We start from the raw sequence: 57,671 nt of genomic DNA, 5'->3' as shown, positions 1-57,671 counted from the left end.
CCCGCGGTCGCGCTGCCCGACCCGCAAGCCGAAAGCTACGCGCTAACCTGAGCGTTCCGATGAGGCAGCGCCTGTCCGCTCGCAGGTCTAGTCGTTGCCGACTGTTTCCGACAAACGCTTGAGCGTCGCCACACGCGCACCGATGATGTCGATGCGGCCGCGTTCGTCGACGACCGGCGTCGTCGCGTTCAGATACGCGGTCCACGCCTTTTGTGCGCGCGCCAGCGTGGGACGCGAGCGCGCCGGCATCTTTGCTTGCAGACGGCGATAGTAGCGATTCAGGTCGAACATCGCGTGTTCGCAGCGCGCGTCCGCACGGCAAGCGCGCAGACGGCCGGGAGGATCGCCGCCACCCGCACTCGCTTTTGCGACCGCACTGCGCAGCGCGAGAGCCCGGTCACGCACCGGCTGCAATTGCATATCGGCTTCGGCAAGCACATACATCGTGCCGCGCGTGGTGGCGAATACCGCCGCGAGCAGTTGTGTTTCCGCATCGCGCGAAGCCTGCCAGCTTGCCTGACTCTTTTCCCACTGCTTGCGCCGCGCCGGCGGCAACTCCGGCTGCAACTGCTGCCATGCGTTGTCCATAGCGGTCTTCCAGCCGATGCGCGCAGTTTCCATGCACTGCACCTGCCCCATCGTCGACGACATATCGCTGCGTGCCAGACACGTGCGCATCGCCGCATCGATCGGATCGGCTGCGGCGACTTCCGCACGCGCGGCGAGCGGCGCGACGCCGAGCAGCAGCGCGCAGGTCAACGTGCGCATCAGCGCGCGCTGTGCCGCTCGCACCCAAGCCGGCGCACGCGACTCGCGTCGCCGGCTCCGGTCGCTTCGGAGGAACGTCATGAAGCGCATTGTCAGACGCGTACGCAATCGACGAAATATTCGATGCGTCCGTTGATCATCTCGCCGACGAGCCCGTGAATGTCCGTGTGGAAACCCGGGAAACGCTCGTTGAATTCACGCGCGAATCGCAGATAGTTGACGATGGTCTTGTTAAAGCGCTCGCCCGGAATCAGCAACGGAATGCCCGGCGGGTACGGCGTCAACAGAATCGACGTGACGCGGCCTTCGAGTTCGTCGATGGGTACGCGGTCGATCTCACGGTGCGCGAGCTTCGCGAACGCGTCGGACGGCTTCATCGCCGGCTCCATGCTCGACAGGTACATCTCGGTCGTGAGACGCGCAATGTCGTTCGCGCGGTAGACGCTGTGGATCTGCTGGCACAGGTCGCGCAAACCGACACGCTCATAAGTCGGATGCAGCGCGACGAAGTCCGGCAACACGCGCCATAGCGGCTGGTTGTTGTCGTAGTCGTCCTTGAACTGCTGGAGCTCGGTCACCATCGAATTCCAGCGGCCCTTCGTGATGCCGATCGTGAACATGATGAAGAACGAATACAGCCCGGTCTTCTCGACGATGATGCCGTGCTCGGCGAGGTACTTCGTCACGATCGCGGCCGGAATGCCCGTCTCACCGAAACCGCCGTCCATGTCCAGACCCGGCGTGACGATGGTCGCCTTGATCGGATCGAGCATGTTGAAGCCTTCGGCAAGCGGTCCGAAACCGTGCCACGAATCGTTCGGGCGAAGCATCCAGTCTTCGCGCGAACCGATGCCTTCGTCGGCGAACTGGTCCGGGCCCCAGACCTTGAAGAACCAGTCGTCGCCGTATTCCGTATCGACCTTGGTCATCGCGCGGCGGAAGTCCAGCGCTTCCGCAATCGACTCTTCGACCAAAGCGGTGCCGCCGGGCGCTTCCATCATGGCCGCAGCCACGTCGCACGACGCGATGATCGCGTATTGCGGGCTCGTCGACGTATGCATCAGATACGCCTCGTTGAAGCGGTGCTTGTCGAAGCGGCTGTTCTTCGAATCCTGCACGACGATCTGCGACGCCTGCGAAATACCGGCCAGCAGCTTGTGCGTGGAGTGCGTGGCAAAGACCATCGCGCCGATGCGCGGGCGGCCCGCGCCGATCGCATGCATGTCCTGATAGAACTCGTGGAACTCGGCATGCGGCAGCCACGCTTCGTCGAAGTGAAGCGTGTCGAGCCACTCGCCCAACATTTCCTTGATCATCTCGACGTTGTAAATCACGCCGTCATACGTGCTTTGCGTGATCGTCAGAATGCGCGGCTTGAGGTCGGGATTTTTCGCCAGCGCTTCGCGTGCGAACGGATTCGCCTCGATCTTTCTGCGGATGTTTTCCGGCTCGAATTCCGACCGCGGAATCGGGCCGATGATGCCGAAGTTGTTGCGCGTCGGCGTGAGGAAAACGGGAATCGCGCCGGTCATCGTGATCGCGTGAAGGATCGACTTGTGGCAGTTGCGGTCGACCAGCACGATGTCGCCCGGCGCGACCGTGCCGTGCCAGACGATCTTGTTCGAGGTCGACGTGCCGTTGGTCACGAAGAACACATGGTCCGCGCTGAAGATGCGCGCGGCGTTGCGCTCCGAAGCCGCAACGGGGCCGGTGTGATCGAGCAGTTGCCCGAGTTCGTCCACGGCGTTGCAGACGTCCGCGCGCAGCATGTTTTCGCCGAAGAACTGATGGAACATCTGACCGAGCGGGCTCTTCAGGAACGCGACGCCCCCCGAGTGGCCGGGACAGTGCCACGAATACGAGCCTTCGTCCGCGTACTGCACCAGTTCCTTGAAGAACGGCGGCGCGAGCGAGTCCAGATAAACCTTGGTCTCGCGGATGATATGGCGCGCGACGAACTCCGGCGTGTCCTCGAACATATGGATGAAGCCGTGCAGTTCGCGCAGGATGTCGTTCGGCAAGTGGCGCGACGTACGCGTTTCGCCGTACAGGAAGATCGGAATGTCCGCGTTGCGGCGGCGCACTTCCGTCACGAACGCGCGCAGCGCGACGATGGCGGCCGCGAGTTCCGGCGTTTCCCCTTCAACCACGACGTTTTCGACGTAGGGCAGCAACTCGTCGTCGTCGATCGAAAGGATGAAGCACGACGCGCGGCTCGACTGCTGCGCAAACGAAGTCAGATCGCCGTAGCTCGTCAACCCGAGCACTTCCGCGCCTTCTTTCTCGATTGCTTCGGCCAAAGCCCGGATGCCGGAACCCGAGATGTTCTCGGAGCGGAAATCTTCGTCGATGATGACGACGGGAAAACGGAACTTCATGGGCGATTCTCCAAAAAGAACGACCGCTGCACTGGATAGATTGCAGCGGTCACCCTGTGTACCTGGTGGGTCAATGCGCTGCCGACGTCACGTCTTCGGCAACGTGACCCCGTGCTGACCTTGATATTTGCCGCCGCGATCCGCGTACGACGTTTCACAAATCTCGTCGCTTTCGAAAAACAGCACCTGGGCGACGCCTTCGTTCGCGTAGATTTTCGCAGGCAAAGGTGTCGTATTCGAGAATTCGAGCGTGACGTGACCTTCCCATTCCGGCTCGAACGGCGTGACGTTCACGATGATGCCGCAGCGCGCGTAAGTGGACTTGCCGAGACACACGGTCAGTACCGAGCGCGGAATGCGGAAATACTCGACCGTGCGGGCGAGCGCGAACGAATTAGGCGGGATGATGCAGACGTCGCCTTTGAAGTCCACGAACGATTTCTCATCGAAATTTTTCGGATCGACAATGGTCGAGTTGATGTTCGTGAAGATCTTGAATTCGTCGGCGCAGCGAATGTCGTAGCCGTAGCTCGATGTGCCGTAACTGACGATCTTCCGGCCGTCTTCGGAGACGCGAACCTGATCGGGCACGAACGGCTCGATCATTTTGTGCGACTCGGCCATGCGCCGGATCCACTTGTCGGATTTGATGGTCATAGGTGAACGCTGCTCGACGTGAATAACAGGAGTGTGACGGATAACAACCCGGCGCGTGCCGGGCACGTTGCGGCCGGTTGTCCCACTTTCAGGGCCGGGTTTTGCCGGTGCGCTCCGCAAGAAGCTGCCCGAGGCAGTACTGGCGATGACGCCGGCCGGCCGCCGCGGCGAAAGGCGCTTATTTTACGCGATCACGAGGATGGTGCCGCACATACGCGCCACTGATAAGCGCGAGGGAGCCGCTTGGGTTTGCTTTGGTCCGCTTTCGTCCGCATTTCAGCCGCTTCAGGCCGCCTGGCCACAGGCAGGGGCAACAAGGCGACCACGCGGTGATCCGTCATTGGCGGATCAAACCGCAAGCGAGTGCGGGACCCGCGCCATGTTGCGGATACGCGTAGGGATCGGTTGCGTCGTGATGGAGCAGCACCGCGCGTTGCAGGACCGAACGGATACCGTCGAGCGAGACGTCCGGGGCGACGATGAAGCCGGTTGCCACGCCGTTCGCGTCCGCATGAATGTTGCCGAGGTCGCCTTCGACGCGCGCACCCGCCTTCAGACGCTCGGCAGCCGGCGAGAACACCTGGCCCGCGCTGGAGCCGTCGGTTGCGTTGCAGTCGCCGCGCTCGTGAACCTGAAGCGCGTGATCGCTGTTAGGCGGCAAGCCCGCGAGATTGTAGGTAACCTGAACGCCGTCCGAGCGCTCGATGAACGTAACGAGGCCGCGCGCCTGATTGCCCACGGTGGGCAGCAACTGCGCGTCGGCGCGCTTTTCCTGTGGTCTCAGGAAAGCGCTGCACCCGCATAACAGCATACTGCTGGCAGTCAGGACGATGAAAGCATGCACCGCCTGCCAGTCGATTCGTTTTCCCATGCGATCCTCGTGCCGGCTGGCGGCCGCCCCTGCGGTTGCCGAGCCGAACCTGTGAAGTCGACATGATACCGCGAGACCAGGCGCGAATAGACGCCCCCGGCCCCCTTTCGCCCGTCGTTCGAAGGGCTCGTCAGGTGTTCTGCACGACGATGTTGGGAAACTTGGACGTCATGTCGCGGGCGCGCTCGGCGATATGCACCGCGACCTTGCGCGCGATCGTGCGGTAAATTTCCGCAATGCGCCCTTGCGGATCGGCCACTACCGTCGGCCGGCCGGAGTCGGCCTGCTCGCGGATCGCAATGTCGAGCGGCAGGCTGCCGAGCACGTCGACGCCATATTCCTTACCCATGCGCTCGCCGCCTCCCGAGCCGAAGATATGCTCTTCATGGCCGCAATTCGAGCAGATATGCATGGCCATATTCTCGACGATGCCGAGAATCGGAATGCCGACTTTCTCGAACATTTTCAGGCCCTTGCGGGCGTCGAGCAGCGCAATGTCCTGCGGCGTGGTGACGATCACCGCGCCGGTCACCGGCACGCGTTGCGAGAGCGTCAACTGGATGTCCCCGGTGCCCGGCGGCATATCGACGATCAGGTAATCGAGATCGCGCCAGTTGGTCTGCCGCAGCAGCTGTTCCAGTGCCGACGTAGCCATCGGGCCGCGCCACACCATCGGGTTGTCCTGCTCGATCAGAAAGCCGATGGAGTTGGCCTGCAGACCGTGGCCCGTCATCGGGTTCATGGTCTTCTCGTCCGGCGATTCGGGGCGCCCTTCGATGCCCAGCATCAGCGGCAACGAGGGTCCGTAGATATCGGCGTCGAGTATGCCGACCGACGCGCCCTCGCTAGCCAGCGCCAGCGCGAGGTTAACGGCGGTCGTGCTCTTGCCGACGCCACCCTTGCCCGACGCCACGGCCACGATATTTTTAACATTCGGCAAGAGTTTCACGCCGCGCTGCACCGTATGCGCCGCGATTTCCTGCGACAACTGAATGTGCGTCTGCGCCACGCCCGGCACGGCCTGCAACGCGACGGCGAACTGCTTGCGGATGGCCTCGAACTGGCGCATGGCCGGATAGCCGAGTACCACCGCGACGTTAACCGTGTCACCCTCCACGGCTACGTTTTTAATGTTCCTGGCTGCGGCATACGGCCGGCCGGTGTTGGGGTCAGTGACGGCTGCGAGGGCAGCGTCGACCAAAGCCCGATCGATACTCATTGACACTCCAAGGGAACACCTGCGGCGCGGCGCAATCGAAGCTTCGGCCACGCGCCGGAATTGCAAGAAATTGTTAGACAGCATTGCGAAAACCAGGCGTGCCGGGCACCCTTTGGGCCGGCGGACGCCGTGGGGCCGCATCGCTGCGTGCGCCAGGCTTTATTGTAGTGGCTCACGTCGAGCGCTGCCGGAAGACCCTTCTTCATTGTCGGACCGGGACTGAAGAACGCGTGGGGTTTTCCGCCTGGCTTGCGTGTCCCTTCGGTTGTTCGCACTGTCGAGCAGTCTGTTCTGGTGCCGTGACGTTCGCCACGCAGGCTCTAGCGCCACGGACGCTTCACCCGCGCGCGTTACTCGCGCGCTTTATTCGCGTCATTCGCTTTACTCGAAAGGAATCAAAAATGAATGCAAAAATCACGACTCGCCTGGCCATTCTCGCCGTTTCGGGCTCCCTGCTCGCAGGTTGCGCCAGCCAGCAGGGCACTAACACGGCAGTGGGTACGGGCGTAGGCGCCGGCACCGGCGCGGCGCTGGGCGCAATTTTCGGCGGCGGCAAGGGCGCGGCGATTGGCGCCGGCGTCGGCGCAGCGGTGGGCGGCATCACCGGCTACAACTGGCAATCCATTCACAACAAGCTGTCGGGCGCCACCAAGGGCACGGGCACGCAGATCACCGAGCAGCCGGACGGCTCGCTCAAGCTGAACATTCCGAGCTCCGTCACGTTCGACACCAACAGCTATGCGATCAAGCCGTCGTTCGCGCCGGTGCTGGATCAGCTGACGCAAACGCTGCAGCAGAATCCGGAAGTGATCGCCCAAGTGGTCGGCCACACCGACAGCACGGGTCAGCCGGCCTATAACCAGACGCTGTCGGTCAATCGCGCGCAAAGCGTGACCGGCTATCTGGCGCAACGCGGCGTCGCGCCGCAGCGTTTGTCGGCACAAGGCATGGGCCAGAACCAGCCGATCGCCGACAACAACACTGAAGCCGGCCGTGCAGCAAACCGTCGCGTGGAAATCTATCTGCGCGCCACGGCTCAGCACACCACGCAATAACAGCAACGCACGATTGAGCAGGGGAATTGGGGCCGGAGATTCGCAGCACCGGCCTGACCGGTGTTGCCGATTCAGTTATCCGGCGGCCGACAGCCTCGTGCTGAGCAGGCTGTAAAAACGCAGCGCGGAAAATCTCTCGCGAGGACGAAAAAATTTCGAACTCTCCCGAAATTCCGCTGTCTGTCTTTACGGTACGTGGCTGGCGAAGCCGCCGCGTCACCATTCTCCTCTTGTCGTTGTTGCTCCGGGGTTAATCGCCCCGGTTTTTTTTGGGCGCTCGCTTTTCGCAGTGCCCGAGGCAGCGCGGCATCTGCGCGCCCGCGCAAGCCGCGCCCGCGGGCGCCTGCCCTGCTAGAATCGTCCTTTCGTCCCACCGCAGGCTCCCACCATCCTTATGTCAGCACCCGCAACCGATCTCACTGCAGGCGCGCCGTCGGCCCGCCGCCAGGTTCTCGTCACGTCGGCCCTTCCTTATGCGAACGGGCAAATCCATATTGGCCATCTGGTTGAATATATCCAGACGGACATCTGGGTCCGCACGCTGCGAATGCACGGGCACGAGGTCTATTACGTGGGCGCCGACGACACACACGGCACGCCGGTCATGCTGCGCGCGGAACTGGAAGGTTTGACGCCGAAGCAGCTGATCGACCGCGTCTGGCAGGAGCACAAGCGCGACTTCGACAGCTTCGGGATCTCGTTCGACAACTATTATTCGACCGATTCCGAAGAGAACCGCGTCCTGAGTGAGAACGTGTATCTCGCGCTGAAGGAAGCGGGTTTGATCGACGCCCGCGATATCGAACAGGCGTACGACCCGGTCAAGGAAATGTTCCTCCCGGACCGCTTCATCAAGGGCGAATGCCCCAAGTGCGGCGCGAAAGACCAGTACGGCGACAGCTGCGAAGTGTGCGGCTCGACCTATCAGCCTACGGAGCTCGTCAATCCGTACTCGGTGGTCTCCGGCGCCACGCCGATTCGCAAGACATCGACGCATTACTTCTTCCGCCTGTCCGATCCGCGCTGCGAGAATTTCCTGCGCGCGTGGGTGGGCGGCCTCGCCCAACCGGAAGCGACCAACAAGATGCGCGAGTGGCTGGGCGACGCCGGTGAAGCGAAGCTCGCCGACTGGGATATTTCGCGTGACGCGCCGTATTTCGGCTTCGAAATTCCGGGCGCGCCGGGCAAATACTTCTACGTGTGGCTGGATGCGCCGGTCGGCTACTACGCGAGCTTCAAGAACCTCGCCCAGAAGCGCGGGCTGGACTTCGACGCGTGGGTTCGCCCGGGCTCGAAGGCCGAGCAGTATCACTTTATCGGCAAAGACATTCTGTATTTCCACACGTTGTTCTGGCCGGCCATGCTCGAATTTTCGGGCCACCGCACGCCGACCAACGTGTTCGCGCACGGTTTCCTGACCGTGGACGGCGCGAAAATGTCGAAGTCGCGCGGCACGTTCATCACTGCGCAAAGCGTGATCGACACCGGCCTGAACCCGGAATGGTTGCGCTACTACTTCGCGGCCAAGCTGAACAGCACGATGGAAGACCTCGACCTGAATCTCGACGACTTCCAGGCGCGCGTGAACAGCGATCTGGTCGGCAAGTACGTGAACATTGCGAGCCGCGCCGCCGGGTTCCTGATCAAGCGCTTCGACGGCCGCGTGCAGGACAGCGCGATGCAGCACCCACTGCTCGCGTCGCTGCGCGCCGCCGTACCGCAGATCGCCGCGAACTACGAAGCTCGCGAGTACAACCGCGCGCTGCGCCAGACCATGGAACTGGCCGACGCGGTCAACGCCTACGTCGACACGGCGAAGCCCTGGGACCAGGCGAAAGATCCGGCCAATGCCGTCGCGCTGCACGAAACCTGCAGCGTGAGCATCGAGGCGTTCCGCCTGCTGTCGCTTGCGCTCAAGCCCGTGCTGCCGAAACTCGCGGAAGCGGTTGAAGCGTTCCTCGGCATCGAGCCGCTCGTGTGGGCCGACGCGAATGTACCGCTCAGTTCGGCGCGCCCGATCAACGCGTACAAGCATTTGATGACGCGCGTCGACCCCAAGCAGATCGAAGCCTTGCTGGCAGCCAATCGCGACTCGCTGCAAGCCACGCCGGAAGCGGGTGCGCCGGCCGCGGATGCGAAGACGAAGTCGAAGGCCGCAAAGACTGCCGCGGCGGACAAGGACGACACGCCCGAAGTCATTTCCATCGACGACTTCGCGAAGATCGATCTGCGTGTCGCAAAGATCGTCGATTGCAAGGCGGTCGAAGGTTCGGACAAGCTGCTGCAACTCACGTTAGACGTCGGCGAGGAGAAAACGCGCAACGTATTTTCCGGCATCAAGTCCGCGTATCAGCCGGAGCAACTCATCGGCAAGCTAACGGTGATGGTCGCGAACCTCGCGCCGCGCAAGATGAAATTTGGCCTGTCGGAAGGCATGGTGCTGGCGGCGTCGGCGACCGACGAGAAAGCCGAACCGGGCCTCTACGTGCTGGAGCCGCACAGCGGCGCCAAGCCGGGCATGCGTGTGAAGTAACGCGCAAGCGCATACGTACGCACACACCCGCAACACGGTTAGCTGCAACAAGCAAAACGGCACGCTGTAAAAGGCGTGCCGTTTTTTTTGCCTGCACTTTCATGCGCGGCGCATTGCACTCCTCAAGACAGCAAGAGTGGCCACAAGCAGATCACCACTTGATGCGGTCATAGCGCCGCGTGTATAGCAGCTCGATCCCGTCGAATGTGCCGCCATAGGCCGCGACGGACCAGTAGCGCGTCAGGTTGACGGTCGCCTTGACCGCGTTGCTCGCCGACTGCAGCCCCTGCTCATAGCCGATCACGAGCCATTCATTGATCGCCTTCGACACCATCACGACCTGCGGGTCGGTCAATCCGACTTCGCTGCGGCCAATCGAAAACTCGTCCAGACCGAAAGTCTGCGCGATCCGCTTGCCGCTCGCACTGCCGAGCAACGCGAGCGCGGTCGTCATCGTGCTCTGCTGGCCAAGGTTGTTGCCCTGATCGGTGCCATGGCCAAAGAGCAGCCACGAGAGCTTTTCGTTATCGGGCACGTTCGGCTCTGACACGAGTTTCGCGACCGGGAAGTTCACGGTGCCCGTGACCGAGACGCCCGCTTCCACCTGTTGATTGCGGCGCATCGCCAGAATGTTGATGCCGGGGTTGGCGACCGGTCCGTTGAACGTGAAGAAGCCGTTCTCGATATTGAGCTTACGGCCGAACGCGGTGTACGTGGAGCCCTGCGTCACGCGCACGTTGCCGACCGCGCGCAGCGGCAGGTTCGGCGCACTCATCGCCGTGATGGTGCCGGTCAGGCCGAGGTCGGCCCCCTGTCCGCGGAAACGGAAGTTGTTGCCCAGGTCGATGTCGATGTTCGCACGCGGAGCAAACGGACCGACCGGCTTATTGCTGCCCGGCACCGGTCGCGGCCGCTCTCCGGCCACCGTGCCGTCCGGGCGCACGACCACCACGTCGTCGCCGAGCTTGGGCGCGGATTGCTCCGGCAGGTCGAACAGCGCGTGGTCGACGGTAAACTTGCCGTTGATCGCCATGCCGCCCTGCGCGCCCGCGTTGGCGACGCTCGCGCTGCCCGTCAGCGACAGATTACGATCCGGCGCCGCAAAGAGTTCGAGTTTGTCCGCGACGATGCTCGCAGTCAGGTCGGGCTCCGCTCCGTCCAGACGCACCCGGCCGGTTGCGCGCAACGTCCCGCTCGCGCCGTGGAATTCGACCTGCTCGAAGTCGACGAGATTGTGCGACAGCGCGACCCGTACGACGCCGTCCTTCAACTGCACGCCCTGGTCGACAAGCGTGGCGGAAAGCCCGTCGCCGAGCAGCGAACCCGTCAGGTTAGGCTTGGCGACGGTGCCGCCAAGCGCGAGCTTCAACGCAAGGTGGCCGTCGAGCAGATAGCTCGGCCCGAACAGCCCGCCGGTCGTTTTCAGCGACGGCACATTGGCGTTGACATTGCCGGTAAGCGCGCCCTCTTCGTTGACGCTGAGGAAGCCGTCGCGCTCGACCAGCGTGGTGTGCGCGTCGGCGTCGATCACGCCGATGCGGCTCGCCTGCGCATGCACTGTCGCGTTCAGACGATTGCCGCCGCTGAACTCGACGCGCGCGGCAATATCCGAAATACCGAGCGACGCCAGCCCGCGGCCGATCTCGACGGTGACGTCGCCGCTGCGGCGCCGCAACTGGATATGGCCGCTTGCCGTGGTGCCGAGCGCGAAGTCCCAGTCGCCGTCGAATATCAGATCGGTCTTGACTGCCGGCGGCGTGCCGGTGATCTCGCGCCGCAAGTCCTGCAGCCGCGCCACGGAAATGCCAGTCAGGTTGCCCGCCGACTGAACCTTGCCGTGGTCGAAAGAGAACGACTTCAGGCTCAACACCGCGCCTTCGAGCGTGAGCCGTGTCGCGCCGAGCGTCAGGCGGCGCGGCCCGGCGCTCACGGCAAGCGGCGACTCGAGATTCAACGCGGGTGTGCCGCGGTTCTGCAGACGCGTCACCGTGCCGTCCCAGCGCGTGCCGTCGCGCGCCTCGGTGAGCTTGCCGTTGGCCGCCAGCGTCAGATCCAGGGGGCGATCCTGCAGCTTGCCGGTGGCCGCGGCTTCGAGCGAGTGACTGGCGCGCGTGCCCGTTAGACGCGCGGTGAGCGTGGCGAGATCGACGCCGCCAGCGCTCACGTTGCGCGCGTCTGTCGTAAAGACGAGCGCGCCGTTCGCGCCGTCGCGCAGTTCGGCGTGACCTTCTGCATGGCCGATGCGGTTGCTGCTCAACACGACGCTGTCGGCCTTGTAGTTCAGCACCACGTTCGGATGCTCGAACGAGCCGGTGAGGTCGCCGTCGGCGGCGACGAGCCCGGCGAGGCCGAAGCCGAGGCGCTCGAGCGCCGGTGCGTCGATATGAAAGCGCAAGCGGTCGCCGCGTGCGCCGAAGCTCCCTTGCAGATCGACCTGGTTGCCCGCCACCGAAAGGTTCGCACGGCTCGGCAAAATCCGCGAGCCCGCAAGTTGCACCGTGCCGCCGCCGGTCAGCGGCAGGCCGTCGTAGACACTTGGACCCAGCTTGAACTCGGCTTTGGTGGTGAAAACGGGCGCGAGCATGCCGGTCGCGGTCAGCGTGCCGTTGACTTTCGCCTCGATCTTGCGCGCTGGCGGCGCAGCGCGCTTCCGCGCGGGTGTCTTGCGCTCGATCACCTCGTTCTTGACGACGGCCTTGCCTGTGTTCTTCACGGCCGCCGCAGCCTTGTCGGCCGGAGCTGCGCTTTTGGCGCCGGCCGTGCTGCCGGCTTGCGCCGCGGCCTGCGCGGACAGCCGGCCCTTCACCTCGCTCTGCGGCACGGCAGGTCCGTTGACCGGCGCGCGGGACGGCATTTGCGAGGCCAGCGTCAACGGATCGAAATCGGTGAGTTGCGCCTTCAGGTTGTAGCTGGAATTCGCGTCGTGCTTGAGGGCGCCGGACAGATCGATGCGGCCTTTGCCCGACGAGATACGCACGTCGTTGAAGCTGAGCCGCGCGGGGTCCATGGTCAGTTTGCCCTGCGCGCGCAGCGCCGCTTTGGGATCCGCCAGATCGAGGGTGACGGTCTGGATATCGTCGTTAAGCCGGATAGCGATCGGGCCGGACAGTTGCGTGGGCCGCACCGTCGCCTGAAGCGCGTTCAGGTCGAGACCGGCGACCTGCAGATCGAACTGGCCGCGCTTGCCGCTCAGCGCGCCGCTGCCGGTCAGCGTGGCGCTCTTCACGAGGCGCACGGCGAGATTCGAAATGCGCTGCGCGCTCGCGTCGAGGCGCACGTCGGCGTTGGCGTCGATGAGCGGCAGCAGGTGCTGATCGATCGCGCCGGGACGTGCGTTGACAACCGAGATATGGCCCACCACTGCCAAACCGCCGGCGCTTTTGCCGGCCGTGTGCGGCTGGCTGGCGCTCGTGGAATGTCCTGCGGTTGCGCCTTGTGCGGAGTTCAGCGAAGTCGTTACGCTGGCTCCACTGGCTCCACTGGCTCCGCTGGCCCCGCTAGCCCCACTAGCCGCGCTCGCCCCAACCGCGCCCGCCTCCTGCCCCACCGGCTGCAACTCCGCCCTCACGGCGAGATCGGCGAGCGGCGCGCCCGGCGCAAACGCCTGCGGATTGACGTGGTCGAACGTCAAAGTTGCGCGCTTGAGCGGCACCTCGCCGAACGGCGTCGCCTCGACTTGCGCGTGACCGGCGAGCTTCATCCCGCTCGCGTCGAGCTCGGCGACGAGATTGGCCAGCGTGCCGCTCAGATGCCCGCCCACCTGTACGGCTTCTTCGTTGACCTTGCCCGAATAACCTACGTCGCCGGTCAGTGGAAACGGCCGCACGCCGTCGAGCTTTGCAGATGCCGTCACCGCGCCGAACGGCGTATCGAGCCGCTCGACAGCGGCCTCGTGGTGACGGCCGTCGCTGCGTCCATGGAAAGTGAAGTGAGAAAACTCCGTTGTCGACGTGCCCTGGTGCAACAACAGCTTGTCCACTTGCACGTCGCGGATTTCCAGCTGCATCGGCAAGCGGAGATCTTGCGGGAGCTTCAGCGGCTCGCTGCTGCTCGACGACGAGGCGCCGATGCGCGCGTCCACGGTACCCACATGCAGATAGTCGATCGTGAAACGCCACGGCTCGCGCATGAGCGACCAACGGCCCGACATACGGTCGATCTGGATGTCGGTGCCGCTGCCGTCCAGCGCGCGCCAGCGCACTTCGCGCAGCCGCACGCCGTTCGCGAGCGCTCCGCTTTCCAGCGTCCCGCTCAGCTTGCCGCCCAGCAACTTGACGGCCGCCTGCCATGCATAGGCGGTGCCGCGTTCGGTGGTGAGCGCGCCGTACAGCAGGCCCAGCGCCAACGCAACGAGCAACACCAGCACCACGACCAACGCGGCGAGCGTTTTCAACAGCAGGCGGCCGGCGCGGCGACGCTTCGCCGGCGGCGGTTCCGGCGTGCCGGGCGGTCCGGGCGGTTCAGCGCCCGGCGGCGGGTTGCCGGGCGGCTGCACGGGAGGTTGGGCGGAAACGTCCGTCGTCATGCGTGGTTCGTGTACAAGGAGGTGCGCATCAGAAGGCGATACCGAGCGTCAGATAGGGCCGCACACTTCTGTTGCGGATGCCGTATGCCACGTCGACATTGACCGGGCCCACCGGGCTGCGCCAGCGCGCGCCGACGCCCACGCCCGGGAAAAAAGTTTTCTCGCCCCAGGTGTCCGTTGCTGTGCCGACGTCGAAGAAGGCCGCCGCACCCCAGTCGTGCGTGAACCAGTGCTGGTATTCCGCCGAAGCCGTAACCAGATATTTAGTCGGCAATACCGAACCCTGAACGTTGTTACCAATGCTCTGGTAGGAATAGCCGCGCACCGAGTTCGAACCGCCCGCACGAAACAACAGCGAAGCCGGAATGCCGCTCGAACTGCCGCTCGTGAATACGCCGCCGAGCTCCGCGCGAAACACCATGAGGTCTTCCTTGCCGATCGGCAGGTACTGCTGGCCACGCGCGTAGCCGCGGATGAACGTCTGGTCGGTGAGCACACCCTTTACCGCGAAACCGGCCTCGACGTGGATCAGGTTGCCCTTGCGCGGGAACAGCGGGTCGTCGGTATTGCGCCGGGTCCACGACCACGACGGCACCAGCGCGCGGCTCGTGGTCGGCTCGCCGACGTTCTGGTCGAGCCGGTCCTGATAGAACAGGATTGCATACGTGTAGTCGATGAACTGCGACGTGCGAGTACGCTGCACACCACCGCGAATGCTGTAGATACGCGTGTCGGAAACGTCCGTGGTCGTGTAGGACGCCAACACACTATTGGTCCACCCCCGATGTCCCGGCGGCATGGCAAGTTGAACCTGGCCGTACTGCTGGACCTGATCGACCCGGCCGTCGATGGTGAACGGCCACGCCTTGCCGAACGTATTCAGATACGAGTACGCGCCCTGCACCAGCGCGCCGTTGTCGGTCGAATAGCCGACGCCGCCGCGAATGCTGTTGTACGGATACTCCGATACCTTCACATGCAGCGGTGTTTCGACCGGCTTTGCCGGATCGCTGTCCACGTCGATCGCGACGCTCGCGTAATACGGCGTGTTCTGCAACTGCCGCTGCAATTCGGTAATGCGCTGCACGTCGTAGACGTCGCCCACCGAAATCGGATTCACATTCTCGACGATCTGTTCCGGATAGCGCCGTGTGCCTGACACGTCCAGCTTGCCCATCGTGAAGGTAGGTCCACTTTCATACGCGACGGACAGCGTGGCCTCGTGCGTACGTGGATCGACGCGCGCCTCGGCGTGATAGATCTTCGCGCCCAGATAGCGGCGCGCCTGCAACGCCTTCAGCGACGCGTTCTTCGCGTCGTCCCAGCCGGCCTGCGAAAACGGGTCGCCCTCGTGCAGCGAAAATGCAAAGCGCGCGGCGTTTTCCTGCGCCGGGTCCTCGGTCAGCACGGGGCCGCGGAACGACAGGGAAATGGAGGTAATGACCGTTTGCGGGCCGGGATCGACGTTGACGGTCACATGCCTGGTTTTCTCGACAGTACGCACGTCCGTGCGCACGATCGGGGTGAAGTAGCCTTGCGTGGCGGCCAGATCGCGCACCTGCTGGGGCGTGGCCGTGATCAGAAATTCGAACTGGTCGTCGCTGATGTCGGGACGCTTCGCGAACCGCGCAATGTCCAGGTGTTCTTCCAGCAGCTTGCGCAGCGAGCGCGGCGATGCTTCGACATCGACCTTGTAGCTCGCCGCCGCGCGCGCCGCGTATGCGGGACCGCCAGCCAGCGTCAGCATCAGGATGCCGAGGGAGAGCCACGCGCGCAGCCAGCGCCGCATTGGCGTGGGCATTGGCGTACGCATTGACGTACGCATTGACGTAGTAACGCCGCGGCCCCCGCCGGCTTTGCTGCGCCGCCCGCGCGGCTGTTGGATCGCACACCCCGCCAAACAGGACCTCCGGCCATGGTTGATGAATTTTGTCATTCGGGCGCAGTGCCGCCGAAGCTCGCTATTTGACCACATCGGCGGCGCCGCGCTATCTCTAAACGCGCCCGCGAACGCCCGCGCGGGGTATGGCACGAGGCGCACGCGCCCGCCTTTGACGCGCGGTGCGGCGCGCGGGTTCCGGCGATCCGCGCCAGACGCATTCGCAGACGATGCGTCAACCGCCGGCTCGCTTTTTCGACCGCGCGCGGCGCATGCGCTAAAATTGCGAAATAGCAGCGGCAGCCGCGCGAAGACCACCGCGGCGAAGCCGCCATTTGCCCAACCACGCCCCAACCACGGACGTCGAGCCATGTATCAATCGGACATTACCCAGTTCCTGAACCAGCTCAAGCAGCAGAAGCCCAACCTGGAAGCCGAGCAACGTCGCGGCCGGGCCTTGCTGTGGGACAAGCAGCCGATCGACCTGGAAGAGCGCGCCGAGCAGAAAGCTTCGCGCGTCGAACAGACGCCTTACTCGTACTACCAGAACTTCTGAGCGGCTCCCCGCAACCAATGAATCCCGCCGACGAGGCACACGGCGCGCCGCCGGCTCCGTCCGACGCCGCGCTAGCCACGCCCGCCACCGATTCGACGCCCGACACGGTCGACGGCATTGCTTTCGCACGCCTGTACGGCGAGCCGCTCTTCAAGCTGCCGACCGACCTGTATATCCCGCCGGACGCGCTCGAAGTGTTCCTCGAAACGTTCGAGGGCCCGCTGGATCTGTTGCTGTACCTGATCCGCAAGCAGAACTTCAACGTACTCGACATTCCGATGGCGGATGTCACGGTGCAATACCTCGGCTATGTCGACCAGTTGCGCCAGACCAATCTCGAACTCGCGTCCGAATATCTGCTGATGGCCGCCATGCTGATCGAGATCAAGTCGCGCATGCTGCTGCCCGTCAAGAAGGCCGACAGTGGCGAGGAAGCCGAAGACCCGCGCGCGGAACTGGTGCGGCGCCTGCTCGAATACGAGCAGATGAAGCTCGCCGCGCAGCGCATCGACCAGTTGCCGCAACTCGGGCGCGACTTCCTGCGCGCCGAGGTCTATATCGAGCAAAGCATCACGCCGCGCTTTCCCGATGTGAACAGCGAGGACCTGCGCGCCGCCTGGGCCGACGTGATCAAGCGTGCGAAGCTCGTCCAGCATCACAAAATTTCGCGTGAAGAACTGTCTGTGCGCGAGCATATGAGTTCGATCTTGCGGCAACTGCAGAACGCGCGCTTCGTCGAATTTTCCGACCTGTTCGACACCAGCAAGGGTGTGCCGGTCGTGGTGGTCAACTTCATCGCAATGCTCGAGTTGTGCCGCGAATCTCTCGTCGAAATTACTCAGGCGGAGCCGTTCGCACCTATCTACGTGCGCCTCGCCTATTTGCCGGCCTGAAGCGAAAACCGGTTGCGGCGCAGCGGGCCGGGCTTCATGCTCCAAAAAACGGCCGATCAGGCCTCGTTTCGGTGCGTCCGGCGGCCAAATCCACTACAATCCCGCGCTCCGAACCTGTCATTACCAGTGAGGCGGCGGGCCGCGCAATCGCCTGAGGCCTTTGCGTCAACCCAGTCTCGCGCCGCGCGAGGAATCCCTGTCCGATCATGAAAGTCATCAGCTCGATCCATGAATTGCGCGACCAGTTGCGCGGCCAGAATCGCACTGCCTTTGTGCCGACGATGGGCAATCTGCACGAGGGCCATCTGTCGCTGATGCGCCTCGCGCGCCAGCACGGCGATCCGGTGGTGGCGAGCATCTTCGTCAATCGTCTGCAGTTCGGGCCGAACGAGGATTTCGACAAATATCCGCGCACGATGGAAGCGGACATCGAAAAGCTGCAGAAAGAAAACGTGTACGTGCTTTTCGCGCCGACAGAGCGTGACCTTTATCCCGAACCGCAGGAATACCGGGTACACCCGCCGCACGATCTGGGCGACATTCTCGAAGGCGAATTCCGGCCGGGCTTTTTCCAGGGCGTGTGCACCGTCGTGATGAAACTGATGTCGTGCGTTCAGCCGCGTGTGGCGGTGTTCGGCAAGAAGGACTACCAGCAGTTGATGATCGTGCGTCGCATGTGCCAGCAATTCGCGGTGCCGACCGACATCATCGCGGCTGAGACGGTGCGCGATACCGACGGTCTTGCGCTCAGCTCGCGCAACCGCTATTTGCAGCCGGACGAACGCACCGAGGCGCCGATGCTGGCCGCCGAGCTCAATCGCGTGCGCGACGCGGTGCTCGCAGGCGAGCGCGACTTCACAGCGCTGGAGCGCGCGGCGATGGCGTCACTGACCGCCCGCGGCTGGCAGCCTGACTACATCGCAGTGCGCAAGCGCTCGAATCTGCTGCCGCCGGGCTCGCAAGACGCGAACGCGGAACTCGTCGTGCTGGCCGCCGCCAAGCTCGGTGCGACCCGTCTTATCGACAACCTCGAAATCTGAAGCCGTCTGGAACACTATGCAACGCAACATGCTGAAGTCGAAGATTCACCGCGTCGCGGTCACGCACTGCGAACTGCACTACGAAGGTTCGTGCGCGATCGACGAAGACCTGCTCGAAGCGGCGAACATCGTCGAAAACGAACGGATCGACATCTGGAACATCAACAATGGTGAGCGCTTCTCGACCTATGCGATCAAGGGCGAGCGCGGCAGCGGCATGATTTCGTTGAACGGCTCGGCGGCGCGGCGCGCGCAACTGGGCGACCTGGTGATCATCGCGGCCTTCGCGGTGGTCGACGAAGCGGAGTTGAAGGCAGGCTGGAAGCCCGACCTCGTGTTCGTCGACGAGAACAACAAGATCAAGGGCAGCCGCGATCACGTGCCAACGCAGGCCTGGAATTGACCGACGCGCTCGCTGAGTTCTTTGTAACGGAGCTCAGCTTGGCTGGGGGTTGCCGCCCCCGGCTCGGCGCCACGCCCTATCGAAGCGGGCGGACAGGCTGCCTCGCGGTGGGGGCGCTGATGGCGCGGAATTCCGCCTGATCGCTACGGCTGGCTCCCGTGCTCAGGGCAGTTCGGGTCCGCTCACGTCAGTTCTAACGTTTTAAAGCCGGCGCAAGCCTCGCCCAAAGACCCGCCCTCACCCCTTCTTACCGGCGCCATTCGTCCACTCGATGATCGGCTGCCACTGCTCCAGGTCCTTCTCCACGCGGCTTTTGGCGACGTCCCACAAAGTGAGGCCGTGGGCCGCCAGCTGCACGTAGTTCTGCGTGTCGCGCAGGTAGCCGAGCACCGGCAGCTTCAGCCCCTCGACGAAACGGTGCAACTGCTCAGCCGAACGCGTGCGCGAATCGACCCGCATCCCCACCACGCCAATCTCGATCGCGCCTTTCCGGACCGCTTTTTCCTTCGCGAGACGCTCCAGAAATTCCTGCGTAGCCAGAATATCGAACATCGACGGCTGCAGCGGCACGATCACCTTGTCGGCCAGATCCAGCGCGATATTCATGCGATTGCCGTGCAAACCCGCCGGGGTGTCGATGATCGCGTGCTCCAGGCCCTTTGGCGGTTTGGCGGGCGTCTCGGGGTTGACTTCCCATGTTTCGATAGCCGGCAGCGTGTCCGGCCGCAACGACAGCCACGCATGCGCGGACTGCTGCTTGTCGAGATCGGCGAGCGCCACCCACTCGCCGGTTGCGGCGAAATAGCCGGCCAGATTGGTCGACAGCGTGCTTTTGCCCACGCCGCCCTTCGGATTCGCCACCACGATTACCGTCATGAATACTCCCGGGAATGAAGCCAGGACGACGCCGGCCGGTCCGCCGCATTCTGCCCTGAACCTTCTGCTTTTGGTTTGTACCTGTTGTCATGTCGGCGCCCCGACTTGCACAGATTCGAGTCCTTGCGCCGATCCAGCCGTTGATAATATCGACAAATGCAGCGAGGCCGAAGCCCCCGAACGGCTAATCGGTCGCCTTGCATCGCCGATTTAACCTTTCCAGGAAGCCAATCCAATGAGCAAACTCCGGCCGGAATACACCGTGGAACGACTGCACGAACGCCAGAAGGGCAAGCTGCCAGGCTTGCTGGGCGTGCATGTGCTGTCGCTGGACGAGGGCGCACTGACTGCGGAATTGACCGTGCGGGAAGAACTGCTCGCGCCGAACGGCTTTCTTCACGCAGCGACGGTAATCGGTCTCGCCGACACCGCTTGCGGCTATGCGTGTCTTGCCCACCTGCCGGAAACGGCACGTAATTTCACGACAGTCGAGCTCAAAAGCAACTTTCTCGGCACGGCGACCGAGGGCACGATCCGCGCGGTGGCGAAGGGCGTGCACCTTGGCCGCAGCACACAGGTTTGGGATGCGACCGTCACCGGTCGCGACGGCAAGACGATCGCCCTGTTCCGCTGCACGCAGATCGTGCTGTATTGATAGGACCGCGGGACATCGCCAACAGCGCCACGCGAAGTCCGCTTCGCCACGATAGTTCTTCGCAGAACGCGATCGCGACGCGGGCGAGTCCGGCCGTCAAGCCACCGCAGCCATCAAGCTCGCCAGATCCAGGTGTTCAGCCAGCGTGTCGGCGAGCCGGTCCAGCGACGCTTCGCGCAACGCCGGGTAGTCGATTGCGTCTGCGTCGCTCAGTCCCGCCCAGGCCAACAGCGCGGCGCACGCAGCCGGTGTGTCGAAGAGACCGTGCACGTATGTCGCGAGGATCTGGCCATCCGCGGAAATCGCACCGTCGGGACGCGCTTCGCCCGGCAGCCCCAGGCGCAGCGCCGGCGATTCCAGCGCCGGTCCTTGCGTCTCGCCCATATGAATCTCGTAGCCGCCCACCTCCGGTGAGCCCGGCAACGCGAGGCGGCCGGTCACGTTTTTCAACGTCTTGTCGCGTGTCAGCACTGTCGAATAGTCGAGCCAGCCAAGGCCCGCCGACGTTCCCGGCGCGCCCTCCACGCCGTGCGGATCGGCAACCTCGCGCCCGAGCATCTGCATCCCGCCGCATATGCCGATCACGCGCCCGCCGTAGCGCAAGTGCCGTTGCAGCACCGCGTCCCAGCCCTGCGCACGCAGAAACGCCAGATCGCCGCGCACGTTCTTCGAACCCGGCAGGATGATGAGATCCGCGGGCGGCGGCGGCGTGCCGCTTCGCACGTAATGAAAATCGACCTGTGGATGCGCGCGCAGCGCGTCGAAATCCGTGTGGTTGCTGATGTGCGGCAGCACCGGCACGACCACACGCAACGTGCGCGCGGCGTCGCCGCGCTGCGCCGCACGCAGTTCGGGCGGCAGCATGTCCTCGGCGTCGAGCGTGAGGCCGTGCAGATACGGGACGACCCCGAGCACCGGCTTGCCGGTCTTTGCCTCGAGCCAGGCGAGACCCGGCTTCAGCAGTCCGATATCGCCTCGAAAGCGGTTGATGATGAAACCCCGCACACGCGCCTGCTCGCTCGCTGACAGGCACGCAAGCGTTCCTGTCAGATGCGCGAAAACGCCGCCCCGGTCGATGTCAGCCACCAGCACGACCGGACAGTCGACTGCTTCGGCGAAACCCATGTTGGCGATATCGCGCTCGCGCAGATTGATCTCGGCCGGGCTGCCCGCGCCTTCCACGAAAATCGTGTCGTACGCCGCTTGCAGCCGCGCGTAGGACGCAAGCACCGCTTCGAAAGCGACGGGTTTGTACTCGTGATACGCGCGGGCGTCGAGATTCATGCGCGCCTTGCCGTGGATGATCACCTGCGCGCCGCGATCGCTCGTGGGCTTGAGCAGCACGGGGTTCAGATCGGTATGCGCGGCGATGCCGGCGGCCACCGCCTGCAACGCCTGAGCGCGCCCGATCTCGCCGCCGTCGACGGTCACTGCGCTGTTGAGCGCCATGTTCTGCGGCTTGAACGGCGCGACCCGGACACCGGCGCGCCGCGCGAGCCGGCATAAACCGGCGACCAGCGTACTCTTGCCCGCATCGGACGTGGTGCCCTGGATCATCAGCGTGCCGCGCGGCACGGGTACGGCGTCATGCGAGATCGAATGGATGGTCACTGAAATGTCGGACTCGGCGAAGGTAAGGACGATTGAAGCGGCATTATCCCATCGCGCCGGCCCGCGCTGCACGCCGGTACAATCACGCGATGATTTCCCGCGACCTCACCTTCGTTCTCGGCGGCGCTCGCTCAGGCAAGAGCGTGCACGCCGAGCAGCTTGCCGCCCAAAGCGCGCTGCCCGTGACCTACATCGCCACGGCACGCATGACCGCCGACGCCGAATTCACCGCGCGCATCGCGCATCATCGTGCGCGGCGCCCCGCACACTGGCATTTGCTCGAAGCAGACGTCGATCTCGCCGCCGCCATCGCTCAAGCCGACGCGCCGGGGCATTGCACGCTGATCGACTGCCTGACACTATGGCTCGCGAACCTGTTATGTCCCGCCGATGGCGAAGGCCTGCCGCCCGATCAATATCGCGCCCGCATTGAAGAACTGGAAGCCGCGCTTGCCGGCACTCGCGGCAAGATCATCGCGGTGAGCAACGAAATCGGCCTCGGCGTAGTACCGCTCGGCGCGGCAACGCGTCTTTATGTCGACGAACTCGGGCGCCTGAATCAGCGCGTCGCGGCGCTGTCCACGCAGGCCACCATGATGGTCGCGGGCCTGCCGCTCGCGCTCAAAACCACGGGCGGCGCGTGATGCTCTCGCTTCCTCTTGTCGTGACACTCGCGACCGCGGGCGTGGCCGTCGACCGCTGGTTCGGCGAACCGCGCGGCGCGCATCCGCTGGTGGCTTTCGGCAAATGGGCGGCGCGTTTCGAAGCGCATTACAACCGCGGACGGCGCTTGCGGCTCAAGGGGCTGCTCGCATGGTCGCTTGCCGTGCTGCCGCCGGTGCTGGTGGCGTGGTGGCTCGTCGCCGTGCTGCCGTTTTTCGCCGCCTGCGCAGTGCACGTTGCCTTGCTGTGGTTCGCGCTCGGGGCCCGCAGCCTGCACGACCATATCGAGCCCATCGCGCGGGCGCTCGCGCATCGCGATCTCGCGGAAGCACGCCTGCTGACGGCGCGGATCGTCTCGCGCGAAACGGCCAATGCCGACGAAGCCGCACTTTCCCGCGCCGCCGTCGAATCCGCACTCGAAAACGGCAATGACGCGATCTTCGGCGCGCTCTTCTGGTTCGCGATCGCGGGCGGTCCGGGCGCGCTCGGATTTCGCCTCGCCAACACCCTCGACGCGATGTGGGGTTACCGCACCCCGCGCTATCTGCGCTTCGGCTGGGCGGCCGCGCGACTGGACGACGTGCTCAACTGGATTCCCGCACGCCTCACCGCCGCGAGCTATGCGCTGCTCGGCGACACGCGGACCGCGTGGCGTTGCTGGCGCGAACAGGCGCCGCGTTGGGACAGTCCGAACGCGGGGCCGGTCATGGCCTCGGGCGCTGGCAGTCTGAACGTGCTGATCGGCGGTCCCGCGGTCTATAACGGTGCGCTCGAACATCGGCCCACGCTCGGCTTCGGGCATCCCGCGAAGGCCGCTCACATTACGGCCGCGCTCATGCTGGTCGAGCGTACGGTGATTTTGTGGCTCGCGGTGCTGATCGTGCTGGCCTTGCTGAGCGTGCCCTTGCATGTCTGAACGAATGGACGAGCGGCGCTCGCTTCAACATATCGACGAGCCTGGGCACGCTGGTGAAGCGCCGGCTGCGTGCGCGTCACCCGGTGCAACGATCGTGCACGGCGGCAATCTGCACGAAGCGGCTGAGCGCTATCGCATTCCGTACCCGGAGTGGCTCGATCTGTCGACGGGAATCAATCCGCACGGCTATCCGGTGCCGCCCGTTCCCGCCGACGCCTGGCGCCGCCTGCCCGATGAAGGCGACGACCTCGCCGAGTGCGCCGCGCGCTACTACGGCGCGCCGGACGCGGCGCATGTGTTGTCGGTAGCGGGGAGCCAGGCGGCGATTCGCACGTTGCCGGCGTTGCTGCCGCGCGCGGTAGCCGGCGTCGCGCCGCTCACCTACAGCGAATATGCGCCTGCGTTCCAGCGGGCCGGGCATCGCGTCGTGCCGCTCGATGTCTCGTGGGATGTACTGCCCGATTCGCTCACGCATGTGGCGGTCGTGAATCCGAATAATCCGACCGCCGGGCATCTGAGCGCTTCGAAGCTGCTCGCCTGGCACGCGCAATTGAGCGCGCGCGGCGGCACGCTGCTCGTCGACGAAGCCTTCGCGGATACGATGCCCGATGCTTCGCTAGCGGCCTTTACGGATCGCGACGGTCTGATCGTGTTGCGTTCGCCGGGGAAGTTCTTTGGACTTGCGGGCGTGCGCGCCGGTTTCGTGCTTGCCGCGCCCGCGCTGCTCGACAGCTTGCGCCGCGTGCTCGGCGCGTGGACCGTCAGCGGTCCCGCGCGTCATGCCGTGAGGGCGGCGCTGTTGGACCACGCCTGGCAACAGCAGATGCGCACACGGCTCGAAGCGGACAGCGCGCGCCTCGTCGATCTGCTGCAAGTTCATGGCATTCGTACGCGCAGCACGCCGCTCTTCGCCTGGACCGACGATCCACGTGCCGCAGCCCTGCACGAGGCATTGGCCACGCGCGGCGTGTGGACGCGGCTTTTCGCATCGTCAGGCAGCGTGCGTTTCGGTTTGCCCGCGAGCGAAGACGAATGGACGCGTCTCGCCCACACCTTGCGCGCGGCAGTCGAAACGATTCACGCAACGCGACCGGCCTGACCCGTTGACGAGCGCAAACCCTGCCCACATCGCATTGCAATGCAGGGCAGCGCACCGATCCACCCAACGTAAAACTCGACGTTCGACCCAATGAATTTGTCTGCACGATCGCTCCGCCCCGCTCTCGCCGTCATGCTGCTCGCCATCGCGTTGCGCGCGCAAGCGGGCATCGCCGTGACCGACGACACGGGCGCCGTGCTCACGCTGCCCGCACCCGCGCAACGCGTAATCAGCCTCGCGCCGCATGTCACCGAACTGCTCTACGCGGCCGGCGGCGGCGCGAAGACAGTAGGTGCCGTGTCGTACAGCGACTATCCGCCACAGGCGCAGCAACTGCCTCGCGTGGGCGACAACAAGTCGCTCGATCTCGAACGCATCGTCGCGTTGAAGCCCGACCTTATCGTGGTGTGGCGGCACGGTAACGCACAGCGCCAGCTGGATCGTCTGCGCGAATTGCACATACCGCTGTTCTTCAGCGAGCCGCATCATCTCGACGATGTCGCCGTCTCGTTGACGAAGCTCGGCGAATTGCTCGGCACCTCGCCTACCGCGGATGCAGCCGCCGCCGCATATCGTCGGGACATTGCGCGCCTGCGCGCGCAGTACGCCGACCGGCCAGCCGTTAGCGTGTTTTATCAGGTGTGGGATCAACCGTTGATGACGCTCAACGGCGAGCATATGGTCAGCGACGTTATCGAGCTATGCGGCGGACGCAACGTGTTCGCGAAACTGCAACCGCTCGTGCCCACCGTTTCGACCGAAGCCGTGCTCGCGGCAAATCCGCAGGCAATCGTCACGGCAGCGCCCGGTGCGACGAAGCCCGACACGGCCTTGCCTCAACTCGGCGCGTGGCGCGCGTGGCCGCGTCTGTCGGCGGTGGCGAATAACAATCTGTTCTCGATCGACGGCGATCTCATCAACCGCCCCGCGCCGCGCATCGCGCTAGGGGCGAAGCAGATGTGCGAGGACCTGGATCTCGCTCGCTCGCGCGTCAGGCAAAACGCGCAATAACGAGCTTAACGTGCATTAACGCCTGAGCCTGATGCGCCTTCAGGCTCACGCGTTCCACTTCACGAGCGACCACTGTTGGCTCTCGTCGCCGCGGCGCAGCCAGACGATGTTGGCGGTCTCCAGCGACCATCGCAAGCAACGTTCGAGCGGCACGTCGAGCGCCAACGACGCAATCGCGCGCATCACGCCCGCATGCGTGACCACATACGCCGGCGACAGCTCGCGCGTCTGCGCGTACGCGTCGAACCATGCGCGCACCCGCATGACGAACTGCGCGACGCTCTCGCCGCCATGCGCGCGTGCATGTTCGAAGTTGGACGCCCAGTCGTCGAGCAGTTCGCGATCGATCGCGTCCCAGCGCTGCTCTTCCCAATCGCCGAAATCCATTTCCTTCAGGCGATCGTCATGGCTGAGCACGCAGCCGAAGTCGTTCGCCAGTTCGACGGCGAGCGCCGAGCAGCGCGTCAGCGGGCTCGACATCACGACACGTGGCGCCGGCACCTGCAAGCTTGCGAGTCTTAAAGCAAGTGCCGCGGACGACACGTCGGCCGCCTCGGCGAGCGCCACATCGCTGTGGCCATAGCAAACGCCCGCGTCGAGTGCGACGGCGGGATGGCGAATCATGACGATATCCATGCGAGCCCTAGGAGATAGATGCCCAGTTCAAAGATCTGTTGCGCAAAGCCGAGACAATCGCCGGTGTAGCCGCCAATGCGCTTCACGAAATAGCGGCCCATGGTGAACCGCAACGCGACCAGCATCGCGAGCGCCGAGCCCGCGAACCGCCAGTCGGCCGCGAGCCATCCGCGAGGTCCGTCCGGCCACAACAGCCACGGCAATCCGAATGCGGCGGCGCATAACAGTGCTGTGCCGCTCAGGCGCTGCGCGACCGGCTTCGCTTTGCCCTCGGCACGCACATAGTCGAGCGTGCAGAGATAGCTGATCGCACAGGCGCGGCTCGCCGCATGAGCCGCAACCATCAGACTTGCGGCGCGCAGCGGCGGCAACGAAGCGAGCGTCTGCCACTTGAGAACAAGCGCGACGACAAGCGCAATCGCACCAAAAGCGCCAATGCGCGAATCGTGCATGATGCGTAATGCATCGTCGCGCGTATAGGCGCCACCGAACGCATCGACGCAATCGGCGAGGCCGTCCTCGTGGAACGCGCCCGTTATCAATAGCGACGACGCCATCGACAACAACACCGCAACCCCCGCCGGAAAGACACGCAGCGCCGCGAGATAGACAAGCGCGCTGATGCCGCCGACCAGCACGCCGACGAGCGGAAAATAACGCGCCGCCGCGTTCAGATAGTGCGGTTCATAGCCGACCCAGCGCGGCACGGGTACACGTGTGAAGTAACCCAGCGCCGTGAAAAAGTAGCGCAATTCGGCCAGCGGTTTCATATATGGCTTGCGTGCTCGTTGACTGAAAAGCGAAGTGCGGCGCGGTTCACGCTTCGCGGTTCGCTACACCGGCCGATTCGAAGCTCGCCATCTCGTTGATGAACGCGCATGCCGCACGCAGCAACGGCACCGCAAGCGCCGCACCGGTGCCTTCGCCGAGCCGCATGTCGAGCGATAGCAGCGGCTGTGCACCGAAATAGTCGAGCATGCGCCGATGTCCTGCCTCGTTCGACGCGTGCGCGAACACGCAATATTCACGCACGTCGGGCGCAATTGCGTCCGCGATCAACAGCGCTGAACTGGCGATGAAGCCGTCGACCAGAATCGTCATGCGCGCTTGCGCGGCGGCAAGATAGGCGCCGGCCATCATCGCGATTTCGAAGCCGCCGAAGGTTGCGAGCACATCGAGCGGAGCCGTGGATGTGTCGTGATGCGCAAGCGCCGCTGCAAGCACGCGGCGCTTTTTAGCGAGCCCGGCGTCGTCCAGACCGGTGCCGCGGCCCACGCATTCGTCGATCGGCACGCCGCAGATGCGGCTCATCAGGCACGCCGCCGCCGATGTGTTGGCAATGCCCATTTCGCCGAAGCCGATCACGTTGCTGCCAAGCGCTGCGTGATGCCGCACGCGCGCGGCGCCGGCTTGCATCGCGGAGAGCGCCTGCTCGTGCGTCATCGCAGGTTCGTGCGCAAAGTTGCGCGTGCCCGCGCCGACCGGAATATCGACAAGGCCATCGGTGTGCGGCAACGGCGTCGCGATACCCGCATTGACCACTTCGAGCTCGATGCCCGCGACGCGGCTCAATGCATTGACTGCCGCGCCGCCCGCGAGAAAATTCGCGACCATCTGCGCGGTCACCGCTTGCGGATAGGGGCTGACGCCTTCGGCCGCAATGCCGTGGTCGCCCGCGAACACGATCAGCGCGGGGCGCTGGACAGCCGGATGCGTAGTGCGCTGAATCAGGCCCATCTGACGCGCGAGCGTTTCGAGCCGGCCGAGACTGCCGGGCGGCTTCGTCTTCGTGTCGATGACGTGCTGAAGCTCGCTGCCTAACGTCTGTTCGAGCGGTTCTACCTGGGGCAATCCGGACAAGCGTGGCGAAGAGGTCATGGGTTTCGTGAAGATAAAAGATGTTTGGTTCTGAGCGTTAGCTTGACGACGTGTCATGGTTCGAAGCAGATTCGTGACGCGAGCGCGGCGCAGGAATGAGCGCCTCGTGCTCGCCGTCGCGAATCAGGATCAACGGATAGCCGAATACGCGGCTCGTCAACGCGGGCGTCAGTACCTCGTGCACACGCCCCGCGTAGGCGGCGCCCGCACCGTCGAGCAGCAGCGCGTGCGTCGCGAACCGGCGCGCGAGGTTCAGGTCGTGACAGGAAAACAGCAGGGTCCGCGTCGACTCACGCGTCCATTCGCTGAGCGCTTCCAGGCACTCGATCTGATGATGCAAGTCCAGATGCGATAAAGGTTCGTCGAGCAGAAGGAGCGGCGCTTGCTGACACAGCACCGCTGCGAGCGCCACGCGCTGACGTTCGCCGCCGGAAAGCGACAGCACGTCTCGTGCGGCTAATGCGGTGAGCCCCAGCAAGTCCAGCGCGGCACGCGCGGCCTCGCGGTCACCCTCGCCCTCCCAACCCCAGCCGGTCAAATGCGGAAAGCGGTTCAGCATCACGATGTCGAGCACGCTCGCGCTGAATGCGTCGGGCTGGCTTTGCGGCATCAACGCGCGGCGCTGCGCGAGTTGCCGCGTGTGCCAGGCGGACATACGCACACCGTCGAGTTCCACGTGGCCAGCCGAGGGTTCACGCAAACCCGCGAGCGTGGATAAGAGTGTCGTCTTGCCGGCACCGTTCGGCCCGGCCACGCACCAGATCTCGCCCGGATAAAACGTATGTGTGAACGCGTCGAGCAACGTGCGCTCGCCCGCACGCAAGCTCACGCGTTGCGCGCTGAGCGTGGGCTGCGCGAGGTTGTTAGTGGGCATCATCGGCGGGCACGGAGCAGCATCCAGAGAAACACCGGTACGCCGATGATCGACGTGATCACGCCGACCGGCAGTTGCGCCGGCGCGATCACAAGGCGCGCGATCAGATCGGCGCCCATTACCGCCACCCCGCCGCCGAGAGCCGCGGCGGGCAGCAGCATACGTTGATCGTTGCCGAACGCGAGCCGCAACATATGCGGCACCACGAGCCCGACAAAGCCGATGGTGCCTGCCGTCGTCACAGCCGCTGCGGCGGCGAGCGAGGCCGCAAGATACACGCGCAGCCGCAAAGGCATGACCGCAACGCCCAACGCCTGCGCGGCGGCGTCGCCTCGCAACAGCACATTCAGACGCGGCGCAACGGGCACGATGGCAATCAGCACGACGACCAGCGCGACGAGCGCGGTCCACGGCAGCGCGTTGCCATTGAGGTCGCCGGTCAGCCAGAACAACATGCCGCGCAAACGATTGTCCGGCGCAAGATTGAGCAGCAAGGTAATCAGCGCGCCCCAGCCTGCCGCGATGACGGCGCCAGTCAGAAGCAGGCGCGGCGACGTGTCCTGCGGTTCGCCGCGCCACAACTCGCGACGTGCAAGGCCGAGCACGAGAAGAATGGACACGAATGCGCCCGCGAATGCCGACGCATCGACGAGCCACCACGCGCAACCGGCGATCATTGCGACGAGCGCGAACGTTGCGGCGCCGCCCGATACGCCTAATACATAGGGCTCAGCGAGCGGATTGCGCAACAACACCTGCAGCAGCGCGCCAGCCAATGCGAGCAATGCGCCGCAAGCAAAACCGGCCAGCGCGCGAGGCAAACGCAGCGTGCGCACGATCTCGCCGGCGAGATCGGCAGAGTTCGCGTCAGACGCGCCCGCATGCAGCGGCGAGAGCGCCTCGATCACGCGCGCGGGCGCGAGCGACACACTGCCCAATGCGAGCGACGCCATCAATACGGCAAGCGCGGCGAGAGCAAGCACGAGCCAGATCGCGGCGGCGCGCTTCGCAGTCATCGCGTGAAGCGTTGCGGGCATCGAACCTTCATGACGGCTCATCGGCGCGTTCCCAGCACGGCGCTGGCATCACTGCTGCTGCCAGCCGACCGTGACATAGGCACCGCGCCGCGGCGAGTTATACGAGTAGGCCGTTTCATAGTCCTTGTTGAACACATTCTGGATTTGCGCGGCCACGTACCATGCCTTCGTGACGTTGTAGCGCGCTGCCAGGTTGACGACACCGTAGCCGCCGAGCTTGCCGCTGCTGTCTTCGCGCGGACCGCTCACGATCCACTCACCGCCCACGCGCCATCCTGCAATACTGCGATTCACCGTCAGCGACGCGAAACGCCGCGCTCGCCGCACGAGGTCGGTATCGTTGTCGAGGTCGACCGGATTTTGCAGCGTCACCGACGCGCGCACATCGGTCTTGCCTACACGTCCGCTCCACGATCCTTCGAGTCCTTGCACTTTTGCATGGCCCACGTTTTCGGCCAGATAGATCCCCGGCGTCACCTGTTCATAGTCGATCAGATTCGAATAACGCGTCTGGAAAGCACTCAAACGCATCACACCGAGCGCATTGGATGCGTACTGCAACGCTGCTTCGATCGAATGACTGCGCTCCGGCTGAATGGACGGATTACCGCTCAGCGGATAGTACAGATCGTCGAAGCTCGGTGCGCGAAACGAACAGGAATAGCTTGCGCTTAGCTTCCAGCGCGACGTGATGTCGAAGCCATAGCCGAGATAGTAACTGTTCGCTCCGCCGAAATCGGAGTACTGGTCGCGCCGCAGGTTAGCCTGTATCTGGTTGCGCCCGAAGCGTGCCGTATAACCGGCGAAGCCCGAGTCGACATGACGAGTGGGCGCGGCAAATGTATCGGAGTCGAGACTCTGGTCCAGATGCTCGTAGCCGACCTGCAGTTTCTGCTGCGCGGCCAGCGCGAAATCGCTTTGCCAGGTGTACTGTCGATTGTCGGTGTCGAAGCGGCCGTTATACAGACCGTTGGTGTTCGACACGCTGCGGTCGTCGCCTTGCGCAACGATGAAGTGCGTGGTCCACCAGTCCGTTAGCTTGCCGTTAGCGAAGGCGGACAACTGACGCACTTTCGTGTACAGATTGTTCAGATCGGTCGGCTCGCCGTACGCATTGTCGTAGCTGTTGTTGCCGTTCGACTGCAGATAGCGGACGCCCGCGTCCCAGTTGTCGGTGAACTTATGGCGCAGCGAAGCGGAGATGCTCTCGTTCAGATAGCCGTTCGCATTGGGGTTCGCATTCGGCGCCTCACGAGGATTGAGCGCGGAAAAACCGTCGTCTTTCGAACGCGCGAGCGAGATGTTGAAGGTCGTGCGGCCGTCCTTATCCAACGCGCCGTTCGCGCCCACCTGTTGCGTCTGCGTGTGGTAGCTGCCGTAGCCCACGGAAAAATTGAAACGCGGCGGATGATCGCCGCCGTCTTTCGTGAACACCTGAACCACGCCTCCGATCGCGCCCGAGCCATACAAGGCCGACACGTTGCCATTCACTACTTCGACGTGGTCGACCTGATCGAGCGGAATCTGCGCGATTTGCGCGGTGCCGAGACTCACGGAATCGACGCGCACACCGTCAATGAGAATCAGCGATTGCGTCGACGACGCGCCGCGCAGATACAGGCTTGCTGTCGAACCGGGGCCACCTGTGCGCGAGATTTGCGCGCCGGGCGCGAGTTGCAGCAGACCCGGCAGATCGGTTGCGGTGGTGTCGGCAATGTCCTGCTGATCGAATAGCGACGTTTGCGGAATCGTGTCGGCGAGCGCTTGAGGTCCGCGCTCGGCGGTGACGACGACGGGCGACAAAACAGCAGGTGATGATTCGGCGATAGCGACGGATACAGCGCTCGTAGCAACAGGCGCGACCGGTGCGACTGCAACCGACGGCGCAGGCGAACTGTCGGCGGCTTGCGCATGCGCGAGCTGCGGCAGCCCTGCAAATGCGAGCAGCGCCGCGCGGGCGATAGGGGACAGCATGAGTGAAGTTTCCCGTGGATGGCGTGCGCGGCCCGCTTCCCCGCAGGCCGTCGCGTAACGAGGCGCGAGCGCTTTTGACTTCATTTCGCGGGCGCGCGCCTCTCCCTCTGGCCGGTATCCGGGCTGACGACGCTCGATCCCGCCTTCCCACGCGTGACGCGCAGTGGCACACTCGCATGTTGAACTGGAACACGCGATGGGGATCGAACTGCAAACGCGAACTGCAAAGCACGAAGTGCAAAGCGAATGCGGTCGCTTACCGTTGCGGGGGCAGCGCAGGTTCGCGCGTTCAGGTGAACGGCGCGCCCTGCTTCCCGTTTAACTGCACGCGCAATGAATTGCGCGCGCGGGCACCAGAGTGCGGCCAGTGTATGAGCGGCCTCGGGGCCAGTCAAGAATGCGGGTCACGACAGCGATGATTCGGACAGGAGCAGAGTATTGTCCGACGCGATCTGTGACACACGAGTACTTTTTCATCTTCAGTCGAAAAAAGCCTGCATAAAGCGGTGTTGTTACGTCTCGAAACGAGACAAATGTCGGAACGTGCGGCATTCCGCGCTAAAATGCGAGGTCTTTAGAGGACGCAGCACATGCTCACCGAACTCGAAACACTCTCACAGAATATCGGCAAGCTGATAGCGATCAGCCAGCGCCACAACGAAGCGCGCGTTGCGCTTGAAGAGCAGCTCGCCCAGTCGCGCGCCGAGGCAGAAGCCACGCGCACGGAACTTGCCATGGTTCGCGAGGAACGCGATGCACTGCAAGCGGAGTGCGACGCGCTGTCGGCCAAGATCGACGACGCTCAAGTGCGGCTCAATGCGATCCTCGAAAAATTGCCGCGCGCTCGCGGGCACAACGAGCCGGACAACCAGCTCGATCTGCTCGAGCCCGCTCAGCATGAAGTCGAAGCGGAGAGCGACGCCACTCGCCATGGAGAAAATGCATGACCACCAAGCAGATCGAAGTATCGATTCTCGGCGTGCCCTATCGTCTCGCCTGCTCGCCGGAAACGGAAGGCGCGCTGCTTGAAGCAGTCGCACGAGTCGACGCCGAAATGTCGAAGATCCGCAATAACAGTAACGTGCGCGGCACGGATCGTATTGCTGTCATGGCCGCGCTGTCGCTGGCATCGGAACTGCTTAAGCTGCAATCGAGCGTGCGTCACGGAGAAGCATTTCCCGCTGAAGAAATCAGGCGTACAATGCATCAAATGAACGAACAACTGGGTACTGTGATCGAGCAGTACACCATGCAGTAAGCAGCAAGTTTGCAACGTGTCTGGAAGTAGAAGTGGCCGGTCTTCGGGTCGGCTGCAGATTCAACCAGGTGGCACACGTAGCAGCTGAGCAAAGCGCGTGAGAGCATGCACGAGCACACTCGGCAAACGTTTCACCTGAATGGTTTTAGCTTCATCGGTTTAGCTTCCCTGCCTGGTTCGCCAAGGTCATATATTCCTTGAACCAATGCCATGTGCACGGTTGCGGAAATTTGTAGCACGGGCGTGCGCGTCACTCTGTCTGATGTACCCGAAGTGCTGCTAACTGCGACCAATTCTGAACCCCCGGTTCAGGATGCCGGCCTAGCGGCCAAGGCGGGGACCTTATTTGGAACGGCATCGGACTACTGTCCGGTGCCGTTTTTGTTTGGGCTCCGGCTTTTCCAACCTTAACGTTCCCTTCGATTCATGCGCTACTGGCTAATGAAGTCCGAACCGGACGAAGCAAGCATCGACCATCTTGCCAACGCACCGCACCGCACGTTGCCGTGGACCGGCGTGCGCAACTATCAGGCGCGCAACTTCATGCGCGACGCGATGCAGGTCGGCGACGGCGTGCTGTTCTATCACTCGAGTTGTCCCGAGCCTGGCATCGCCGGGATCGCCGAGGTAGCGTCTACCGCTTACCCGGACCCGACTCAGTTCGACAAGAAGAGTCCTTACTACGATCCTAAGTCGTCGCAGGAAACGCCGCGCTGGCTGCTCGTCGACGTGGTCTTCAAGAAGAAGATTCCGTTGATTCCGCTCGCCGCATTGCGCGAGCACGACGAGCTGAAAGACATGCGAGTGCTGGCGAGAGGCAACCGTCTGTCCATCACGCCGGTCACCGAAGCCGAGTGGCGCTTCATCACGAAGCGACTCGCCTAAGTTCGCTGGTGCTTGCTGCAACGGCGCCACGAACGATGTCACTCACCGCTGCTCATCGCACGGTTAAATTGGGGAACCAAGCTCAGGTTACAAGCGCCTAACGCACTTGCAAACGGACTACCAACGGCGCACACAGCGCCGTGCCGTTGCATCGCGCCGGCCGGATCGTGCGCAATCCTGTTCAAGCAAGGAGTTCCACACAGATGAAAAACACCGCACGTGCACTCGCTTTCGCGCTCGTCTGCGCCGCGCCTGCAGCCCTCGTGCTCACGCCCGCTATGGCACGCGCGCAGAGCGTCGCGCCCTATCAACCGGCCGGCGTGCTGTCGCTGAACGCGCAGGCCAGCGCGGAAGTGCCTCAAGACGTCGTCGAAATCACGCTCTTTTACGAGCAGGAAGCGAGCGATCCGTCGGCTCTTACTTCAACGCTGAACCAGCGTGCCGATTCGGCACTGCAAAAAGCCAAAGGCGTGAGTGGCGTGACCGCACGCACAGGTTCGTTCTCGATTTACCCGTCTACCGATCGCGATGGCCGCATCTCCGCATGGCGCGGCCGCACGGAGGTCGTGCTCGAGTCGCACGACTTCGCCGCGGCGTCGAAGCTTGCAGGGCAAATGGCGCCCATCATGCAGGTCGGCAATGTGCAGTTCTCGCTGTCGCCCGCGGCGCAACGCGCCGCTGAACAAAAGCTGACTGGCGATGCAATCAAATCGTTCCGTGAGCAGGCGGCTTCGTCCGCGCAGGCGTTCGGCTACAGCGGTTATTCGATTCGCGAGGTCAACGTCGGACATAACGGCGCCATGCCGCGGCCCGTCATGATGATGAGCGCGCGCGCCATGGGCGTCGACGCCAAGATGTCGGCCCCTGTGCCGATTGAAGGCGGCACGTCGACGGTAACGGTGAATGTGTCGGGCTCGGTGCAGATGAAGTAACGCGCGGTCCACCTGCCGCCCCATGCGGCGGCAAAAAAAACGCCACGGCATGCCGTGGCGTTTTTTATTCAGAACACAACGTGCCGCGCTACGGCAGCGCGTGCGCCGGTTCGCCGGGGCTGCGACGATACGACCACACGAGCATCGCAATGCCAACGAGGATCATCGGCAACGAAAGCCATTGGCCCATGGAGAGACCCATGGCGAGCAGGCCCAGGAAGTCGTCGGGCTCACGGGCGAATTCGACCGTAAAGCGCGCGAGGCCATAACCGATCAGGAACACCGCCGAAATAGCGCCGAGCGGCCTTGGCTTACGCGAGAAGAAGAACAGCACGAAGAAAAGCGCGACGCCCTCGAGCGCGATCTCATACAGCTCTGACGGGTGACGCGGCAGCATGTGATATTGCGCGAAGACTTCGTTCAGCTTCCATTGCGCGGCCAGTTGCGGATGCGCGGCGAGCCATGCAGCGTCGTCGGGCGCGGCGCCTGGAAAGAGCATCGCCCACGGCGCCGACGGATCGGTCACGCGCCCCCACAACTCACCGTTGATGAAGTTGCCGAGACGCCCTGCCGCCAGTCCTGTCGGCACCATCGGCGCGACGAAGTCGGTGACCTGCAGCCACGAGCGTTTGCGCTGATAGGCGAACAGCACCATGGCGAGCGTCACGCCGAGGAAGCCGCCGTGAAACGACATGCCGCCTTCCCACACCTTGAAGATGTCGAGCGGATGCGCGAAATAAAAGCTCGCTTTATAGAACAGCACGTAGCCGAGCCGGCCCCCGAGAATCGTGCCGAGCACGCCGTAAAACAGCATGTCGTCGATATCTTTGGGTGTCCAGCCTTGCGCCGCGACGAACGGCAAACGCAGCCGCAGCCGGCCGACGACGATCGCCGCGATGAACGCGACGAGGTACATCAGTCCATACCAGCGCACGGCGAGCGGCCCCAGATGAATGGCAACGGGGTCGAAATTCGGGTGAATGAGCATCGTGTTGTTATGGGCAGTTCGGGTTCAGAAACTAGTTTGTATCGATAAGGCGCGGCTTGCGCCGTCTGCATTGGACGGCTGCGCATGCAATGCGTTCGCCGCAGTCACGTTAATTACGGTACGCGGGCAGCTTGCCCATCGGCACTCGCCGCATGCGCCCGCACGATTTCGATGAAGCCCGCCAGCACCGGGCTCACTTTCGCGGTTCGCCACACGAGCCCGGTTTCGATAGCGGGCACCGACTCGGACAACGGCCGGTACACGACGCCGGTCCGGCGCAGGTTACGCAACGATTGCGGCACCAGTGCGACACCCATGCCGGCCGACACGAGGCTCACGATGGTCTGCATCTGGATCGCCTCCTGCCCGACCCGCGGCTGAAGCCCCGCCACGCCGTAGCAATCCATAATGATGTCATAAAAGCCTGGCGCCAAACGTCTTGGGAAGATGACGAGCGGTGCATCAGCAAGCTCACGCAGGCTGACCGGCGTGTCGAGCCACTCCGCATGCGGGTCGCCGCTACCGCCTGCAGCGCCGCCACTGGCCGCCACGCGCGCCGCCGTGTCGGTCGACATGGCGATCACGAGCGGCTCGCGCGCGATCGGCAGCCACGAAAGTTGCGCGGCATGACGCGACGGCGCGGGGGCAATCACGAGCCCCGCGTCGATGCGTCCGGCGACGAGTTCGTCCACCTGCACGTCGCTCGTTGCTTCGGTGAGTTCAAGCCGCACGCGCGGATAGCGCGCGCCAAAGTCGCGCAGCAAAAGCGGTAACAAGCCATAGTCCGCCGTCGAAACGAATGCGAGCGACAGCACGCCCGCCTCGCCGCGCGCGAGGCTCTGTGCAAGCGGCCGCAAGCCCTCCGCACCCGCCAGCAGACGCTGCACCTCTGGCAGCAGATCCGCGCCCACAGGCGTCAATTCAACGGACCGCTTGGTGCGCGCGAACAGCTCCACCCCAAGCGTTTCCTCCAGCGCACGGATTGCCTGCGACAGAGGCGGCTGGGTCATTGAAAGGCGCGCGGCCGCGCGGCCGAAGTGCTTTTCTTCGGCGACGGTCACGAAATAGCGCAATTGACGCAGGTCAGGAACGGCAGGCAGCATGATTAATACATTTTACGACCTATTCGGCCGTCAATAATATATTGGACACGCACATCGCAAAATTGCATTCTTGCCTGACGGGTCCGAACTACACTGGACCGACCAGCAAAACAAACAGACCGGAGATCCTCATGCCCTACAACCGTCGTTCGAAGAACATCACGCAAGGCGTGGCCCGTTCGCCGAACCGCTCGATGTACTACGCACTCGGCTATCAGAAAGAAGATTTCGACAAGCCGATGATCGGCATCGCCAACGGCCATTCGACCATCACGCCGTGCAACGCCGGTCTTCAGCGACTTGCCGACGCTGCCGTGGCCGCCGTCAAGGGCGCGGACGCGAATCCGCAGATCTTCGGCACGCCGACTATTTCCGACGGCATGTCCATGGGCACCGAGGGCATGAAGTACTCGCTCGTGTCGCGGGAAGTCATCGCGGACTGTATCGAGACATGCGTGCAGGGCCAATGGATGGACGGCGTGGTCGTGATCGGCGGCTGCGACAAGAACATGCCGGGCGGCATGATCGGCCTCGCGCGCATGAACGTGCCGGGCATTTACGTGTATGGCGGCACGATCCGTCCGGGCAACTGGAAGGGCACGGATCTGACGATCGTGTCGTCGTTCGAAGCCGTCGGCGAATTCACGGCAGGCCGGATGTCGCAGGAAGACTTCGAAGGCGTCGAACGCAATGCGTGCCCGTCGACGGGATCATGCGGCGGCATGTACACCGCCAACACGATGAGCTCGTCGTTCGAGGCGCTCGGCATGTCGCTGCTCTATTCGTCGACAATGGCCAATCCCGATCAGGAAAAGGTCGACTCGGCCGCTGAATCGGCGCGCGTACTTGTTGAAGCCGTCAAGAAAGATCTGAAGCCGCGCGACATCATCACGAAGAAGTCGATTGAAAACGCCGTGGCCGTGATCATGGCGACCGGCGGCTCGACCAATGCCGTGCTGCACTTTCTCGCAATCGCGCACGCGGCGGAAGTCGAGTGGACCATCGAGGACTTCGAGCGCATGCGCAAAAAGGTGCCGGTGATCTGCAACCTGAAGCCCTCGGGCCAGTACGTCGCCACCGACCTGCACAAAGCCGGCGGCATTCCGCAAGTCATGAAGATCCTGCTCGACGCGGGTCTGCTGCATGGCGACTGCATCACCATCACCGGCAAGACGCTCGCTGAAGAACTGAAGGACGTGCCGTCCAGGCCGCGCGCGGATCAGAAGGTGATCTTTCCGATCGATCAGGCGTTGTACAAGGAAGGCCACCTCGCAATCCTGAAGGGCAACCTGGCCGAAGACGGCGCGGTCGCGAAGATCACGGGCCTGAAGAACCCGGTGATTACGGGTCCGGCCCGCGTATTCGACGACGAGCAAAGCGCGCTTGAAGCGATTCTCGCCGACAAGATCGTTGCCGGCGACGTCGTCGTGTTGCGCTACCTCGGCCCCAAGGGCGGCCCGGGCATGCCGGAAATGCTGGCGCCGACTTCGGCGATCATCGGCAAGGGTCTCGGCGAAAGCGTCGGCCTCATTACCGACGGACGCTTTTCAGGCGGCACGTGGGGCATGGTGGTTGGTCACGTCGCACCCGAAGCATTCGTGGGCGGCACGATCGGCCTCGTGCAGGAAGGCGACTCGATCACGATCGACGCGCACAAGCTGCTCCTGCAACTGAATGTCGACGACGCCGAACTTCAGCGCCGCCGCGCCGCATGGCAGCAACCGCAACCGCGTTATACGCGTGGCGTGCTGGCGAAGTACTCGGCTCTCGCACTGCCGGCCAACAAGGGCGCCATAACCGGCTGAGGCAACGAGCCAGGACCGCACTTGCGGTCACCCGCGAGCGTGAAGCCCGGTCAAGCCCTACGTAAAAGCGAAAGGGGCGCACGAAAAACCGTGCGCCCCTTTCCTTTTATAATGTTCTGACCACAAGCCGGGCAACCGCACCGGCGGAGACCAGAATGAAATCAATGTCGTGTACGGTGCTTGCAACGGCTGTTGCATTCGTGACAATGTCGATCGGCATCAGCCCGGCCGCGCATGCCGAGGCGCCGATGGGACTTGCGCTTGCCCAACAGCAGAACTGCATGAGCTGCCACTCGGTCTCGCGTCCGTTCATGGGGCCGGCGCTGCACGATGTCGCCGCGAAATATGCCGGCCGCGAAGACGCCGCTATCTATCTGAAGCACAAGATTCTGGACGGCAGCACGGGCGTATGGGGCCCGGTGCCCATGCCCGCGAATACGCAACTTACGCCCGAGCAGGCGGCTGCGCTGGCGGGCTGGGTGCTCACGCTTAAATGATCCCGGCTGATTCATTAGCCTTGGCGTGAGCGGGGCTCGATGCGTCGCGCCACGCGCGGGGCACCGCTGCATCGACTGTCACGCGCCGCCCGATCGACGGGCAATCTCCGCTTCAACCGCTTCGCGTACCCAACCGGTCATCTGGTTCTCAAGAGTCGATACGACTTCACGCGTGATCTGATCGACGAGCCGCGTTGCGTGCTCTTCGACAGCGCTGCGACAGCGTGCTTCGATGACACCGCGCCCTTCGCCCGCGAGGAATCCCGCGACCCGCTCACGCAGCCGTTCGGCGATGCGTTCGGCATCGACAGCGGATTCGCCGTTCGTATCAAGTTCCTGAGCGATATCCGGCGGCACCGTCGCGGCGGCTTCAAACGGCGGCGGCGGTTCCGTCCGATCAAACGTGGCTGCGGACGCTGCCAGCGCGTCGTCATGCGTATGGTCGGCTGCGGCCGAAACATGCGGCCGCGGTTTGTTCGTGGCATGAGCATGATCGGCCGTCGAACGCGCCTTATCGGTTACGGCAACGTTAGCCGCAGTCCCCAAAGGCTGCGGCGCAAGCACCGGCTCCGGCGCACGCGTTTCCTCCGGTGTGAGGACCGGCTGCGGCGCAAGTTCGGGCTCCGCGGTGACGTCCGGCTGACGAAGCGTTTCCGCTTCACGCAGCGGCGTCTCCGCTGGCGCAGCAGCCGGAGCAGCGGCGCCGGCCTGCGGCTCGCGACGTTGGGCCACATGGCCCGGCACCAGCACCTCGCTCAGAACCGGGATGGAGTTATCGTTGGGATCGGACACCTGCGCCCTCCGTATTTGAGTCGTAGCGAAAGCAGGCCGCGTATGCGCCGAATCGCCTCGACAGGGCACAACGCGACGCGGAACGGAAACCTAACCGCCCTGCTTGTAGTTGTTCAAAGCATAGCCGCGATCGCGATAGAAGCGGTAGCGTTCGCGGCCCGCAGCGAGCTCGTCGTGTGCGTTACCGACCACTTCCAGCAATCTTTCGAAGCGCGCGAATTGCGCGGGCACGCTCGCGCCCAGATTGAGCAGCACCTGATGATGAGGGACGTCGTCGAGATTCGTGGCCAGCACGATCGGCGTTTGCGCGGCGAGCGGCGTGCCGGCCATGCAGTGCGGCACGAAGTCGAGCGCGGAAAAGGTCCACAACTGTTCGTCGAAAGCGCGCAGGCGCTCCGGCTCGGCAACGACGATGGTGGGCTGTCCCGCCTGATACGCCTTGCGCACCAGGCGGCATGCATACAGCAGCGAGTCGCCGACGTTCGAGTGAAAATCGATTCTCGTCATCGGCGACTCCTGCTGGCGCGCGGTGCGATCGCTCGGGCACGTGCCAAGCGTGCCACGCGTCCAACGTTACTGCGATGCGTCATTGTGCGGCGCGGTCGATCAGGAACTGCGCGAGGAGCGGTACCGGACGACCTGTCGCGCCCTTCGCCGCTCCGCTCTTCCATGCGGTGCCGGCGATGTCGAGGTGCGCCCACGGATACGCGTCGGTGAAGCGCGACAGAAAGCACGCCGCCGTGACGCTGCCCGCCGGACGCCCGCCGATGTTGGCCAGATCGGCGAAATTCGACTTCAGCTGTTCCTGATACTCGTCGTCGAGCGGCAGGCGCCAGGCCGGGTCGGATGCCTCACGCGATGCGTCGAGCAACTCGCCCGCGAGCGCGTCGTCTTTGGAGAAGAGGCCGCTGTTGTGATGGCCGAGCGCGATGATGCAAGCACCCGTCAGCGTGGCGATGTCGATCACCGCAGCGGGCTTGAAGCGCTCCGCATAAGTGAGCGCGTCGCACAAAATCAGGCGTCCTTCCGCGTCGGTGTTCAGCACTTCGATCGTCAAACCCTTCATGCTGGTGACGATGTCGCCCGGCTTGGTGGCCGTGGCCGAGGGCATGTTCTCGACCGCGGGAATGATGCCGACCACGTTGATGTTCAGGCCCATTTCGGCGACCGCGCGCAACGTGCCCAGCACCGAACCGGCGCCGCACATGTCGTACTTCATCTCGTCCATGCCTTCGCCTGGCTTGAGCGAAATGCCGCCCGTGTCGAACGTCACGCCCTTGCCGACCAGCACCACCGGCGCGGCCTTCGCGGCGCCGCCCTGGTACTGCAGCACGATGAACTGCGCGGGTTCGACAGAGCCGGCCGTGACCGACAGGAACGAGCCCATCTTCAGCGCTTCGCACTGTTTTTCGCCGAGCACTTCGACCTTCAGCTTCCAGTCTTTGGCAAGCTTCTTCGCCGTGTTCGCGAGATAGGTCGGCGTGCAGACGTTGCTCGGCAGATTGCCGAGGTCGCGCGTGAGATCCATGCCGTTGGCAAGCGCCGCGCCCTGCTTTGCCGCGAGCTTGGCGGCTTTCTCGTCGCCTGTATTCACGCTGAAGACAATGCGCTTCAGTGCGCGCGCAGAGTTGTCCGGCTTGCTCTTCATTTGCGTGAACTTATAGGTCAGTTCGCGCAGCGCGAGGATCGCGGCGCGCACGCCCCAGTCGGCCGTACGCTCGAGGATAGGCAGTTGGGCCAGCGTGAAGGTGACCTGCACGACCTTCGTGGCGAGCAGCGCGCGCCACGCCGCGCGCACGGCTTCGCCATAGGCTTTCTGACTGAAAGCGTCCTGTTTGCCGAGGCCTACGAGCAGCACACGCGACGCGCCGATACCCGAGACTTCGTGCAGGAACAGCGTGGTGCCCGCTTTGCCGTCCATGTCGCCCGCCTTGATGATGCGGGTCAGGAGGCCCTTGGTGGCCGCGTCGATCTCAAGTGCCGCGCCCGAGAGCGTTTGCGACTCGAACACGCCGATTACGATGCAATCGGATTTCCCGGTGAGGAAACCGTTTGACGAGCCTTTGGTCCAATCACAGGCTTTTATGCTAAAGTCCATCGCGCTTGTCCTCGGATAAAATCTGGGCTTAGGATGAAAGCCGCAATTATCCGCTATTTTTCCCGCGGCGGCTGCACCGGAGGCGTGACGGGAAGCAACCCGCGCGTCGCTGAGAGCGCCCCCTCTCGTCATCAATAATGATCTTCGAACGCTCCCTCCAGCGCGAACTCGCGTATACGGCTGGTGCCGTGTTCATGGTTCTCCTCACGCTCGTGCTGACCACGATGATGATCCGCATCGTCGGCTTCGCGGCGCAGGGCGAGATCGACCCGCGCGACGTGCTGGTCCTGATCGGGCTGACCGTGATCGGCTATCTGGCCATCATGCTCGTCGCCACACTGTTCGTGTCGATCCTGTTCGTGCTGACACGCTGGTACAAAGACTCCGAAATGGTCGTGTGGCTGTCTTCGGGCGTGAGTCTCACGCAGTTCATCAAGCCGATTGGCATCTTCGCCACGCCGATCATCATTCTCATCATGTTCTTCGTGTTCGTCGGCTGGCCGTGGTCCAACCAGCAGAGCAAGCTGATCCGCGCGCGTTTTCAACAGCGCGACGAAGTTTCGCTGCTCGCGCCCGGCCAGTTCCGCGAATCGGCGAGCACTCACCGCGTGTTCTTCATCGAGAAGATGTCGCCCGACCAGGGCCATGTGGAGAACGTGTTCGTAACGAGCACGGAGAACGGCAAGGTCAACGTGGTCGTGTCCAAGAACGGCCACACCGAAACGCATAAGAACGGCGACCGCTTTGTGGTTCTGGAAAACGGCCGCCGCTATGAGGGCGAACCGGGACACCCGGATTTCCGCATCATGGAGTTCGAGCGTTACGGCGTCAAAATCGAGAGCCAGCCGGTCGTCAATACGACGAGCACCACCGGCACGCCCACGCTCACGCTGCTGCGCAATCCGACCAGAGACAATCTCGCGGAGTTCGCATGGCGCGCCGGTCTGCCGCTCATCGCGATCAACCTGATGCTGCTCGCCATTCCGCTTGCGCATCAGAACCCGCGGCGCAGCCGCACGATCAATCTTGTCATGGCCGTGCTGATCTATCTGACCTATTCGAATCTGTTGAACGTCGTCCAGTCGTGGATCGAGCAAGGCAAGATGTCGTTCGGGGTTGGACTCGTGAGTCTGCATGTGATCGTGGCCGCGGTTGTCGCGTTCATCTTCTGGCTGCGCGTGCGCAACCGGCCGCTGTTCACGCGGGCCATGTTCACCCGTTCGCAGGGAGCGTGACCGATGCGCATCTATGAAAGGTACTTCGCGCGTCAGATCTATCTCACGTTCATCTTCATTCTGTTCGCGTTTTCGGGCCTGTTCTTTTTCTTCGACCTGATTAACGAACTGAACTCGGTCGGCCACGGCAACTATAAATTCCAGTACGCGGTACTGCGCGTCGCGCTGCAAACGCCGTCGCGCTTCTACGAAATCATTCCGGTTGCCGCGTTGATCAGCGCGATCTACGTGTTTGCGCAAATGGCGGCGAACTCCGAGTACACGATTTTCCGCGTGTCGGGGCTCGCCACCAATCAGGCATTGCGGTCTCTGCTGAAGATCGGCATTCCGCTCGTGTTTCTCACGTATCTGATCGGCGAAGTGGTCGGTCCGTACACGGATCAGTTGTCGGAGCGTGTGCGGCTGGAGGCGCTGGGGTCGTCGGTATCGAGCAACTTCCAGTCGGGCGTGTGGGTGAAAGACACGCTCACGGCGCGCGCGGACGGCGAGCAGGTTACGCGCTTCGTGAACGTCGGCGAACTGAAGCCGGACGCGACAATCAGTAACGTACGGATTTACGAGTTCGATTCGAAGTTCCGGCTCTCGAATGTGCGCATTGCGAAGTCCGGCGTATATCAGCCGCCGGGGCATTGGCAATTGACCGGCGTGACCGATACGCAATTAATCGACGTGCCGCCGCCTCCGGGCACGCCGGCCGACGCGCTCAACCCCGTGTATCGTGCAAAGCAGGTTGCGCTGCCTGAATACTCGTTGCGCTCAGAGCTTACGCCGCAGATTCTTTCGGTGCTGCTCGTGTCGCCGGACCGCATGTCGATGTTCAATCTGTTCCGCTACATCCAGCATCTGACCGAGAATCATCAGGACACGCAGCGTTACGAGATCGCGCTGTGGCGCAAGGTGCTGTATCCGTTTGCCGTGTTCGTGATGCTGGTGCTGTCGCTGCCCTTCGCGTATCTGCATACGCGGGCCGGCGTGGTCGGCATGAAGGTGTTCGGCGGGATCATGCTCGGCATGAGCTTCCAGTTGTTCAACACGCTGTTCTCGCATATCGGCACGCTCAACACCTGGCCCGCGCCGCTAACGGCGGCAACCCCAGGGCTGGTGTATCTGGTGCTGGGTCTCGTCGGATTGAAATGGGTTGACCGGCACTAGGAGCCTTTGTCATGGCTACGCATGGATTGGTGTTGTTCGGACATGGCGCGAGAGATGCGCGCTGGCGCGAGCCGTTTGAGAGGCTGGCGCAGAAGTTAATAGCCGCACGAGCGCACGATGAAGGCGCGCAGGCAGTGAGCCTCGCCTTTCTCGAATTGATGGAACCGGATTTGCCCACGGCTATCGGACAGCTTGCTACGCAAGGTTGCGCGCTCGTCACCGTGGTGCCCGTGTTCTTCGGGCAAGGCGGACATATCAGGAAGGATTTGCCCGAGTTAATCGAGCGGTGCCGGGGGCTCTACCCGGCTGTCGAAATTCGCTGTGCGGTGGCGGTCGGCGAGGACGAAGCGGTTCTGGACGCAGTTGCAGCGTATTGTTTGCGGCAGGTTTAAGAACGCTGTTCGCGGGGCCGATTGGGGCGACACGTTCGAACCGGGCCGAGCAGCGCCTTGAATCGGAAACGCAGTCGAAAACCTAAGCCGCCACTAACATCCCACTCGCAGACTGAAGCGCGCTGATCTGCCGCTCAGCAAACGCCTCCCCAATCATCACCAGACTCGGCTGCGAAGCATCCACCCATCTTTGCGCTTCGCCAGCAGCAAGCCTTTCGAGCGTCAGCGTCAACATCCGCTCACGCTCGGTACTGCAAGCCTCGACAATCGCGACAGGCGTGGAAACGGGCTTGCCCGCATCGATCAATTGCTGCGCAATCTCAACGCCGCTATCGCGGCCCATGTAAAACACGAGCGAATCGGCGTTCACCTGCTCGCGGATTTCGTCGGAGCCCGGCGCGCGGCTGAACGTCGCCAGCGCGACACTGCGCGATACGCCGCGCAAGGTCAGCGAGCGCTTGAGCGAGGCGGCGCTTGCCAGCGCCGCCGTAATGCCGGGCACGACCTCATACTCGATGCCGGCCGCCTCGAGAGCGCGCATCTCCTCATCGGCGCGACCGAACAGCATCGGATCGCCCCCCTTCAGGCGGACCACCACCTCGTGCTCCAACGCGGCATCCACGATCTGCTTGTTGATGAACTGCTGCGCCGTCGAGAGTTGTCCGCAGCGCTTGCCCACCGCAATCCGGCGCGCGCTGGACGGCGCGTAATCGAGCATCGCGGGCTCCACCAGCGCGTCGTGCAGGACCACATCGGCGGTCGCGAGCAGCCGCGCGCCGCGCACCGTAATCAGGTCCGCAGCGCCGGGTCCAGCACCGATCAGATAAACCTTACCCATTTGCCTCAGCCTGTTCGTCAGTGGCGTTCGCGGTGCGCGGCTGCGCCAGTGATTACGCGGAAAACGCCCGGATCATCCCGGCCGCGACCGTGTGATGCGTCGCTTCGTCGATCAGCACGAACGCGCCCGTGCCCTGATGCGAGTCATACACGTCGCACACCAACGGCTTTTGCAACGTCAACGCGACGCGGCCGATATCGTTCATCGCCAGTTCGCGGCGATCCGTCGACTGCGACAGCGTATGCACGTCGAGCACTTCCTTGATCGCGCCGATGCGCGCGAACACCGTATTGGTGGTCTGCTTCAGCAGATACTTGCGTTGCGTGGAAAGCGGCGTGTCGTCGAACCAGCACAGGTCGGCTTCGAGTTTCTTCGCCGGTTCCGGAGCCGCTTCGCGCAGAACGAAGGTATCGCCGCGCGACACGTCCACGTCTTCCGCGAGACGGATCGTCACCGTTTGACCGGCGAACGCGCGATCCACCTGCGCCGTGCCGCCGACCACCGGCGCGATGATCTCCGCAACCGTCGCTTCGCGGTTGGCCGGCAACACGACGATCGTGTCGCCCACCTTGACCTCACCCGCTTCCACACGGCCCATGTAGCCGCGGAAATCGTCGGCCTGGCTGCCATCCTGACGCGCGACCCATTGCACCGGGAAACGCAGCGCCTGGCCCGTCGGCACTTCGACCGGCAACGCTTCGAGCAGATCGAGCAGCGGCTCGCCCGCATACCACGGCATGCTTTCGCTCGCCGTCACGATGTTGTCGCCCTTCAGCGCCGACACCGGCACGAAGCGCACGTTGCTCAAGCCGAGCTGACGCGCGAGATCCACATACGCGTCGCGGATCTCGTTGAACCGCGCTTCGCTGTATTCGACCAGATCCATCTTGTTGATCGCAACGATCACGTGCTGCAGGCCGAGCAGCTTGACGATCGCGCTATGACGCTTGGTTTGCGGCAGCAATTGGGCGACGCCGTCCACGAACGTCACCCGCGTTGCGTCGACCAGAATGATCGCCGCGTGCGCGGTCGACGCGCCCGTCACCATGTTGCGCGTGTACTGCTCGTGGCCCGGCGTATCGGCGATGATGAACTTGCGCTTCGCGGTCGCGAAGTAACGATAGGCGACGTCGATCGTAATGCCCTGCTCGCGCTCGGCTTCGAGGCCGTCGGTCAGCAGCGACAGATCGATTTCGTCGCCCACGGTGCGCTTGTTCTTGGCGCGCGACAGTGCGGAAAGCTGATCGCTCAAAACGGCTTTGCTGTCGTACAGCAGGCGGCCGATCAACGTGCTCTTGCCGTCGTCCACGCTGCCAGCGGTAATGAAGCGAAGCACGCCGAGGTCTTCCGGTTGATGAATATTCATGATTGCATTGCCTCGTGTGCTTAGAAATAACCCTGCTTCTTACGCTGTTCCATCGCGGCTTCGGAGACCTGGTCGTCCATCCGCGTCGCGCCGCGTTCCGTGATTTCCGTCACGGCCGTTTCGGCGATGATCTTCTCCAGATCGTCCGCGTCGCTCTCGACCGGGCACGTGCAGCTAATATCGCCGACGGTGCGAAAGCGCACCTGTGCCGTTTCGCTGACTTCGCCTTCGCGCATCGGCGTGAGCGGTGTGACCGGCACGAGCAGGCCATTGCGTCGCACGATCTCGCGTTGGTGCGCGTAGTAGATCGACGGCAGTTCGAGCTTTTCGCGAGCGATGTATTGCCACACGTCGAGTTCGGTCCAGTTCGAGATCGGGAACACACGCAGATGCTCGCCGTTGTGCAGACGCGCGTTATACAGGCTCCACAGTTCCGGGCGCTGCGCTTTCGGATCCCACTGGCCAAACTCGTCGCGGAACGAGAAAATGCGCTCTTTCGCACGGGCTTTCTCTTCGTCACGGCGCGCGCCGCCGATCAGCGCGGTATAGCCGTGCTGTTCGATGGTTTCGAGCAGCGTGACGGCTTGCGCCGCGTTGCGCGAATCCGTTTCTCGGCGCAAACGCACCGTGCCGCGCTTGATCGAATCTTCAACGTGGCCGACCACCAGTTCCGCGCCGATCTCTTTCGCGCGACGGTCGCGGAAGTCGATCACTTCGTCGTAGTTATGACCGGTGTCGATATGCACGAGCGGGAACGGCAGCACGGTCTTGCGATTTGCGCCGATGCCGAAGGCCTTCAGCGCGAGCGCCAGCACGACGACCGAGTCCTTGCCGCCCGAAAACAGCAGCGCGGGCTTGCTGCATTCGGCAACCAGTTCGCGCAGGATATGAATCGACTCGGCTTCGAGCCAATCGAGGTGATCCATCCGGTTCGCCGTGTTGGCAAGCGGAGCGTTGACAGTGGAATCGAGCGTGGTGCTCATGTTTGGGTCCTTCGTTGATTCGCTTGTCGAGCGGTTGCCCGTGAAAGCGCTGATATTCAATTCGGTATGTGCGGCGTGAAGTGGCAAAGCCAAGTCCTCGACGCAACACAATTCAGGCAATGCGTCAGGCCGGAGCGTTCTCGCCGCGGTCGACTGCAATCGGCGTAATCGTCGTGATGTGGAGGCCGCATTCCTTCGTATCGCGCGATTCCCACCACCAGCGTCCGGCCCGGCTATCTTCGCCCGGACGCACCGCACGCGTGCAAGGCTCGCAGCCAATGCTCGGATAACCGCGCGCATGCAGCGGATTCACCGGCACGTCGAACGCTTTCAGATAGTCCCAGACCTCAGCCTCGGTCCAGTCGGTCAGCGGATTGAACTTCGCGATGTTGCGCGCGGCGTCGTGTTCTTCCTCGTGCAATTCGGCACGCGTCACCGACTGCTCCCGACGCTGGCCCGTCACCCACGCGCTGACGTCCGACAGCGCACGGTTCAACGGCTCGACCTTGCGGATTTCGCAGCAGCGCTTGCGCAGATCGACGCTCTCATAGAAAGCATTCAGCCCATGCGACGCGACGTATTCGTCAATCGCGGCAGCCTGCGGATGAAACTGCTCGATGTCGTAGCCATAGCGCTCTTTCACACGATCGATCATGCCGAGCGTCTCGGCATGCAAGCGGCCCGTATTCAGCGAGAAGATGCCGATCTTCACGCCGCGCGACAAGATCGCATGCGTGAGCAACATGTCTTCGGCGGCGAGACTGCTTGCGAGCTTGACGTTCGAGTGACGAGCAGCGATCGAATCGAGCAGCGCGTCAAGGCGCTCGACCTTCGCGGCGAGTTCCGGTGTGAGCGATTGCAACGAGGCGGCGCTCATGCCGAAACCTTCTGCGAAGCAGAGGACGAAGCTGCGCGGCGGCGGAACAGCGGCGCCGGCTCGTCGAACGCGCCCTGGTATTGCACGGTGAAATCGTCGAATGCTTTCAGCGCGTCGCTGATGTCCTTGTCCGCGCGCACCGCAAAAGCGTCGAAGCCGCAACGGAACATCAAACGCACCTGGTCGCGCAGCACGTCGCCGATCGCGCGCAGTTCGCCCTTGTAGCCATAACGCTCACGCAGCAGGCGGCCGATGCTATAGCCGCGGCCGTCACGGAACACCGGGAAGTCCACGGCGATCACTGCAAGCTTGTCGAAGTCGCCGGCAATGTCCGCCGGTTCGCTGTCCGGCGCGAGCCACACGCCGAGCTCAGCGGCGCTGCGCGAAGCGCTCAACGCATCGCGCTCTGCCTTCCACAACGCGAGCGGCACCAGCACGCGGCCAGCCGGCAGTTCGTTCACCGCGGGCAGCGAGCCGTCTTCCGCCGGGCGCACGAGCGCCCAGTCATCGTTGACGATCGCGCGGTTCTTGATGATAGAAGCCATCTGTTCTTTATCCTTTGCGCGGTTACGCGTGAGCCGGTTGACGCGACGCGTACACGCGTTCCTTGAACGGAGCCATGCCGATGCGGGTGTACGTGTCGATGAAACGCTCGCCTTCGTGGCGGTTTTCAACGAACGTGTCGATCACCTTCGTCATCACGTCCGGCATTTCTTCCGCCGAGAACGACGGGCCGATCACGCGGCCCAGCTGAGCGCCGCTTGCGCCTGTACCCTGCTCGCCGCCGAGCGTCACCTGATACCACTCCGAGCCGTCCTTATCGACGCCCAGAATGCCGATATTGCCGACGTGATGATGACCGCAAGCGTTGATGCAACCCGAGATGTTCAGCGATACGTCGCCCAGGTCGTACACGTAATCGAGATCGTTGAAACGTTCCTGGATGGCGAGCGCAATCGGAATCGACTTCGCATTCGCGAGCGAGCAGAAATCGCCACCCGGGCACGCGATGATGTCGGTCAGCAAGCCGATGTTCGGCGTGGCGAAACCTTGTGCCTTGGCCTTTTCCCACAACGCGAACAGGTCGCGCTTTTTGACGTTCGCGAGAATCAGGTTCTGTTCGTGCGACACGCGGATCTCGCCCAGCGAGTACTCGTCGGCCCAATCGGCGACCGCTTCCATTTGCGCGTCGGTGGCGTCGCCCGGCGCGACTACGCCGTTCTTCAGCGACAGCGTGACCGCTGCATAGCCCGAAACCTTATGCGGACGCACATTGCGCTCGACCCAGCGGGCGAACGCGCGGTTTTCCAGCAGATGCTTTTCGAACGAAGCGTCCGTGTCGGCCAGCTTCTCGTACACCGGCGGCTGGAAATATTGCGACACGCGATCCAACTCGGCCTGCGTGAGCGTCGAAGGGCCGTCCTTCAGGTGCTGCCATTCTTCCTCGACCTGCGCGGCGAACTTCTCCGGAGAGAGCGCCTTCACGAGAATCTTGATGCGCGCCTTGTACATGTTGTCGCGGCGGCCGTAGCGGTTGTACACACGCAGCACGGCTTCGCTGTACGTCAGCAGGTGTTGCCATGGCAGGTCTTTGCGGATCACCGCGCCGACGATCGGCGTGCGGCCCAGACCGCCGCCCGCCAGAATGTCGACCACGAGTTCGCCCTGAGCATTGCGCTTCACATACACGCCCATGTCATGAATCTGCACGGCGGCACGGTCTTCGTGCGAACCGGACACGGCGATCTTGAACTTGCGCGGCAGCCACGCGAATTCGGGATGGAACGTCGACCATTGACGCAGAATTTCCGCCCAGGGACGCGGATCGACGAATTCGTCCGGCGCCACGCCCGCGAACTGATCGGCGGTGATGTTGCGGATGCAATTGCCCGAGGTCTGAATGCCGTGCATCTGCACCGACGCGAGCTTGCGCAGAATCTCCGGCGTTTCCTCGAGCTTGATCCAGTTGTACTGGATGTTCGAACGCGTGGAGAAGTGGCCGTAGCCCCGGTCATGCTCGCGCGCGATCTGCGCGAGCATGCGAAGCTGGTCGCTGCGCAGATTGCCGTACGGAATCGCGATGCGGTGCATGTACGCGTGGCGCTGGTAGTACAGGCCATTCTGCAGCCGCAGCGGACGGAACTCCTCTTCGCTCAATTCGCCCGACAGACGGCGGCGAACCTGATCGGCGTACTGCGCGACCCGTTCATCGACGATGGTCTGGTCGTACTGATCGTATTGGTACATTCGGGGACCCCAATTTTTTTGCGTTACCGCGTGACACGAGGCGATCCGGTTTCGCCGCGCTCTGAACATCTGTGTTTGTCAGCTGGATCGAGTCAGGGTTTAGACCTATCTCTCATTTGCTTATAACAAATACAGATATCCATATTGAAAAAGATGGACAGATCGTAATAAACTCGCCTTATATTTCAAACGACTAAAAAATTCTTTTGATATGCGGAGAGGTTATATATGAACCTGCATCAGTTCCGCTTCGTCCGCGAGGCTGTGCGGCAGAACTTCAACCTGACCGAAGCAGCCAAGGCGCTGTATACAAGCCAGCCAGGCGTTTCGAAGGCGATCATCGAGCTCGAGGACGAACTGGGCGTCGAAATCTTCACACGCCACGGCAAGCGCGTTCGCTCGCTCACCGAGCCGGGCCGGATCATTCTTCAGTCGGTTGAGCGGATCTTGCAGGAAGTCGAAAGCCTGAAGCGCGTCGGTAAAGACTACGCGGCGCAGGACCAGGGCAACCTCGTGATCGCCGCCACGCATACCCAGGCGCGCTACTCGCTGCCGGCCGCCATCGCCGAATTCAAGAAACGCTTTCCCAAGGTCCACCTTTCGATACTGCAAGGAAGCCCGACGCAGGTCGCCGAGATGGTGCTGCACGACCAGGCGGACCTCGCCATTGCGACGGAAGCGATCGCTAACTATAAAGAACTGGTCTCGCTGCCGTGCTTTCAGTGGCACCACGTTGCGGTGATGCAACCGGACCATCCTCTGCTCGACCGCAAACTTCTGTCGCTGGACGATCTGACCCAATATCCGCTGATTACTTACGACAACGCGTTCGCCGGCCGTACCAAGATCAACGAGGCGTTCCGGCTGCGCGGGCTGCACCCGGATATCGTGCTGGAGGCCATCGACGCCGACGTGATCAAAACCTACGTGGAACTGGGCCTCGGCGTCGGCATCATGGCGGACATCGCATTCAACGCCGAGCGCGACCGCCATTTGCGGGCAATGCCGGTCGGCCACCTGTTCGGCAGCAATGTGACGCGAGTCGCGCTCAAACAGGGCGCGTATCTGCGCAGCTACGTGTACACGCTCGTCGAACTGCTGTCGCCGAGCATGAACCGCAAGCTGATCGAACAGGCGCTCAAGGGCGAACACGAAACCTACGAACTTTGAACTCACCACCGCTTCCTGCTATCCCGCTACGGAGACCCATCGATGACGTCGCATAACAACAAACTTCGCGGCCTCGCCGCTCTCGGCGCTCTTTTGTTCGCCACCGCCGCGCACGCCGACATCAAGGTCGGCATCGATCTGTCGAGCACCGGCCCCGCCGCGGTGATAGGCATTACGAGCAAGAACGCCATGCTGATGTGGCCGGCCACCATCGCCGGCCAGAAAGCCGACTACATTTTTCTCGACGACGCCTCGGACCCCGGCGCCGCCGTGCGCAACATCCGTAAGCTGATCAACGAAGATCACGTCGACGTGATCGTCGGCCCGAACATCACGCCCGCGGCGATGGCCGCGCTCGATCCGGTCGCCGAAAGCCAGACGCCGATGATCACGCTGATCGGCTCGGCGAGCGTCGTGGAGCCGCAGGAAGGCAAGAAGGTGTGGGCGTACAAGATGGCGCAGACCGACAGCGCGATGGCCGACGTGATGACGCGCTACATGTCGAACCACAACGTCAAGACAGTTGGTTTCATTGGTTTCGCGGACGGCTACGGCGAGAGCTGGCTCAACGAGTTCAGCAAATTCGCGGCGCTGCGCCACATTCAACTGGTCGCGACCGAGCGCTGTAACCGCACCGACGCGAGCGTGACGGGCCAGGTTCTCAAGCTGATGGCCGCGAAGCCCGACGCGATCCTGATCGCAGGCGCGGGCACGCCGACCGTGTTGCCGCAGCGCACGCTGATCGAGCGCGGTTTCAAAGGGCCGATCTACCAGACGCATGGCATCGCAACGCCGGAATTCATCAAGCTCGGCGGCAAGGACGTGGAAGGCACGCTGTTCCCGACGCAGCCGGTCGTCGTCGCGCGCACGTTGCCGGCCGATCATCCTGCGAAAAAGGCGGCGCTCGCGTTCGCGAACGAGTACGAGGCGAAGTACGGGCCGGGCAGCGTCACGCAATTCGCGGGCGATGCAGCCGGCGTCTATCCGCGTTTGCAGGACGCGGTCACGCGCGCGCTCAAGACCGCGCAGCCTGGCACGGAGGCCTTCCGCGTGGCGTTGCGCAACGAACTGGAACACGCGCATGAACTGGTGGTGCCGAACGGCGTCGTCAATACGAGCGCGAAGGACCACGTAGGGCTGGATCAGCGCGCGAGCGTGATGGGCATCATCAGGAACGGCAAGTTCGTTTATCTGAGTCAGTAAGCCTTGTTCTGCGTGCGCACGCTCGAGGGGCGCCGCGGGCTCGGTCTTGCGCGCCGCAACCTCCGTGTACCATGCTGACGGCCAGCTTGCGGTGAGCGCGGGCTCAGGCTAACTTGCCGATTGCGCGACGAGCGCGCGGCGCGCCCGTGCCTCAGGCCGCCGCCTCTCGGGCCACCGCCGAATCCGCGTGTATCGCCAATCCGTGAAGTCCGTCAGATCGCGCATGCTAAAGACCAGAAAACGCATCATCATCGCCGCCGTGGTTGCCGTCGTGATTCTCGCCATCGCGATAGCCCAGGCGATCAGAAAGCGCGAAACGCCCGCCACCACGGCGGACACGGCGTCTTCCGTGATCGAATTCTCTCCCGACGATCTCACCACGGTCAGCCGCCGCTCGCTCGTCCAGACGCTGCCTCTTACCGGCTCGCTGCGCGCCGTCACGCAAGCCGCCGTCAAATCGAAGGTCGCCGGTTCGGCACTGGAAGTCGCCGTGCGCGAAGGCGACGCTGTGCAGAGCGGCCAGATTCTCGCGAAGATCGATGCGCGCGACTACGTGGCGCGCGCCGAGCAAAGCCGCGGTCAGATGGCCGCAATGGTGGGGCAACTGGACATTGCAAGGCAAACGCTCGAAAACAATCGCGTGCTGGTGGAGAAAGGTTTCATTTCGAAGAACGCGTTCGACACTGCGCAAAGCCAGTACGAGATAGCGCGTGCGAATCTCGATGCGGCGCGCGCGGCGCTCGCGTCGTCGAATCTGTCGCTCGCCGACACCGTGGTGCGCTCGCCGCTCAACGGGCAGATTGCGTCGCGTTCGGTCGAGCCAGGCGAAAAGGTCGCCGTGGATACCAAGCTCTTCGACGTGGTCGATCTGCGCACACTCGAACTCGAAGCGCCGGTGCCGGTCGGCGAGATCGGCCGCGTACGGATCGGCCAGCCGGTGCAGATCATGTTCGACGGCATCGACGGGCCGGTACAAGGCGCAATCACTCGCATCAATCCCGCCGCGCAGCCCGGTTCGCGCTCGATCATGGTGTATGTCCGGGTGGCGAATCCTTCGGGCACATTGCGTGTGGGCATGTTCGGCACCGGCACTATCTCGGTCGGCAGCAGGGAAAACGTGCTGGCGGTGCCCGCCACCGCCGTGCGTACCGACGCCGCACGCCATAGCGTCTATGCGCTCGTCGGCGGCAAGCTCGTGGAACAGCCGGTGCAGACCGGAATCACCGGCGACGCCGACGGCGGCACGTGGACCGAGATCGTCGGCGGCCCACTGACACCCGGCCAGCAGATCGTGAAGAACAATCTCGGCTCGTTGCGCATCGGCAGCACCGTGCATATGGTGCCCGCGGCGGGAGCCACGGCGCCTGCATCCAGGCCGGTTCCAATTCCAGTTCCGAGCCCAGCCCCAGCACCGGCGACCGGCGCGCCCGGTTCCGGCCAGCGCTGAGCAGAGCCCTCGCCCATGTGGTTCACCCGCATCAGCATCGGCAACCCGGTGCTCGCCACGATGATGATGATGGCCTTCCTCGTGATAGGTCTGTTCTCGTATCAGCGGCTCAAGGTCGATCAGTTCCCCGACATCACGTTCCCGATCGTCGTCGTGCAGACGGCGTATCCGGGCGCATCGCCCGAATCGGTCGAGTCGGACGTCACGCGCAAGATCGAGGAAGCCATCAACACGATCAGCGGCATCGATCAGATCACGTCGCGTTCGTACGACGCGCAATCGGTCGTGATCGTGCAGTTCGATCTCGCGGTGGATGCGGTGCAGGCCGCGCAGGACGTGCGCGACAAGATCGCGCTGATCCGCCCCGACCTGCGCGACGGCGTCAAGGAGCCGCGCGTATTGCGCTACGACCCGGCTGATATGCCGATCGTGACGGTTGCGGTCTCGAATGCGCCGGGCGCGTCGCTGTCCACGCGCGATCTCACCACCGTCGCCGATCAGATCGTGCGCAAGCGGCTGGAGACCGTGCGCGGTGTCGGCTCGGTGTCGCTTGTCGGCGGCGTGAAGCGGCAAGTGCAAATCGACGTGAACCCGCAGAAACTGCAGGCGCTTTCGGTCGGCGTGGATCAGGTGATCCGCGCGGTGCAAAACGAGAACCAGGAGATTCCAGCCGGGCCGCTCACGTCGAACAGCGTCGAGCAGACGGTGCAGGTAAAGGGCCGCTTCGAGACGCCGGCCGACTTCAAGCGGATCATCGTCGCCCGGCGCGGCGCGCAGTCGGCGATCCCTACGGCTTCGTCCACCTCGCAGCCGGTGACGCTGGATCAGGTCGCCGACGTGATCGACGGTCAGCAGGAAGCGGACAGCATGGCGCTGCTCAACGGCCGGCGCGCGTTGTTTCTGTCGATCATCAAGGCGCAAGGCGAGAACACGGTCGACGTCGCACATGGCGTGCGCGCGGAAGTCGCGCGCTTGCAGCCGCAGTTGCCGCCAGGCGTAAAGCTCGACATCACCGACGACTCGTCGATCAACATCGAAGAGAGCGTCAATGAAGTTAAGCGCACGTTGTTCGAAGGCGCTTTGCTGACGGTGTTCATCGTGTTCCTGTTTCTGGGCTCGTGGCGCAGCACGGTTATCACAGGTCTTACGCTGCCGATCGCGCTCATCGGCACGTTCGCAGTGATGTACGCGTGCGGCTTCACGATCAATGTCATTACGCTGATGGCGCTGTCGCTATGCGTGGGCCTTCTGATCGACGACGCAATCGTGGTGCGCGAAAACATCGTGCGGCACGTACAACTCGGCGCCGACCATCGCACGGCGGCGCTCGACGGCACAAAAGAAATCGCACTGGCGGTGCTCGCCACGACCTTCTCGATTGTCGCGGTATTTTTGCCGGTCGGCTTCATGGGCGGCATCATCGGCCGCTTCTTCCATCAGTTCGGCATTACGGTTGCCGCCGCCGTGCTGATTTCGATGTTCGTCTCGTTCACGCTCGATCCAATGCTCTCGTCGATCTGGCCGGACCCCGATCTCCACGACGCGGACACAGGCCGCAAAGGCTATCGTTACGGCCGTTTCGTCGAACGCTCGCTACACCTGTTCGACAAGCAGATTGCGCAGCTGAGCGCGCTCTATCAACGCCTGCTCGGCTGGTCGCTCGAACATCGGGCGATCACGCTCGTAGTGGCCGCGGCGACTTTTTTCGGCAGCCTGTTTCTCGTGCCTTTTGTCGGCACCGAGTTCGTGCCGAACGCGGATTTCTCGATCACGAAGATCGGCTTGAACACGCCGGTGGGCACGTCGCTCGAAGCCACGTCGAAGAAAGTCCAGCAGGTCGAGGCGATTCTCGCGACTTATCCCGAAGTGCGCTACACCTATGCAACGGTCAACTCGGGCAACACGCAAGGCAAGAACAACGCGCTCATTACCGTGCGGCTGAAAGACCGGCGCGACCGCACACGCGGCGTGGCCGAACTGAATCAGATGTTCCGCGCTCGGCTCGCATCGGTGGCGGGCGTGACCGTGACCGAAATCGGCATGCCGGACGGCGCAGGAAGTACGAAGGCGATCCAGCTCAGCTTGCAGGGCGACAACATGGACGAATTGCGCCGGCTCTCCGAGGCGGCGCAGGCTCGCATGCGCAAGATCCGCGGCCTCGTGGATCTCGATTCAAGCCTGAAGGCCGACAAGCCGATCGTCGCGATCAATGTGAAGCGCGAACTCGCATCCGACCTGGGCGTGGGCGTGGCGGATATCGGCACTGCATTGCGGCCACTGCTTTCGGGCGACGCGATCAGCACATGGCGGGCGCCCGACGATCAGGACTACGACGTCAGCGTGCGCCTGCCGCGCGAGCAACGCGAAAGCATCGACGATCTCTCGCGGTTGATGAT

At 63.4% G+C, this 57,671-nt stretch carries 51 protein-coding genes, 1 other RNA gene and 1 riboswitch (2 of these 53 running past the window's edge); of the genes, 26 read left to right on the top strand and 26 right to left on the bottom strand.

What is annotated here, in order from left to right:
- Positions 1–51, top strand: partial view of a bestrophin family protein gene (locus H281_RS0100825; RefSeq protein ID WP_020065189.1) — the 3' end only. Its footprint begins 876 nt before the window's first position; the window shows 51 of its 927 coding nt (coding positions 877–927); the start codon falls outside the window, past its left edge; it ends in the stop codon at positions 49–51.
- Between the two features lie 36 nt (positions 52–87).
- On the opposite strand, the gene H281_RS0100820 is transcribed toward H281_RS0100825, so the two are convergent.
- The 5 genes from H281_RS0100820 to apbC form a co-directional block, all read right to left on the bottom strand.
- The gene (locus H281_RS0100820; protein ID WP_027804180.1) at positions 88–768 is read right to left on the bottom strand and encodes a lysozyme inhibitor LprI family protein; all 681 of its coding nucleotides are present in this window, start codon (positions 766–768) and stop codon (positions 88–90) included.
- A 92-nt stretch (positions 769–860) separates the two neighbouring features.
- The gene (locus H281_RS0100815; protein ID WP_020065187.1) at positions 861–3,146 is read right to left on the bottom strand and encodes an arginine/lysine/ornithine decarboxylase; all 2,286 of its coding nucleotides are present in this window, start codon (positions 3,144–3,146) and stop codon (positions 861–863) included.
- A gap of 87 nt (positions 3,147–3,233) precedes the next feature.
- Entirely contained in the window at positions 3,234–3,803 is a 570-nt protein-coding gene (dcd, locus tag H281_RS0100810) for a dCTP deaminase (RefSeq protein ID WP_006048517.1), read from the bottom strand.
- Positions 3,804–4,140: 337 nt separating this feature from the next.
- Positions 4,141–4,674, bottom strand: coding sequence for a superoxide dismutase family protein (locus H281_RS0100805; protein WP_020065186.1), 534 nt, complete (start codon positions 4,672–4,674; stop codon positions 4,141–4,143).
- A gap of 130 nt (positions 4,675–4,804) precedes the next feature.
- Entirely contained in the window at positions 4,805–5,893 is a 1,089-nt protein-coding gene (gene apbC / locus H281_RS0100800) for an iron-sulfur cluster carrier protein ApbC (protein WP_020065185.1), read from the bottom strand.
- A gap of 401 nt (positions 5,894–6,294) precedes the next feature.
- Between apbC and H281_RS0100795 the strand changes: the two genes are divergently transcribed.
- Positions 6,295–6,948 (top strand): OmpA family protein, encoded by a 654-nt coding sequence (locus tag H281_RS0100795; protein WP_020065184.1) that lies wholly within the window; start codon positions 6,295–6,297, stop codon positions 6,946–6,948.
- Between the two features lie 394 nt (positions 6,949–7,342).
- Positions 7,343–9,481, top strand: coding sequence for a methionine--tRNA ligase (gene metG / locus H281_RS0100790; RefSeq protein WP_020065183.1), 2,139 nt, complete (start codon positions 7,343–7,345; stop codon positions 9,479–9,481).
- Between the two features lie 151 nt (positions 9,482–9,632).
- On the opposite strand, the gene H281_RS0100785 is transcribed toward metG, so the two are convergent.
- Both H281_RS0100785 and H281_RS0100780 read right to left on the bottom strand, forming a co-directional pair.
- Positions 9,633–14,006: a translocation/assembly module TamB domain-containing protein gene (locus H281_RS0100785; protein ID WP_020065182.1), complete on the bottom strand. Its 4,374-nt coding sequence runs from the start codon at positions 14,004–14,006 to the stop codon at positions 9,633–9,635.
- Between the two features lie 28 nt (positions 14,007–14,034).
- On the bottom strand, positions 14,035–15,807 hold the full coding sequence (locus H281_RS0100780) for an autotransporter assembly complex protein TamA (RefSeq protein WP_020065181.1): 1,773 nt from the start codon (positions 15,805–15,807) through the stop codon (positions 14,035–14,037).
- A gap of 448 nt (positions 15,808–16,255) precedes the next feature.
- Between H281_RS0100780 and H281_RS0100775 the strand changes: the two genes are divergently transcribed.
- The 4 genes from H281_RS0100775 (at position 16,256) to panD (ending at position 18,777) form a co-directional block, all read left to right on the top strand.
- Complete coding sequence (locus H281_RS0100775) at positions 16,256–16,441, top strand: DUF3460 family protein (RefSeq protein ID WP_007175923.1); 186 nt, start codon at positions 16,256–16,258, stop codon at positions 16,439–16,441.
- Positions 16,442–16,458: 17 nt separating this feature from the next.
- A complete protein-coding gene (locus tag H281_RS0100770; RefSeq protein ID WP_020065179.1) occupies positions 16,459–17,334 on the top strand; it encodes a segregation and condensation protein A in 876 nt (291 codons plus the stop codon).
- Positions 17,335–17,540: 206 nt separating this feature from the next.
- On the top strand, positions 17,541–18,374 hold the full coding sequence (panC, locus tag H281_RS0100765) for a pantoate--beta-alanine ligase (RefSeq protein WP_020065178.1): 834 nt from the start codon (positions 17,541–17,543) through the stop codon (positions 18,372–18,374).
- A gap of 16 nt (positions 18,375–18,390) precedes the next feature.
- On the top strand, positions 18,391–18,777 hold the full coding sequence (gene panD / locus H281_RS0100760) for an aspartate 1-decarboxylase (RefSeq protein ID WP_008924033.1): 387 nt from the start codon (positions 18,391–18,393) through the stop codon (positions 18,775–18,777).
- Positions 18,778–19,014: 237 nt separating this feature from the next.
- On the opposite strand, the gene H281_RS0100755 is transcribed toward panD, so the two are convergent.
- On the bottom strand, positions 19,015–19,653 hold the full coding sequence (locus H281_RS0100755; RefSeq protein WP_020065177.1) for a ParA family protein: 639 nt from the start codon (positions 19,651–19,653) through the stop codon (positions 19,015–19,017).
- A 235-nt stretch (positions 19,654–19,888) separates the two neighbouring features.
- On the opposite strand from H281_RS0100755, the gene H281_RS0100750 reads away from it, so the two are divergent.
- Positions 19,889–20,308, top strand: coding sequence for a PaaI family thioesterase (locus H281_RS0100750; protein WP_020065176.1), 420 nt, complete (start codon positions 19,889–19,891; stop codon positions 20,306–20,308).
- Positions 20,309–20,404: 96 nt separating this feature from the next.
- Here the strand turns inward: H281_RS0100750 and H281_RS0100745 are convergent, their stop codons facing one another.
- A complete protein-coding gene (locus H281_RS0100745; RefSeq protein ID WP_241077838.1) occupies positions 20,405–21,865 on the bottom strand; it encodes a cobyric acid synthase in 1,461 nt (486 codons plus the stop codon).
- 143 nt (positions 21,866–22,008) lie between these two features.
- On the opposite strand from H281_RS0100745, the gene cobU reads away from it, so the two are divergent.
- The 4 genes from cobU (at position 22,009) to H281_RS0100725 (ending at position 25,608) form a co-directional block, all read left to right on the top strand.
- A complete protein-coding gene (gene cobU / locus H281_RS0100740) occupies positions 22,009–22,563 on the top strand; it encodes a bifunctional adenosylcobinamide kinase/adenosylcobinamide-phosphate guanylyltransferase (RefSeq protein ID WP_027804178.1) in 555 nt (184 codons plus the stop codon).
- Positions 22,563–23,498 (top strand): adenosylcobinamide-phosphate synthase CbiB, encoded by a 936-nt coding sequence (gene cbiB / locus H281_RS0100735; protein WP_020065173.1) that lies wholly within the window; start codon positions 22,563–22,565, stop codon positions 23,496–23,498. The genes cobU and cbiB overlap by 1 nt, the downstream gene beginning before the upstream one ends.
- The gene (gene cobD, locus H281_RS0100730; RefSeq protein WP_033379387.1) at positions 23,491–24,597 is read left to right on the top strand and encodes a threonine-phosphate decarboxylase CobD; all 1,107 of its coding nucleotides are present in this window, start codon (positions 23,491–23,493) and stop codon (positions 24,595–24,597) included. Before cbiB ends, cobD begins: the two co-directional genes overlap by 8 nt.
- A gap of 90 nt (positions 24,598–24,687) precedes the next feature.
- The gene (locus H281_RS0100725) at positions 24,688–25,608 is read left to right on the top strand and encodes a cobalamin-binding protein (protein WP_027804177.1); all 921 of its coding nucleotides are present in this window, start codon (positions 24,688–24,690) and stop codon (positions 25,606–25,608) included.
- Between the two features lie 45 nt (positions 25,609–25,653).
- Here H281_RS0100725 and cobC read toward each other — a convergent pair whose 3' ends face one another.
- The 6 genes from cobC to H281_RS0100695 are packed head-to-tail and all read right to left on the bottom strand — an operon-like array spanning position 25,654 to position 32,007.
- Positions 25,654–26,244: an alpha-ribazole phosphatase gene (gene cobC, locus H281_RS0100720; protein WP_027804176.1), complete on the bottom strand. Its 591-nt coding sequence runs from the start codon at positions 26,242–26,244 to the stop codon at positions 25,654–25,656.
- A complete protein-coding gene (locus tag H281_RS0100715) occupies positions 26,229–27,014 on the bottom strand; it encodes an adenosylcobinamide-GDP ribazoletransferase (RefSeq protein WP_020065169.1) in 786 nt (261 codons plus the stop codon). Before H281_RS0100715 ends, cobC begins: the two co-directional genes overlap by 16 nt.
- A 46-nt stretch (positions 27,015–27,060) precedes the next feature.
- Positions 27,061–28,122 (bottom strand): nicotinate-nucleotide--dimethylbenzimidazole phosphoribosyltransferase, encoded by a 1,062-nt coding sequence (gene cobT / locus H281_RS0100710; RefSeq protein WP_020065168.1) that lies wholly within the window; start codon positions 28,120–28,122, stop codon positions 27,061–27,063.
- 37 nt (positions 28,123–28,159) lie between these two features.
- Entirely contained in the window at positions 28,160–28,999 is an 840-nt protein-coding gene (locus tag H281_RS0100705) for an ABC transporter ATP-binding protein (RefSeq protein WP_020065167.1), read from the bottom strand.
- Entirely contained in the window at positions 28,996–30,054 is a 1,059-nt protein-coding gene (locus H281_RS0100700) for a FecCD family ABC transporter permease (RefSeq protein ID WP_020065166.1), read from the bottom strand. Before H281_RS0100700 ends, H281_RS0100705 begins: the two co-directional genes overlap by 4 nt.
- A 27-nt stretch (positions 30,055–30,081) precedes the next feature.
- Positions 30,082–32,007 (bottom strand): TonB-dependent receptor domain-containing protein, encoded by a 1,926-nt coding sequence (locus H281_RS0100695; RefSeq protein WP_020065165.1) that lies wholly within the window; start codon positions 32,005–32,007, stop codon positions 30,082–30,084.
- A 92-nt stretch (positions 32,008–32,099) separates the two neighbouring features.
- Positions 32,100–32,380: riboswitch (cobalamin riboswitch) on the bottom strand.
- 217 nt (positions 32,381–32,597) lie between these two features.
- On the opposite strand from H281_RS0100695, the gene H281_RS0100690 reads away from it, so the two are divergent.
- The 5 genes from H281_RS0100690 to H281_RS0100675 all read left to right on the top strand — a co-directional run bounded on the left by H281_RS0100690 (position 32,598) and on the right by H281_RS0100675 (position 35,082).
- Positions 32,598–32,954: an ATPase gene (locus H281_RS0100690; RefSeq protein WP_020065164.1), complete on the top strand. Its 357-nt coding sequence runs from the start codon at positions 32,598–32,600 to the stop codon at positions 32,952–32,954.
- On the top strand, positions 32,951–33,265 hold the full coding sequence (locus H281_RS0100685; protein ID WP_020065163.1) for a cell division protein ZapA: 315 nt from the start codon (positions 32,951–32,953) through the stop codon (positions 33,263–33,265). Before H281_RS0100690 ends, H281_RS0100685 begins: the two co-directional genes overlap by 4 nt.
- A gap of 162 nt (positions 33,266–33,427) precedes the next feature.
- A non-coding RNA gene (gene ssrS / locus H281_RS35715) (6S RNA) lies at positions 33,428–33,609 on the top strand.
- A gap of 82 nt (positions 33,610–33,691) precedes the next feature.
- On the top strand, positions 33,692–34,150 hold the full coding sequence (locus H281_RS0100680) for an EVE domain-containing protein (protein ID WP_027804175.1): 459 nt from the start codon (positions 33,692–33,694) through the stop codon (positions 34,148–34,150).
- 203 nt (positions 34,151–34,353) lie between these two features.
- Entirely contained in the window at positions 34,354–35,082 is a 729-nt protein-coding gene (locus tag H281_RS0100675; RefSeq protein ID WP_020065161.1) for an SIMPL domain-containing protein, read from the top strand.
- An 88-nt stretch (positions 35,083–35,170) separates the two neighbouring features.
- Here the strand turns inward: H281_RS0100675 and lgt are convergent, their stop codons facing one another.
- Positions 35,171–36,070 (bottom strand): prolipoprotein diacylglyceryl transferase, encoded by a 900-nt coding sequence (lgt, locus tag H281_RS0100670; RefSeq protein WP_020065160.1) that lies wholly within the window; start codon positions 36,068–36,070, stop codon positions 35,171–35,173.
- Between the two features lie 113 nt (positions 36,071–36,183).
- Positions 36,184–37,173 carry a LysR family transcriptional regulator gene (locus H281_RS0100665; protein WP_020065159.1) on the bottom strand — a complete coding sequence of 330 codons (990 nt, stop codon included), beginning with the start codon at positions 37,171–37,173 and terminating at the stop codon, positions 36,184–36,186.
- 131 nt (positions 37,174–37,304) lie between these two features.
- On the opposite strand from H281_RS0100665, the gene ilvD reads away from it, so the two are divergent.
- A complete protein-coding gene (ilvD, locus tag H281_RS0100660) occupies positions 37,305–38,978 on the top strand; it encodes a dihydroxy-acid dehydratase (protein WP_020065158.1) in 1,674 nt (557 codons plus the stop codon).
- 155 nt (positions 38,979–39,133) lie between these two features.
- Positions 39,134–39,475, top strand: coding sequence for a c-type cytochrome (locus tag H281_RS0100655; protein ID WP_020065157.1), 342 nt, complete (start codon positions 39,134–39,136; stop codon positions 39,473–39,475).
- A gap of 78 nt (positions 39,476–39,553) precedes the next feature.
- Here the strand turns inward: H281_RS0100655 and H281_RS0100650 are convergent, their stop codons facing one another.
- The 3 genes from H281_RS0100650 to H281_RS0100640 all read right to left on the bottom strand — a co-directional run bounded on the left by H281_RS0100650 (position 39,554) and on the right by H281_RS0100640 (position 42,365).
- Positions 39,554–40,267, bottom strand: a complete 714-nt coding sequence (locus H281_RS0100650) for a DUF2486 family protein (RefSeq protein ID WP_020065156.1) — start codon at positions 40,265–40,267, stop codon at positions 39,554–39,556.
- A gap of 90 nt (positions 40,268–40,357) precedes the next feature.
- Positions 40,358–40,774 (bottom strand): DNA polymerase III subunit chi, encoded by a 417-nt coding sequence (locus H281_RS0100645; RefSeq protein WP_020065155.1) that lies wholly within the window; start codon positions 40,772–40,774, stop codon positions 40,358–40,360.
- 79 nt (positions 40,775–40,853) lie between these two features.
- The gene (locus tag H281_RS0100640) at positions 40,854–42,365 is read right to left on the bottom strand and encodes a leucyl aminopeptidase (RefSeq protein WP_020065154.1); all 1,512 of its coding nucleotides are present in this window, start codon (positions 42,363–42,365) and stop codon (positions 40,854–40,856) included.
- Between the two features lie 137 nt (positions 42,366–42,502).
- On the opposite strand from H281_RS0100640, the gene lptF reads away from it, so the two are divergent.
- From lptF to H281_RS0100625, 3 genes are read left to right on the top strand one after another with little or no spacing between them, the layout of a single operon-like run.
- Positions 42,503–43,600, top strand: a complete 1,098-nt coding sequence (gene lptF / locus H281_RS0100635; protein WP_020065153.1) for an LPS export ABC transporter permease LptF — start codon at positions 42,503–42,505, stop codon at positions 43,598–43,600.
- A gap of 3 nt (positions 43,601–43,603) precedes the next feature.
- Complete coding sequence (gene lptG / locus H281_RS0100630; protein ID WP_020065152.1) at positions 43,604–44,752, top strand: LPS export ABC transporter permease LptG; 1,149 nt, start codon at positions 43,604–43,606, stop codon at positions 44,750–44,752.
- An 11-nt stretch (positions 44,753–44,763) separates the two neighbouring features.
- Positions 44,764–45,144 carry a sirohydrochlorin chelatase gene (locus tag H281_RS0100625; protein WP_020065151.1) on the top strand — a complete coding sequence of 127 codons (381 nt, stop codon included), beginning with the start codon at positions 44,764–44,766 and terminating at the stop codon, positions 45,142–45,144.
- 82 nt (positions 45,145–45,226) lie between these two features.
- Here the strand turns inward: H281_RS0100625 and cobA are convergent, their stop codons facing one another.
- From cobA to H281_RS0100595, 6 genes are all read right to left on the bottom strand, one after another.
- Positions 45,227–45,982, bottom strand: coding sequence for a uroporphyrinogen-III C-methyltransferase (cobA, locus tag H281_RS0100620; RefSeq protein WP_020065150.1), 756 nt, complete (start codon positions 45,980–45,982; stop codon positions 45,227–45,229).
- 52 nt (positions 45,983–46,034) lie between these two features.
- Positions 46,035–47,351: a sulfate adenylyltransferase subunit 1 gene (locus H281_RS0100615; RefSeq protein ID WP_027804174.1), complete on the bottom strand. Its 1,317-nt coding sequence runs from the start codon at positions 47,349–47,351 to the stop codon at positions 46,035–46,037.
- A 17-nt stretch (positions 47,352–47,368) separates the two neighbouring features.
- Entirely contained in the window at positions 47,369–48,331 is a 963-nt protein-coding gene (gene cysD, locus H281_RS0100610) for a sulfate adenylyltransferase subunit CysD (protein WP_027775707.1), read from the bottom strand.
- 124 nt (positions 48,332–48,455) lie between these two features.
- Entirely contained in the window at positions 48,456–49,208 is a 753-nt protein-coding gene (locus H281_RS0100605) for a phosphoadenylyl-sulfate reductase (RefSeq protein WP_020065147.1), read from the bottom strand.
- The gene (locus H281_RS0100600) at positions 49,205–49,753 is read right to left on the bottom strand and encodes a DUF934 domain-containing protein (protein WP_020065146.1); all 549 of its coding nucleotides are present in this window, start codon (positions 49,751–49,753) and stop codon (positions 49,205–49,207) included. The genes H281_RS0100605 and H281_RS0100600 overlap by 4 nt, the downstream gene beginning before the upstream one ends.
- Positions 49,754–49,775: 22 nt before the next feature.
- Positions 49,776–51,455 (bottom strand): nitrite/sulfite reductase, encoded by a 1,680-nt coding sequence (locus tag H281_RS0100595; RefSeq protein WP_020065145.1) that lies wholly within the window; start codon positions 51,453–51,455, stop codon positions 49,776–49,778.
- Positions 51,456–51,683: 228 nt separating this feature from the next.
- On the opposite strand from H281_RS0100595, the gene H281_RS0100590 reads away from it, so the two are divergent.
- The 4 genes from H281_RS0100590 to H281_RS34195 all read left to right on the top strand — a co-directional run.
- Complete coding sequence (locus tag H281_RS0100590; RefSeq protein WP_020065144.1) at positions 51,684–52,625, top strand: CysB family HTH-type transcriptional regulator; 942 nt, start codon at positions 51,684–51,686, stop codon at positions 52,623–52,625.
- Positions 52,626–52,667: 42 nt separating this feature from the next.
- On the top strand, positions 52,668–53,828 hold the full coding sequence (locus H281_RS0100585) for an ABC transporter substrate-binding protein (protein ID WP_020065143.1): 1,161 nt from the start codon (positions 52,668–52,670) through the stop codon (positions 53,826–53,828).
- 223 nt (positions 53,829–54,051) lie between these two features.
- Complete coding sequence (locus tag H281_RS34200) at positions 54,052–55,275, top strand: efflux RND transporter periplasmic adaptor subunit (protein ID WP_063828284.1); 1,224 nt, start codon at positions 54,052–54,054, stop codon at positions 55,273–55,275.
- Between the two features lie 15 nt (positions 55,276–55,290).
- Positions 55,291–57,671: the 5' portion of an efflux RND transporter permease subunit gene (locus H281_RS34195; protein ID WP_020065141.1), read on the top strand. 814 nt of this gene lie beyond the right edge of the window; the window shows 2,381 of its 3,195 coding nt (coding positions 1–2,381); its start codon is at positions 55,291–55,293; the stop codon falls past the right edge of the window.

The organism is Paraburkholderia caledonica (assembly GCF_000383275.1).
In the GTDB taxonomy this organism is placed as follows: domain Bacteria; phylum Pseudomonadota; class Gammaproteobacteria; order Burkholderiales; family Burkholderiaceae; genus Paraburkholderia; species Paraburkholderia caledonica.
Note: the sequence above shows the minus strand (reverse complement) of the source record. Positions and strands in the feature narration are given on the sequence as shown.

Coding starts and splice junctions, on each gene's coding strand:
- H281_RS0100820 (WP_027804180.1), bottom strand. CDS start 768: ATGCGCACGTTGACCTGCGCGCTGCTGCTCGGCGTCGCGCCGCTCGCC.
- H281_RS0100815 (WP_020065187.1), bottom strand. CDS start 3,146: ATGAAGTTCCGTTTTCCCGTCGTCATCATCGACGAAGATTTCCGCTCC.
- dcd (WP_006048517.1), bottom strand. CDS start 3,803: ATGACCATCAAATCCGACAAGTGGATCCGGCGCATGGCCGAGTCGCAC.
- H281_RS0100805 (WP_020065186.1), bottom strand. CDS start 4,674: ATGGGAAAACGAATCGACTGGCAGGCGGTGCATGCTTTCATCGTCCTG.
- apbC (WP_020065185.1), bottom strand. CDS start 5,893: ATGAGTATCGATCGGGCTTTGGTCGACGCTGCCCTCGCAGCCGTCACT.
- H281_RS0100795 (WP_020065184.1), top strand. CDS start 6,295: ATGAATGCAAAAATCACGACTCGCCTGGCCATTCTCGCCGTTTCGGGC.
- metG (WP_020065183.1), top strand. CDS start 7,343: ATGTCAGCACCCGCAACCGATCTCACTGCAGGCGCGCCGTCGGCCCGC.
- H281_RS0100785 (WP_020065182.1), bottom strand. CDS start 14,006: ATGACGACGGACGTTTCCGCCCAACCTCCCGTGCAGCCGCCCGGCAAC.
- H281_RS0100780 (WP_020065181.1), bottom strand. CDS start 15,807: ATGCCCACGCCAATGCGGCGCTGGCTGCGCGCGTGGCTCTCCCTCGGC.
- H281_RS0100775 (WP_007175923.1), top strand. CDS start 16,256: ATGTATCAATCGGACATTACCCAGTTCCTGAACCAGCTCAAGCAGCAG.
- H281_RS0100770 (WP_020065179.1), top strand. CDS start 16,459: ATGAATCCCGCCGACGAGGCACACGGCGCGCCGCCGGCTCCGTCCGAC.
- panC (WP_020065178.1), top strand. CDS start 17,541: ATGAAAGTCATCAGCTCGATCCATGAATTGCGCGACCAGTTGCGCGGC.
- panD (WP_008924033.1), top strand. CDS start 18,391: ATGCAACGCAACATGCTGAAGTCGAAGATTCACCGCGTCGCGGTCACG.
- H281_RS0100755 (WP_020065177.1), bottom strand. CDS start 19,653: ATGACGGTAATCGTGGTGGCGAATCCGAAGGGCGGCGTGGGCAAAAGC.
- H281_RS0100750 (WP_020065176.1), top strand. CDS start 19,889: ATGAGCAAACTCCGGCCGGAATACACCGTGGAACGACTGCACGAACGC.
- H281_RS0100745 (WP_241077838.1), bottom strand. CDS start 21,865: ATGATCCAGGGCACCACGTCCGATGCGGGCAAGAGTACGCTGGTCGCC.
- cobU (WP_027804178.1), top strand. CDS start 22,009: ATGATTTCCCGCGACCTCACCTTCGTTCTCGGCGGCGCTCGCTCAGGC.
- cbiB (WP_020065173.1), top strand. CDS start 22,563: ATGCTCTCGCTTCCTCTTGTCGTGACACTCGCGACCGCGGGCGTGGCC.
- cobD (WP_033379387.1), top strand. CDS start 23,491: ATGTCTGAACGAATGGACGAGCGGCGCTCGCTTCAACATATCGACGAG.
- H281_RS0100725 (WP_027804177.1), top strand. CDS start 24,688: ATGAATTTGTCTGCACGATCGCTCCGCCCCGCTCTCGCCGTCATGCTG.
- cobC (WP_027804176.1), bottom strand. CDS start 26,244: ATGGATATCGTCATGATTCGCCATCCCGCCGTCGCACTCGACGCGGGC.
- H281_RS0100715 (WP_020065169.1), bottom strand. CDS start 27,014: ATGAAACCGCTGGCCGAATTGCGCTACTTTTTCACGGCGCTGGGTTAC.
- cobT (WP_020065168.1), bottom strand. CDS start 28,122: ATGACCTCTTCGCCACGCTTGTCCGGATTGCCCCAGGTAGAACCGCTC.
- H281_RS0100705 (WP_020065167.1), bottom strand. CDS start 28,999: ATGATGCCCACTAACAACCTCGCGCAGCCCACGCTCAGCGCGCAACGC.
- H281_RS0100700 (WP_020065166.1), bottom strand. CDS start 30,054: ATGAGCCGTCATGAAGGTTCGATGCCCGCAACGCTTCACGCGATGACT.
- H281_RS0100695 (WP_020065165.1), bottom strand. CDS start 32,007: ATGCTGTCCCCTATCGCCCGCGCGGCGCTGCTCGCATTTGCAGGGCTG.
- H281_RS0100690 (WP_020065164.1), top strand. CDS start 32,598: ATGCTCACCGAACTCGAAACACTCTCACAGAATATCGGCAAGCTGATA.
- H281_RS0100685 (WP_020065163.1), top strand. CDS start 32,951: ATGACCACCAAGCAGATCGAAGTATCGATTCTCGGCGTGCCCTATCGT.
- H281_RS0100680 (WP_027804175.1), top strand. CDS start 33,692: ATGCGCTACTGGCTAATGAAGTCCGAACCGGACGAAGCAAGCATCGAC.
- H281_RS0100675 (WP_020065161.1), top strand. CDS start 34,354: ATGAAAAACACCGCACGTGCACTCGCTTTCGCGCTCGTCTGCGCCGCG.
- lgt (WP_020065160.1), bottom strand. CDS start 36,070: ATGCTCATTCACCCGAATTTCGACCCCGTTGCCATTCATCTGGGGCCG.
- H281_RS0100665 (WP_020065159.1), bottom strand. CDS start 37,173: ATGCTGCCTGCCGTTCCTGACCTGCGTCAATTGCGCTATTTCGTGACC.
- ilvD (WP_020065158.1), top strand. CDS start 37,305: ATGCCCTACAACCGTCGTTCGAAGAACATCACGCAAGGCGTGGCCCGT.
- H281_RS0100655 (WP_020065157.1), top strand. CDS start 39,134: ATGAAATCAATGTCGTGTACGGTGCTTGCAACGGCTGTTGCATTCGTG.
- H281_RS0100645 (WP_020065155.1), bottom strand. CDS start 40,774: ATGACGAGAATCGATTTTCACTCGAACGTCGGCGACTCGCTGCTGTAT.
- H281_RS0100640 (WP_020065154.1), bottom strand. CDS start 42,365: ATGGACTTTAGCATAAAAGCCTGTGATTGGACCAAAGGCTCGTCAAAC.
- lptF (WP_020065153.1), top strand. CDS start 42,503: ATGATCTTCGAACGCTCCCTCCAGCGCGAACTCGCGTATACGGCTGGT.
- lptG (WP_020065152.1), top strand. CDS start 43,604: ATGCGCATCTATGAAAGGTACTTCGCGCGTCAGATCTATCTCACGTTC.
- H281_RS0100625 (WP_020065151.1), top strand. CDS start 44,764: ATGGCTACGCATGGATTGGTGTTGTTCGGACATGGCGCGAGAGATGCG.
- cobA (WP_020065150.1), bottom strand. CDS start 45,982: ATGGGTAAGGTTTATCTGATCGGTGCTGGACCCGGCGCTGCGGACCTG.
- cysD (WP_027775707.1), bottom strand. CDS start 48,331: ATGAGCACCACGCTCGATTCCACTGTCAACGCTCCGCTTGCCAACACG.
- H281_RS0100605 (WP_020065147.1), bottom strand. CDS start 49,208: ATGAGCGCCGCCTCGTTGCAATCGCTCACACCGGAACTCGCCGCGAAG.
- H281_RS0100600 (WP_020065146.1), bottom strand. CDS start 49,753: ATGGCTTCTATCATCAAGAACCGCGCGATCGTCAACGATGACTGGGCG.
- H281_RS0100595 (WP_020065145.1), bottom strand. CDS start 51,455: ATGTACCAATACGATCAGTACGACCAGACCATCGTCGATGAACGGGTC.
- H281_RS0100590 (WP_020065144.1), top strand. CDS start 51,684: ATGAACCTGCATCAGTTCCGCTTCGTCCGCGAGGCTGTGCGGCAGAAC.
- H281_RS0100585 (WP_020065143.1), top strand. CDS start 52,668: ATGACGTCGCATAACAACAAACTTCGCGGCCTCGCCGCTCTCGGCGCT.
- H281_RS34200 (WP_063828284.1), top strand. CDS start 54,052: ATGCTAAAGACCAGAAAACGCATCATCATCGCCGCCGTGGTTGCCGTC.